This window comes from Nitrosomonas sp. (assembly GCF_040240425.1).
Lineage (GTDB): Bacteria > Pseudomonadota > Gammaproteobacteria > Burkholderiales > Nitrosomonadaceae > Nitrosomonas.
Genome location: NZ_QPHG01000026.1, coordinates 1 through 40,592, shown reverse-complemented (window position 1 = coordinate 40,592; position 40,592 = coordinate 1). Strand labels below are relative to the sequence as shown.

38 protein-coding genes and 1 tRNA gene are annotated in these 40,592 nt (G+C 45.3%); 34 read left to right on the top strand and 5 right to left on the bottom strand.

The annotated features are described in order from the left end of the window. Positions 1-504: 504 nt before the first annotated feature. From pstC to xerD, 23 genes are all read left to right on the top strand, one after another. Entirely contained in the window at positions 505-1,371 is an 867-nt protein-coding gene (gene pstC, locus DU481_RS10905) for a phosphate ABC transporter permease subunit PstC (RefSeq protein WP_350134418.1), read from the top strand. Between the two features lie 47 nt (positions 1,372-1,418). Continuing rightward, complete coding sequence (gene pstA, locus DU481_RS10900) at positions 1,419-2,345, top strand: phosphate ABC transporter permease PstA (RefSeq protein WP_350134414.1); 927 nt, start codon at positions 1,419-1,421, stop codon at positions 2,343-2,345. A gap of 5 nt (positions 2,346-2,350) precedes the next feature. Then, positions 2,351-3,145 (top strand): phosphate ABC transporter ATP-binding protein PstB, encoded by a 795-nt coding sequence (pstB, locus tag DU481_RS10895; protein ID WP_090319168.1) that lies wholly within the window; start codon positions 2,351-2,353, stop codon positions 3,143-3,145. Between the two features lie 224 nt (positions 3,146-3,369). Further along, positions 3,370-4,125 carry a triose-phosphate isomerase gene (tpiA, locus tag DU481_RS10890; protein ID WP_350134416.1) on the top strand — a complete coding sequence of 252 codons (756 nt, stop codon included), beginning with the start codon at positions 3,370-3,372 and terminating at the stop codon, positions 4,123-4,125. A 20-nt stretch (positions 4,126-4,145) separates the two neighbouring features. Further along, complete coding sequence (gene secG / locus DU481_RS10885; RefSeq protein WP_350134412.1) at positions 4,146-4,532, top strand: preprotein translocase subunit SecG; 387 nt, start codon at positions 4,146-4,148, stop codon at positions 4,530-4,532. A 58-nt stretch (positions 4,533-4,590) separates the two neighbouring features. Next, positions 4,591-4,675, top strand: a tRNA-Leu gene (locus DU481_RS10880). Between the two features lie 82 nt (positions 4,676-4,757). After that, on the top strand, positions 4,758-5,114 hold the full coding sequence (locus DU481_RS10875) for an NADH-quinone oxidoreductase subunit A (protein ID WP_107804165.1): 357 nt from the start codon (positions 4,758-4,760) through the stop codon (positions 5,112-5,114). A gap of 4 nt (positions 5,115-5,118) precedes the next feature. Continuing rightward, positions 5,119-5,595, top strand: coding sequence for a NuoB/complex I 20 kDa subunit family protein (locus DU481_RS10870; protein WP_090319159.1), 477 nt, complete (start codon positions 5,119-5,121; stop codon positions 5,593-5,595). 4 nt (positions 5,596-5,599) lie between these two features. Beyond that, positions 5,600-6,220 carry an NADH-quinone oxidoreductase subunit C gene (locus DU481_RS10865; protein ID WP_350134410.1) on the top strand — a complete coding sequence of 207 codons (621 nt, stop codon included), beginning with the start codon at positions 5,600-5,602 and terminating at the stop codon, positions 6,218-6,220. A 52-nt stretch (positions 6,221-6,272) separates the two neighbouring features. Further along, positions 6,273-7,526: an NADH-quinone oxidoreductase subunit D gene (locus tag DU481_RS10860; protein ID WP_350134408.1), complete on the top strand. Its 1,254-nt coding sequence runs from the start codon at positions 6,273-6,275 to the stop codon at positions 7,524-7,526. Positions 7,527-7,528: 2 nt separating this feature from the next. Next, entirely contained in the window at positions 7,529-8,005 is a 477-nt protein-coding gene (nuoE, locus tag DU481_RS10855; protein ID WP_350134406.1) for an NADH-quinone oxidoreductase subunit NuoE, read from the top strand. Continuing rightward, positions 8,002-9,279, top strand: a complete 1,278-nt coding sequence (gene nuoF, locus DU481_RS10850; RefSeq protein WP_350134404.1) for an NADH-quinone oxidoreductase subunit NuoF — start codon at positions 8,002-8,004, stop codon at positions 9,277-9,279. Before nuoE ends, nuoF begins: the two co-directional genes overlap by 4 nt. 67 nt (positions 9,280-9,346) lie before the next feature. Next, on the top strand, positions 9,347-11,758 hold the full coding sequence (gene nuoG / locus DU481_RS10845; protein WP_350134402.1) for an NADH-quinone oxidoreductase subunit NuoG: 2,412 nt from the start codon (positions 9,347-9,349) through the stop codon (positions 11,756-11,758). Between the two features lie 22 nt (positions 11,759-11,780). Beyond that, positions 11,781-12,878: an NADH-quinone oxidoreductase subunit NuoH gene (gene nuoH / locus DU481_RS10840; protein ID WP_090319137.1), complete on the top strand. Its 1,098-nt coding sequence runs from the start codon at positions 11,781-11,783 to the stop codon at positions 12,876-12,878. 16 nt (positions 12,879-12,894) lie between these two features. Next, complete coding sequence (nuoI, locus tag DU481_RS10835) at positions 12,895-13,383, top strand: NADH-quinone oxidoreductase subunit NuoI (RefSeq protein WP_350134400.1); 489 nt, start codon at positions 12,895-12,897, stop codon at positions 13,381-13,383. Between the two features lie 19 nt (positions 13,384-13,402). Beyond that, positions 13,403-14,008, top strand: a complete 606-nt coding sequence (locus DU481_RS10830; protein ID WP_090319131.1) for an NADH-quinone oxidoreductase subunit J — start codon at positions 13,403-13,405, stop codon at positions 14,006-14,008. Positions 14,009-14,065: 57 nt separating this feature from the next. After that, positions 14,066-14,371: an NADH-quinone oxidoreductase subunit NuoK gene (gene nuoK, locus DU481_RS10825; RefSeq protein WP_090319128.1), complete on the top strand. Its 306-nt coding sequence runs from the start codon at positions 14,066-14,068 to the stop codon at positions 14,369-14,371. Positions 14,372-14,427: 56 nt separating this feature from the next. Next, positions 14,428-16,368, top strand: coding sequence for an NADH-quinone oxidoreductase subunit L (nuoL, locus tag DU481_RS10820; protein ID WP_350134398.1), 1,941 nt, complete (start codon positions 14,428-14,430; stop codon positions 16,366-16,368). Between the two features lie 78 nt (positions 16,369-16,446). Continuing rightward, positions 16,447-17,931 (top strand): NADH-quinone oxidoreductase subunit M, encoded by a 1,485-nt coding sequence (locus DU481_RS10815; RefSeq protein ID WP_350134396.1) that lies wholly within the window; start codon positions 16,447-16,449, stop codon positions 17,929-17,931. Between the two features lie 66 nt (positions 17,932-17,997). Then, a complete protein-coding gene (gene nuoN / locus DU481_RS10810; protein WP_350134394.1) occupies positions 17,998-19,443 on the top strand; it encodes an NADH-quinone oxidoreductase subunit NuoN in 1,446 nt (481 codons plus the stop codon). Between the two features lie 262 nt (positions 19,444-19,705). Then, positions 19,706-21,616, top strand: a complete 1,911-nt coding sequence (gene htpG, locus DU481_RS10805) for a molecular chaperone HtpG (protein ID WP_350134392.1) — start codon at positions 19,706-19,708, stop codon at positions 21,614-21,616. A 159-nt stretch (positions 21,617-21,775) separates the two neighbouring features. Next, a complete protein-coding gene (locus DU481_RS10800) occupies positions 21,776-22,282 on the top strand; it encodes a methylated-DNA--[protein]-cysteine S-methyltransferase (RefSeq protein ID WP_350134390.1) in 507 nt (168 codons plus the stop codon). Next, positions 22,269-23,180 carry a site-specific tyrosine recombinase XerD gene (xerD, locus tag DU481_RS10795; protein ID WP_090319110.1) on the top strand — a complete coding sequence of 304 codons (912 nt, stop codon included), beginning with the start codon at positions 22,269-22,271 and terminating at the stop codon, positions 23,178-23,180. Before DU481_RS10800 ends, xerD begins: the two co-directional genes overlap by 14 nt. A 20-nt stretch (positions 23,181-23,200) precedes the next feature. On the opposite strand, the gene DU481_RS10790 is transcribed toward xerD, so the two are convergent. Beyond that, on the bottom strand, positions 23,201-23,674 hold the full coding sequence (locus tag DU481_RS10790) for a disulfide bond formation protein B (RefSeq protein WP_350134388.1): 474 nt from the start codon (positions 23,672-23,674) through the stop codon (positions 23,201-23,203). Positions 23,675-23,828: 154 nt separating this feature from the next. Here DU481_RS10790 and DU481_RS10785 point away from each other — a divergent pair, with 154 nt between their 5' ends. Next, on the top strand, positions 23,829-24,170 hold the full coding sequence (locus DU481_RS10785; RefSeq protein ID WP_350134386.1) for a hypothetical protein: 342 nt from the start codon (positions 23,829-23,831) through the stop codon (positions 24,168-24,170). 25 nt (positions 24,171-24,195) lie between these two features. Here the strand turns inward: DU481_RS10785 and DU481_RS10780 are convergent, their stop codons facing one another. Further along, the gene (locus DU481_RS10780) at positions 24,196-24,570 is read right to left on the bottom strand and encodes a DUF423 domain-containing protein (protein ID WP_090319104.1); all 375 of its coding nucleotides are present in this window, start codon (positions 24,568-24,570) and stop codon (positions 24,196-24,198) included. Positions 24,571-24,633: 63 nt separating this feature from the next. Beyond that, entirely contained in the window at positions 24,634-25,980 is a 1,347-nt protein-coding gene (gene xseA, locus DU481_RS10775) for an exodeoxyribonuclease VII large subunit (RefSeq protein ID WP_502889947.1), read from the bottom strand. Positions 25,981-26,339: 359 nt separating this feature from the next. Between xseA and DU481_RS10770 the strand changes: the two genes are divergently transcribed. The 10 genes from DU481_RS10770 to DU481_RS10725 all read left to right on the top strand — a co-directional run bounded on the left by DU481_RS10770 (position 26,340) and on the right by DU481_RS10725 (position 38,188). Then, complete coding sequence (locus tag DU481_RS10770; protein ID WP_090319101.1) at positions 26,340-26,948, top strand: MotA/TolQ/ExbB proton channel family protein; 609 nt, start codon at positions 26,340-26,342, stop codon at positions 26,946-26,948. 303 nt (positions 26,949-27,251) lie between these two features. Further along, positions 27,252-28,076, top strand: a complete 825-nt coding sequence (locus DU481_RS10765; RefSeq protein WP_350134382.1) for an MlaA family lipoprotein — start codon at positions 27,252-27,254, stop codon at positions 28,074-28,076. 141 nt (positions 28,077-28,217) lie between these two features. Further along, on the top strand, positions 28,218-30,221 hold the full coding sequence (gene shc, locus DU481_RS10760; protein WP_350134380.1) for a squalene--hopene cyclase: 2,004 nt from the start codon (positions 28,218-28,220) through the stop codon (positions 30,219-30,221). Further along, positions 30,212-30,910 carry a phosphorylase family protein gene (locus DU481_RS10755; protein ID WP_350134378.1) on the top strand — a complete coding sequence of 233 codons (699 nt, stop codon included), beginning with the start codon at positions 30,212-30,214 and terminating at the stop codon, positions 30,908-30,910. The genes shc and DU481_RS10755 overlap by 10 nt, the downstream gene beginning before the upstream one ends. 417 nt (positions 30,911-31,327) lie before the next feature. Then, the gene (locus tag DU481_RS10750) at positions 31,328-33,940 is read left to right on the top strand and encodes a TonB-dependent receptor domain-containing protein (protein WP_350134377.1); all 2,613 of its coding nucleotides are present in this window, start codon (positions 31,328-31,330) and stop codon (positions 33,938-33,940) included. Positions 33,941-33,984: 44 nt separating this feature from the next. Further along, positions 33,985-34,479 carry a TlpA family protein disulfide reductase gene (locus DU481_RS10745; protein ID WP_350134375.1) on the top strand — a complete coding sequence of 165 codons (495 nt, stop codon included), beginning with the start codon at positions 33,985-33,987 and terminating at the stop codon, positions 34,477-34,479. Between the two features lie 17 nt (positions 34,480-34,496). After that, a complete protein-coding gene (locus DU481_RS10740) occupies positions 34,497-35,768 on the top strand; it encodes a sialidase family protein (RefSeq protein WP_350134373.1) in 1,272 nt (423 codons plus the stop codon). Between the two features lie 158 nt (positions 35,769-35,926). Then, positions 35,927-36,208, top strand: coding sequence for a copper resistance CopC family protein (locus DU481_RS15590; RefSeq protein WP_502889946.1), 282 nt, complete (start codon positions 35,927-35,929; stop codon positions 36,206-36,208). Positions 36,209-36,250: 42 nt separating this feature from the next. Continuing rightward, positions 36,251-36,985: a hypothetical protein gene (locus DU481_RS10730; protein WP_350134369.1), complete on the top strand. Its 735-nt coding sequence runs from the start codon at positions 36,251-36,253 to the stop codon at positions 36,983-36,985. Between the two features lie 489 nt (positions 36,986-37,474). Continuing rightward, on the top strand, positions 37,475-38,188 hold the full coding sequence (locus DU481_RS10725; protein WP_350134367.1) for a phosphorylase family protein: 714 nt from the start codon (positions 37,475-37,477) through the stop codon (positions 38,186-38,188). On the opposite strand, the gene DU481_RS10720 is transcribed toward DU481_RS10725, so the two are convergent. Both DU481_RS10720 and DU481_RS10715 read right to left on the bottom strand, forming a co-directional pair. Further along, positions 38,171-39,943: an ABC transporter transmembrane domain-containing protein gene (locus DU481_RS10720; RefSeq protein ID WP_350134366.1), complete on the bottom strand. Its 1,773-nt coding sequence runs from the start codon at positions 39,941-39,943 to the stop codon at positions 38,171-38,173. The genes DU481_RS10725 and DU481_RS10720 overlap by 18 nt on opposite strands. 54 nt (positions 39,944-39,997) lie before the next feature. Next, on the bottom strand, positions 39,998-40,447 hold the full coding sequence (locus DU481_RS10715) for a styrene oxide isomerase (protein ID WP_350134364.1): 450 nt from the start codon (positions 40,445-40,447) through the stop codon (positions 39,998-40,000). Positions 40,448-40,592 lie beyond the last annotated feature (145 nt).

Here is a 40,592-nt window from a genome sequence, read left to right as displayed (position 1 = left end):
CTGGTTTTGGTGAAGGAAGAAGATGACGGTGGTAGTGGAGAAGACGAAGACGAGGAAGAAGACGAGGGTGAAGGAGCGGCTGGTGGTACATCTGGCAGCACAGAAGCCCAGAGCGATGATGAAGATGAGGATGAAGAGTAATTATCTTCTGTGAATTTCGTCTCTTCAATGTAGTGTAAATAAAATTCTGGAGATATTTCTATCTCCAGAATTTTTTGTGTTAACAGAAGAAATAAAAAAGAAAGTATAGCGAGAAGAAAAATTTATTGATGGTTGTGTTTTTGAAAGCACACAAGATAAGAATTACTTTCAGTAATAAAGTGTTTGTGTATCAATAAAACAGTACTAATCCAGATCATCACTGCCAAAGTGAAATTGGTTTTATACAGATTAGCGTTTCTTTTACGATAATGCTTCAACTTATGAAGGGCTTGAATTTTGGCAGAAGAGTCACGTACTAAAATAACTCACGCTGGCAAACTAGGATATAGCTTTCGTCGACATATGCACGAAAGATTTATAGAGACTTTCTTGTTTTTGTCGGCGCTACTTTCGATAGCGATCATGCTCGCTATCGTTGTGATGCTAGTAAAAGAATCGTTGGTTTTTTTTCAACATGTATCAATTTGGCAATTTGTAACCGATACGCAATGGACGCCATTATTTGATGACGCTCACTATGGGATAATGCCGTTGGTTTCCGGCACCATAGTCAGCTCATTAATTGCTCTACTGGTTGCACTTCCACTCGGAACAATTATCGCTATTTACCTTTCTGAATTTGCGCCATTTACTGTGCGTGAAATGGCGAAACCCTTCTTGGAGTTGCTGGGTGGCGTGCCGACAGTGGTATACGGTTATTTTGCGTTATTATTCGTTACGCCATTGTTGCAAATTATTTTCCCTGAATTGCCTGGTTTTAATTTGCTGTCTGCCGGATTGGTAATGGGAATAATGATTATCCCCTATGTGAGTTCAATGACTGAGGATGCCATGCGGGCGGTTCCGATGAATCTCCGGGAAGGCTCTTATGCGATGGGCGCTACACGCTTTCAAACGGCTATCCGAGTTGTAATGCCAGCTGCTTTTTCTGGGATAGCCGCTGCATATATTCTGGGTATATCACGTGCAGTAGGAGAAACAATGGTGGTTGCAATTGCGGCTGGGATGCAGCCAAATTTAACCTGGAATCCCATGGAACCCGCTGCAACCATTACTGCATATATAGTCCAAGTCAGCTTGGGTGATTTACCTCACGGTAGTATTGGCTATCAAACAATTTTTGCTGCCGGATTAACTTTATTGCTGATAACGCTTCTGTTTAATATCATTGGACATGTATTGCGTAAACGGTATAGAGAAATTTACTAACAATTAACACGGTCAGAAAGTGAAAATATTTTGGATGGTTTTTTGTAATGAAGAGTGTTAACAATCTAGAAGAAATCAGAAAGATTATCGGATTACATAAGAAATGGGATCTGATTTTTATGATTACCGGAATTGTTGCCCTCATGATTGCGGTATTAACCTTTATGGCTTTGTTTGCTCATATGCTGGTAGATGGGATGCCACGGCTGTCGTGGGAATTCTTTACATCTTTTCCTTCGCGCCGGCCTGAATCAGCAGGAATTTTATCGGCTTGGGTTGGAACAACCCTGGTGATGCTTGTAACCGCATTTGCCGCGGTACCATTAGGAATCGGATCGGGTGTGTATTTGGAAGAATATGCGCCGAAGAATTTATTAACCGAAATCATAGAGATCAATGTAACTAACTTGGCGGGTGTACCCTCGATCATCTATGGTTTGCTCGCATTAGGATTATTCGTTTACCAATTGGGTTTCGGGCAAAGCATTTTAGCTGCCGGACTTGCTTTGGCGTTGCTTATTTTGCCGGTCGTTATTGTTGCAACTCGCGAAGCAATACGGTCAATTCCAGTATCAATAAGGGAAGGTGCATATGCACTTGGTGCGACTAAGTGGCAAACGGTTTCTGATCATTTGTTACCGTATTCGTCTGCGGGGATTCTAACGGGTATTATTATCGGTCTGGCTCGAGCGATTGGTGAGACTGCGCCGATTATTACGATCGGTGCGTTAACATTTATTGCATTCTTACCGCCTTCACCCGTGAAAAGTGAGTTTCCTTATCTATCCATCGAATGGCTGACAGCACCTTTTACGGTGATGCCGATACAGATGTTTAACTGGGTGTCACGGCCGGAAGAAGCATTCCAATTAAATGCGGCTGCCGCTGGACTGGTATTGGTAGTTATGACGCTAGCAATGAATGGTCTGGCGATTTATTTGCGTTATCGCATGCGAAAAAATATTAAGTGGTAAGAGCAATGCAAATCAATTCTGAAAAACCAATAGAAACGATCCAATATAAATCAGAAGTTAAGAACCTTAGTTTTTACTATGGGGGATTTAATGCGCTGAAGAATATCGATATGGTCTTGCACGATAAGAGGATCACTGCCTTAATAGGGCCATCCGGATGCGGGAAATCAACATTTCTGCGCTGTTTTAATCGAATGCATGATCTATATCCCGGTAATCGCTATGAAGGCGAAATTATTCTTCACCCGGATGATGTCAATATTTTGGCTTCAAACGTTGATCCAATTGAAGTGCGGATGAGGATAAGCATGGTTTTTCAGAAACCGAATCCTTTTCCTAAGTCTATTTATGAAAATGTTGCATATGGGCTTCGCGTGCGTGGGATTAAGCAACGTGCTATTTTGGATGAAAAAGTCGAAGCGGCGTTACGCAATTCCGCGCTATGGGATGAAGTAAAAGATCGATTACACCACTTGGCCTTCAATCTTTCCGGAGGACAACAGCAAAGGCTGTGTATCGCAAGGGCTTTGGCAACAGACCCGGAAATATTGCTGTTTGATGAACCGACTTCCGCGCTTGATCCCATAGCGACAGCTAGTATCGAAGAATTAATAACTGATTTAAAAAATAAGGTAACGATCCTGATTGTTACGCATAATATGCAACAAGCTGCGAGAGTTTCCGATTACACCGCCTATATGTACTTAGGTGAATTAATCGAATTTAATGTGACAGATACCATTTTTATTAAACCGAAGAATAAGCAGACGGAAGATTATATTACCGGACGATTCGGTTAAATATAATCTAAAGGTTTGGAAACTGATATTCATCATGAAAGCATGAGAATGTATGAAGTAGATATGATCTCGGTTAGAGATAGTATCTAAAGTTAATAATAAGGATATGCAAGCAATTCTTTGCCGTCTGTATCAGCGGACGACGATTATGGAATCATAATTGACTTAGTAAAGAATCAAATGTAGCATTCCCCCCTTTTAGGAAGCAGAGGTAAGTGGTAAAAATGCGCGAAAAGATGGTTGCGGGTAACTGGAAAATGCACGGCAGTTTAGTTGATAACAAGCAGTTGCTAGATGAAGTTGCGGCTGGAGTGGATGGATTAAAAGAAGCTCGCCTGGCGGTTTGTGTTCCTTATCCTTATCTTTCATCAGTACAAGATGCATTGCGGAGTACCAATATAGCTTGGGGTGCTCAGAATGTAAGCCAGTACGAAAAGGGTGCGTATACCGGAGAGGTTTCAACATCAATGCTAAAGGATTTTGGATGCCGGTATGTCATTGTTGGGCACTCTGAAAGAAGAACATTATTTGGCGAAAATAACACTATCGTTGCAGAAAAGTATTTAGCTGCACAATGTGCAGGCATAACACCGATTTTATGTGTGGGTGAGACACTAGAGCAGCGCGAAGCTGGAACTACCGAGCGAGTAATAGAAGATCAGCTTACGGCAGTTATCCGATTGGCAGGCATAGAATCACTGAGTCAGGCGGTCGTTGCATATGAGCCAATATGGGCTATAGGCACAGGTAAGACGGCATCTCCTCAACAAGCACAAGATGTTCACTCGTTTATTAGAACCGGTATTGCTAATGAGAATGCTAGTGTCGCCCGGGAATTAGCCATACTTTATGGCGGCAGTGTGAAAGCTAATAATGCACCTGAATTATTCGCGATGCCGGATATAGACGGTGGTTTGATAGGTGGAGCTTCACTTATTGCAAGTGAATTTATAGCGATTTGCCGTGCTTTGCATCACTAATTTTTAGGGAGTGGTACACATTGGAAATTATAGTTTGGGCAGCACATGTTTTGCTGGCGATTGTACTTGTGGTTTTGGTATTATTGCAACATGGTAAAGGTGCAGATATGGGTGCGGCATTCGGTAGCGGTTCTGCGGGCAGTTTGTTCGGTGCAAGCGGGTCTGCCTCATTTCTGAGCCGCGCTACTGGTTTTGTCGCGGCAATGTTTTTTGCTACGAGCATGAGTTTAACCTATCTGTCAGTAAATCAAACTGAGAGCTCAACGAGTGTGATGAGTTTAATGGATCAGGCCGAAGAGTCTGAAAGTGCATCTGAGGTAGGAGCAGAAAAAAAGTCAATTCCAGATCACGATCAAAATGGGCCTGAAGCAGAGAGTGGCTCAAAAGTAAATCAGATACCAGAATAGTTTTTACGGAATTTTTTGTAAGGCAGCCTGTTGATCATAATATGAAAATTGCTTTGCTGCCGACGTGGTGGAATTGGTAGACACGCCGTCTTGAGGGGGCGGTGGCGTAAGCTGTGCGAGTTCGAGTCTCGCCGTCGGCACCACACAAAGATGATATATTCTTGAGAACTTTATACTTATTCATGATTTAAATTCTATTAATTGGAATGATTGAATTATTTAAAAATGCTTGAAAATTATTTTCCGATCTTATTGTTTTTGATTGTTGGATTCCTAGTGGGTGTCGTTCCGATGTTATGCGGATGGTTATTAGCGCCCAATCGCCCGGATAGCGAGAAACTTTCTCCCTATGAGTGCGGATTTGAAGCTTTTGAAGATGCCCGTATGAAATTTGACGTACGCTACTACTTGGTTGCAATTTTATTCATTTTATTTGATCTGGAAATTGCTTTCTTGTTTCCTTGGGCGATTGTGCTTGACGAAATAGGCTTATTTGGATTTATTGCAATGATGATATTCCTAGGTATCTTGGTCGTAGGTTTTATTTACGAATGGATGAAGGGTGCATTAGAGTGGGATTGATGTTATGAGTATTGAAGGAACACTTGAGAAAGGATTTGTTACAACCAGTTTGGATTCAATCATAAACTGGGGGCGGACAGGTTCGATGTGGCCAATGACATTTGGCTTGGCTTGTTGTGCGGTTGAAATGATGGAGACCGGTGCATCACGCTATGATCTTGATCGTTTTGGTATTGTTTTCAGACCAAGTCCTCGTCAATCGGATGTGATGATTGTTGCCGGTACGCTCTGCAATAAGATGGCGCCCGCTTTACGCAAGGTTTACGATCAAATGGCAGAGCCACGATGGGTGATATCCATGGGGTCCTGTGCAAACGGAGGCGGATATTATCATTATTCATATTCGGTAGTTCGTGGATGTGACCGTATCGTGCCTGTTGATATTTATGTGCCTGGTTGTCCACCGACAGCTGAAGCTCTGCTGTATGGCATTATTCAGCTACAAAATAAAATAAACCGTACCAATACTATTGCACGCTAACGCTATGTCTACTACTCAATTGGAGAATCTTGCGGCAGCATTGAAGGATGTGCTGGGCGATAAGTTGGTTGGTTTGCAAACACATTTCGGTGAAGTAACGATCGTAGTACGTGCGGAAGATATCATCACTACGTGTACAAATTTACGAGACAACTCTCAGTTAAGATTTGATACGCTGATTGACCTGTGTGGCATTGATTACTCAACTTATGGTGATGAATTATCAGCAAGACATGGTCTGCGCAATAAGCGGTTTGCTGTGATTTATCATATACTCTCAGTAGAAAAGAACTCTCGGTTACGCATTCGGGTTTTAGCCGAAAATAATGAATTTCCGAGTGTGGATTCAGTGACTGAAATTTGGCCAACTGCTAATTGGTTTGAACGCGAGGCGTTTGATCTCTATGGGATAGTTTTTACGGGTCATCCAGATTTGCGTCGCATATTGACAGACTATGGTTTTATAGGCAATCCGTTTCGCAAAGATTTTCCAATTACTGGTCATGTTGAAATGCGCTATGATGCAGAGCAGAAGCGCGTCATTTACCAACCTGTTACTATCGAACCGCGAGAAATCACACCACTTGTAATTCGTGAAGAGCATTATGGCGACTGTGAATCATAACGATTATTGAGTTTCTTGCATTGTATTTTATAAGAATTTTATGAAGTAACTTATGGCCGAAATACGTAATTACACCATGAATTTTGGACCGCAGCACCCGGCAGCTCACGGCGTGTTGAGGCTTGTATTGGAATTGGATGGAGAAGTTGTAAAACGTGCTGATCCGCATATTGGATTATTGCATCGTGCTACTGAGAAATTAGCAGAAAATAAAACATATCTCCAATCCGTACCGTATATGGATCGGCTCGATTATGTTTCGATGATGGTCAATGAACATGCGTATGTCATGGCAATCGAGAAGCTACTGCAAATTGAAGTACCAATCAGAGCGCAATATATCCGGGTTATGTTCGATGAAATCACCCGTATACTGAATCACCTATTATGGATTGGCGCGCATGCATTGGATGTCGGTGCGATGACAATGTTTTTATATGCATTCCGTGAGAGAGAAGATCTGATGGATTGTTACGAAGCAGTATCCGGCGCCAGACTGCATGCTGCCTATTATCGGCCCGGTGGTGTCTACCGTGATCTGCCGGATACAATGCCTAAATATCAATCCTCTAAAATTCATAGTGAAAAAGAGACGCGCATACGGAATGCAAATAGAGAAGGCACGCTTTTAGATTTTATCGAAGATTTTACCAATCGTTTTCCAACCTATGTTGATGAATACGAAACATTGCTGACAGATAATAGAATCTGGAAGCAGCGCTTGGTTGATATTGGTATTGTTTCTCCTGAACGTGCCAAAGCATTGGGTTTTACCGGTCCTATGCTACGCGGCTCAGGGGTCGAATGGGATTTAAGAAAGAAACAACCTTATGAGGTTTACGACCGCCTTGATTTCGATATACCTGTCGGAGTAAATGGCGATTGTTATGATCGCTATTTGGTGCGTATGGAAGAGTTCCGCCAATCTAATCGCATCATTAAACAATGTGTTGATTGGCTACGTAAAAATCCAGGGCCGGTGATTACTGATAATCATAAAGTTGCCCCGCCTTCGCGTGTTGGCATGAAACAAAATATGGAAGAAATGATTCATCATTTCAAATTATTTACAGAAGGATTTCATGTGCCTCCGGGCGAAGCCTATGTAGCGGTTGAACACCCCAAAGGTGAGTTTGGTATTTATTTAGTATCAAATGGTGCAAATAAACCCTACCGTTTGAAAATACGTGCACCTGGATTTGCGCATCTGGCTGCTTTGGATGAAATGTCGAGAGGTCATATGATTTCTGATGTGGTCGCTATCATTGGTACGCAAGATATAGTATTTGGTGAGATAGATAGATAACGATGTTAAGCACTGAATCCCTTAAGAGAATTGATCGCGAAATCGCGAAATATCCACTTGATCAGAAACAATCTGCCGTCATGTCAGCACTTGCAATCGCACAAGAAGAAAAAGGCTGGCTTGCAAACGAAACCATGAATTTCGTCGCAGAATATTTAGGTATGCCGCCTATCGCGGTTTATGAAGTGGCCACGTTTTACAATATGTATAACCTGGAACCCGTTGGCGAATATAAAATTACGGTGTGTACCAATCTGCCTTGTGCTTTGTCGGGTAGTAATGATACGGCAGCATATTTGAAGCAAAAATTAGAGATTGGTTTTAATCAAACAACACCGGATGGAAAATTCACCCTTAAAGAAGGCGAGTGTTTTGGCGCCTGTGGCGATGCGCCAGTATTACTGGTTAATAACAAACGTATGTGCAGCTTTATGTCCAATGAGATGATCGATAAATTGCTGAAGGAACTGGACAAATGAATCAGTTTCCGCAAACATTAATGAACGGAGTGAATCCTTCAGATCCTGAAAATTGGCGGCTTAAAAGTTATGAAAAACGTGAAGGATATGCAGCGCTCAGAAAAATACTGGCGAAAAAAATTTCTCCTGAGGAAGTGATTGAAGAAGTTAAGAAATCAGCCCTTCGTGGGCGAGGCGGAGCTGGCTTTCCAACCGGATTAAAGTGGAGTTTCATGCCGAAAGGGTATGAGGGCGATAAATATATCGTATGTAATTCGGACGAGGGAGAGCCAGGCACCTTCAAGGATCGCGATATAATGCGATTTAATCCTCATCTGCTGATCGAAGGAATGATAATAGCAGCGTATGCCATGGGTGTAAAAGCAGGATATAACTATATTCATGGCGAAATATGGGAAACCTATGAACGTATGGAAGATGCTATTGAAGAAGCGCGAGCAGCAGGTTATCTGGGAAATAATATATTAGGCTCCTCGTTCAGTTTTCAATTGCATAATCATCATGGCTATGGTGCTTATATTTGTGGTGAAGAAACCGCACTATTGGAATCCATAGAAGGTAAGAAAGGCCAACCACGTTTTAAACCACCGTTTCCAGCGAATTTTGGTTTGTATGGCAAGCCGACTACGATTAATAATACTGAAACTTTTGCTTCGGTTCCTTGGATTGTTCGGAATGGTGGAGAAAAATATCTTCAGCTTGGAAAGCCAAATAACGGCGGGACTAAAATTTTTTCAGTATCGGGACATGTGAATAAACCCGGTAACTATGAAATACCGCTTGGAACTCCGTTTACAGAATTACTGGAACTCGCTGGCGGTATGCGTGGTGGACGGAAGTTAAAAGCCTGTATTCCAGGCGGATCGTCCATGCCAGTATTGCCTGGTGACATTATGATGCAGACGGATATGGATTACGATTCGATCGCCAAAGCCGGTTCTATGTTAGGCTCTGGTGCTGTTATCATCATGGATGATACGACCTGCATGGTCAGAGCACTGGAGCGGTTGTCTTATTTTTATTTTGAAGAATCCTGTGGGCAATGTACGCCATGTCGTGAAGGAACAGGATGGCTTTATCGTATTGTCAACCGTATTGAGCATGGTAAAGGCCGGTTGGAAGATTTGGAATTACTGGACAACATCGCAGACAATATACAAGGCCGGACGATTTGCGCTTTAGGCGATGCTGCCGCGATGCCTGTTCGTGCGATGATTCAACATTTTCGAAGCGAGTTTGTTTACCATATAGAACATAAGCAATGTATGGTCTGATTTTAGCTGTTAAGTAATCAGAGCATATCAACTTTATAATTCGTGATTAACACAAGAATTTTAGCCGATGGTCAATATAGAAATCGACGGTAAGCAAGTATCTGTTCCTAAAGGAAGCACCATCATGGATGGTGCGAAGCAGATTGGCGTTTATATTCCACATTTTTGCTACCATAAAAAATTATCCATAGCAGCCAACTGCCGTATGTGTTTGGTGCAAGTAGAAAAAGCGCCTAAACCGCTGCCTGCTTGTGCAACTCCCGTTATGGATGGCATGAAGGTATATACACATTCTCAGCAAGCAGTTACTGCGCAAAAAGGCGTGATGGAATTTCTGCTGATCAATCATCCGCTTGATTGTCCGATTTGCGATCAAGGTGGTGAGTGTCAACTGCAAGATCTTGCTGTTGGATATGGTGCAAGCGGTTCGCGATATACCGAAGCAAAACGAGTCGTTGTTAACAAGAATCTAGGTCCCTTGATTTCAACCGATATGACACGCTGCATTCATTGCACGCGTTGTGTGCGCTTTGGTCAGGAGATTGCTGGAATTATGGAACTTGGAATGGCTGGACGTGGAGAGCATTCTGAGATTCTTGCCTTTGTTGGTAAGACGATTGACTCCGAGTTATCCGGTAATGTGATTGATCTCTGTCCAGTAGGTGCTTTAGTCAGTAAACCGTTCAGATATTCAGCGCGAACCTGGGAATTGTCACGTAGAAAATCAATTAGTCCGCATTGCGGCTTGGGTTCTAATCTTGTTGTACAAGTTAAACAAAACCGTGTCATGCGGGTGCTTCCTCGGGATAATGAAGCGATTAATGAGTGTTGGTTATCCGATAAAGACCGGTTCTCCTATGAAGGTTTAAATTCGGAAGATAGATTGACGCGCCCCATGATCAAGCGCGAAGGTCAATGGTTTGAATGTGACTGGCAAGAAGCTCTGGAATTTACCGCACATTCGTTACAAACAGTTAAACAAAGACATGGTGCAAAAAGTTTAGCGGCACTTGGTTCCGCACACAGCACATCGGAAGAGCTATATTTATTGCAGAAGCTGATACGCGCTATGGGCAGTGGCAACATTGATCATCGCTTACGGCAGTCTGATTTTCGTGCGGATAAAAATATACTGGGTGTTCCGTGGTTAGGTACCAGTATCGCGGATATTTCACAATTGAAATCAGCGTTAATTATCGGTAGTACGCTGCGCAAAGATCATCCGCTTATTGCGCAACGAATGCGTCAAGCTGTTAAAAATGGCATGAAGCTGAATATTGTGAACCCGGTGGATGATGATCTGTTGGTTAAGGTTGCACATAAAGCAATAGTTTCTCCGGTTTCAATAACCAGAGTTTTAGCGGAAATTCTAAAGGCTGCTGCTGAGATTAAAGGAACCGAACTAACTGATGAATTAAAGCAATTGGTCAATTCAATCAACATTCCGAGCACTGCCAATGCTTTCGCAATTGCTTCCAGCTTAATAGATAATGCGCCGGCAGCGATTTATTTGGGAAATATTTCGCAACACCATCCGGATTATTCAATAATTGGACTGCTTGCAGATTTAATTGCCCGAATAACTGGTGCAAGTTATGGTGTATTGGGTGAATCTGCAAATAGTGTAGGTGCTTATTTAGCTGGCGCTATACCGGAAATCAGTGCTATATCGATTGCTGCAAAATTAAATGACACTGAATCAGGATTAACCGCAGCGCAAATGCTGCAATCCGATGATGACTTGGCGAAAGAAAAATGTAAGGCATTCATATTAATGAATGTGGAGCCGGAGTTTGATACTTACGATTCTTATCAAGCGCTTAAAACCATTCAATCAAGTGAATTTGTAGTATCGCTTACTGCATATAAAGGTAATGGCAAAGATTATGCGGATGTATTGCTGCCGATCACCCCATTTACAGAGACTTCTGGTACTTATGTCAACACTGAAGGTAAAGTGCAAAGCTTCAACGGTGTTGTTTCTCCATTAGGAGAAGCGCGTCCGGCGTGGAAAGTTTTGCGAGTACTAGCGAATTTGCTGGAGTTAGAAAAATTTGATTATGAAACGACAGAGCAGGTCCGTGAAGAAATTTTCCCTGCCGACGTAGAGATCAATCAGTATTTGAATAATAAGTCGAAGCGTTACGATACCGCGATTGCGATAAATGAGAGCCATCATATACAGCGTATTGGCGAAATCCCAATTTATCAAGCTGATCCGATTGTTCGCCGGGCTGAATCTTTGCAAGCTACGCATGATGCGGCTCAGCCGAAAGCATGGATGCCAGCAGCAATGCTGGAAAAATTGGGTATCACCGCAGGCGATCAGGTAAGAATTAAGCAAGGAGAGGGATTTGTGCAGCTTGAAGCCGCTCAGGATGAAAAATTACCAGTGAATTGTGTCCGCATAGCAGGCGCGCATCCTAAGACGATTGCATTGGGTGCTTTATTTGGTGAAATTGTGCTGGAAAAACTGTGATGGCGATAGTTGGAGTTTATTAATGGAGAGCATTCAACAACAGTTTGTGGAAATATTTGGAACGGAATGGGGTTCCATGCTGTTTTCGTTAGCGACAAACATGACATTTATTTTTGCCATTGTGGTGCCTTTGCTATTGGGCGTTGCCTATTTGACATTTGCTGAACGTAAGATCATCGCTTATATGCAAATTCGCGTTGGTCCAAATAGAGTGACCTTTTTTGGCATACCTTGGCTGCGCGGATGGGGGCAACCGATTGCTGACGCTGTAAAAGCAATCATGAAGGAAATAGTTATTCCGACTGGCGCAAACAAATTCCTCTTTATCTTGGCTCCAGTGTTAACGATTATGCCAGCGTTGGCGGCTTGGGCAGTAATTCCTTTTTCTCCTGAATTGATTCTGGCTGATATTAATGCAGGGCTGCTTTATATTCTTGCAATGACATCAATGGGCATTTACGGCATTATCATTGCTGGTTGGGCATCGAATTCTAAGTATGCTTTTTTAGGTGCCATGCGCTCAGCCGCTCAAGTGGTTTCATATGAATTGGCGATGGGCTTTGCCTTAGTGTGTGTTTTGATGATGTCACAAAGCTTGAATTTAGGTGATATCGTGAATGGACAACAGGGTAATAGTTTTTTGAATTGGTATTTGATTCCGCTGTTTCCGATGTTTCTGGTTTATTTAATTTCGGGCGTGGCCGAAACTAACCGGGCTCCTTTTGATGTGGCAGAAGGAGAATCAGAAATTGTAGCGGGATTTCATGTTGATTACTCAGGTATGGCCTTTACGGTATTTTTTCTGGCTGAATATTCCAACATGATATTGGTAGCCACATTGACATCCATCATGTTTTTGGGGGGATGGCTACCTCCTGTTGATATAGCACCATTTACACTAATACCAGGTATTATTTGGTTATTATTGAAGATTGCATTTATTCTTTTCTTTTTTCTATGGTTTCGTGCAACTTTCCCGCGCTATCGATATGATCAAATCATGCGATTGGGTTGGAAGATATTTATTCCCATTACACTTGTATGGATTGTTTTGTTGGGCTCGATCATGCAATTGCCAGAATCGATTCGGAATACATTTCCGTTAAATATTTGGTTTTAAAATAGAGAAAAATACAATGGATCGTATCAAAAAGTTTTTTAGTACCTTTTTATTGTTTGAGTTATTAAAAGGTATGGCAGTTACAGGCCGGTATTTATTTAAACCAAAGATAACTGTACATTTTCCTGAGGAAAAAACACCACAATCGCCACGATTTCGTGGTTTGCATGCTCTGCGCCGCTATCCAAACGGGGAAGAGCGTTGCATAGCTTGTAAATTGTGTGAGGCTGTTTGTCCAGCAATGGCAATTACTATTGACTCAGAGCAACGCACAGACGGCACGAGACGGACAACACGTTACGATATTGATTTAAGCAAGTGTATCTTTTGTGGTTTTTGTGAAGAATCTTGTCCAGTAGATTCGATTGTAGAAACACGCATATTGGAATATCACGGCGAAAAAAGAGGTGATCTGATCTATACCAAAGAAATGTTGTTAGCTGTTGGAGATCGTTACGAAGAACAGATTGCCAAAGATCGAGAAGCTGATGCACGTTATCGCTAAGTCTTGCTGGTAGATAAAAATGAATTTTCAAGATATTTTATTTTATATTTTTTCAGCCATTTTGGTTGCGTCAGCACTGGGTGTTATTACGGTGCGGAACCCAGTTAATTCGGCGTTATTATTGGTGCTGGCTTTTGTTACTTGCGCAGGCTTATGGTTGCTGCTGGAGGCAGAGTTTCTAGCAATTGCTTTGGTGTTAGTATACGTCGGTGCGGTCATGGTATTGTTTTTATTCGTAGTTATGATGCTCGATATCAATCTGGATCGATTGCGAGAAGGATTTTGGAAATGGTTTCCATTTGGTGCGACGATTGCATTAATAATAGTCGCAGAGATATCGATGGTGTTGATGGGGAAATATTTTGGACTGGAAGAAATGCCGACACCCAGACCACACGATGCTGATTATAGTAATACAAGAGAACTGGGTCGCTTGATTTATACGGAATATGTTTATGCTTTTGAATTAGCGGCAGTGCTGTTATTGGTTGCGATGGTTGCAGCTATTGCGCTGACATTACGGCATCGCGAAGATAAAAGATCGCCGAATCCATCCAAACAAGTCAAAGTTAGAAAAGAAGATCGGTTACGTATAGTGACAATGCCAGCTGAAAAAAAGGAATGACGAAATCATTCCAAAGAATTTGTGACGATTTATAAAATATAAAAAGAGGTTGTTAGTTTGATATCGTTATCTCATTATTTAGTCCTTGGAGCAATTTTGTTTGCCATTGGTTTAGTGGGCATTTTTCTCAACCGAAAGAATGTCATTATTTTACTGATGTCGATTGAATTGATGCTATTGGCTGTTAATATGAATTTTGTTGCATTTTCGCACTATCTGCAGGATATATCGGGGCAAATCTTTGTGTTCTTCATTCTGACCGTTGCAGCAGCAGAATCAGCAATTGGATTAGCGATTCTTGTGGTGTTGTTTCGTAATATGCGAACGATTAATGTGGATGACTTGGATGAACTTAAAGGTTAAACAGGTCATACAGAACGATTGAAGTACCTATCATTAATAAAAAATAATTGATCGAGATGCAAAAACTTTACTTACTGGTGTCGCTAGCTCCGTTGATCGGTGCGATTATCGCTGGATTATTCGGACGTTTCATAGGACCGACATGGAGCCATCGTGCGACTATCGGATTGGTTTTTGTTTCCTTAGTTGCATCGATCATTATTTTCATGGATGTCCTGGAAGGTAACAGCTATAACGGTAGTGTTTATACTTGGTTAATTTCAGGTGAAACGCGATTTGAAGTTGGTTTTTTAATCGACCAATTAACTGCAACCATGATGGTTGTAGTCAGCTTGGTTTCTCTTATGGTGCATATTTATACCATTGGGTATATGCATGACGATCCAGGTTATCAACGTTTCTTCAGTTATATCTCATTATTTACCTTTTCGATGATGATGCTGGTGATGTCGAATAATTTCTTACAGTTATTTTTCGGCTGGGAAGCAGTTGGCTTAGTTTCTTATTTATTAATTGGCTTTTGGTATACTCGACCGACTGCAATTTATGCTAATTTAAAGGCTTTTTTAGTTAACCGGGTTGGTGATTTTGGTTTTCTTCTAGGGATTGCGTTGGTGTTAATGCATTTTGGTACTTTGGATTACGCATCGGTTTTTGCACAAGCACCGGGAATAGTAGACGAGAAGATTGAATTAATTCCTGGTATGCCATGGCTGGTGATAACGCTGATCTGTATCCTGTTGTTTGTTGGTGCAATGGGTAAATCTGCGCAATTTCCATTGCATGTTTGGTTACCTGATTCCATGGAAGGCCCCACCCCGATTTCAGCATTGATCCATGCGGCTACTATGGTGACAGCAGGCATTTTCATGGTGGCACGCATGTCTCCTCTATTTGAATTGTCCGATACCGCATTAACAACAATTTTGATTATTGGCGGTATCACCACCTTATTTATGGCACTGATTGCGGTGGTTCAGAATGATATCAAACGGGTTGTCGCGTATTCCACATTATCCCAATTAGGCTATATGACGGTTGCATTGGGCGCTTCTGCTTATTCGGCTGCGATTTTCCACTTGATGACTCATGCTTTCTTTAAAGCTGTTTTATTCTTAGGTGCGGGTTCTGTCATCATAGCCATGCATCATGAGCAAAATATGCAGAAAATGGGTGGACTTAAAAATTATATGCCTATCACTTATTTGACGATGTTTATTGCAGCATTAGCAAGTGCTGGTGTGCCTGGTTTTTCCGGTTTCTTCTCTAAGGATGCAATCATTGAAGCTGTTCATTTTGCCAATATACCAGGTGCTGGTTTCGCTTATTTTTGTGTATTGGCTACGGTTTTTGTCACCGCATTGTATACATTCCGTTTGATATTCATGACGTTTCATGGTCAACCTCGAATGGATAAGCATACCAAAGATCATCTTCATGAATCACCTTGGGTGGTAACTTTGCCACTGATAGTACTTGCCGTACCGACAATTGCGGCGGGATGGTTTATCGGTCCGATCGTTTTTGGTGATTATTTTAATAATGTAATTCATGTCTTGCCGCAGCACGATGCGATAGCGAAACTGGGAGCAGAATTTACCGGAATCGGCGGCATGATGATGCATGCTTTATCGACGATACCTTTTTGGTTGTCAGTTGCGGGTATATTCACCGCTTGGTTTTTATATAACGTAAGAACGGATATTCCTGCAAAAATTAAAGCTCGCTGCGGTTTCTTATATAACTTGCTGGATCGTAAATACTACATTGATGAATTGTATTCATGGTTATTTGCGGGTGGTTCACGCGCTTTAGGAACAGCTCTATGGAAGTATGGCGACATTAAAGTGATTGATGGTTTCTTTGTGAATGGGGCAGCTCGAGTAGTTGCACTATCAGCAGCTTTGGTACGGCAGTATCAGACCGGTTATATCTATCATTATGCGTTCACTATGATTGTCGGTATATTTGTTATCTTGACGTTATGGCTTTACTAACTTTTAATTAAGTCGTGAATCCTAGATAGCAATGATTCGAATACGTAAATAAGTACTAACAAATAAAACGGAATAAGCATGTCGTTTGAATTCCCACTATTGAGCTTAATTATTTGGCTGCCTATTGTTTTTGGCATTGCCGTATTTACAACTGGAAACGATAGTAACGCGCAACTTGCTCGTTGGTTAGCGCTAGCAGGATCAATACTCGGTTTTCTAGTTGCAATTCCGCTGTATAGCAATTTTGATGTCAGCACAGGTGCAATGCAGTTTGTGGAAAATCATGTCTGGTTTGAACGATTCAATGTGAATTATCACCTGGGAGTGGATGGCATATCGATGCCGCTCATTTTATTGAACTGTTTCATAACGCCACTGGTTGTTGTAGCTGGCTGGGAAGTGATTAAAGAACGTGTATCTCAATATATGGGCGCGTTTCTAGTCATGTCCGGTATTGTGAATGGTGTTTTTGCTTCACTGGACGCCATTCTGTTTTATGTGTTTTGGGAAGCATCGTTGATTCCTATGTTTTTGATCATTGGTATCTGGGGTGGTCCTAATCGAGTTTATGCCGCGATCAAGTTTTTCCTGTATACCTTGCTTGGTTCCCTACTCATGCTGATTGCACTTATTTATTTGTATCAAGCATCAGAAGGTAGCTTCTCGATCGAAGATTATCACAAACTGGCTATTCCACTGACACCGCAAATTTTTATTTTTATTGCGTTCTTGCTGGCTTTTGCAGTTAAAGTACCGATGTGGCCGGTGCATACCTGGTTACCGGATGCGCACGTGGAAGCACCAACCGGAGGATCTGTGGTTTTGGCGGCGATTCTGCTAAAGCTGGGAGGATATGGGTTTCTACGTTTCTCGTTACCGATTGCACCCGATGCCAGTTTGTATTTGGCCGACATGATGATAGCGCTATCTTTAATAGCTGTTGTTTATATCGGTTTGATCGCACTGATGCAAGCTGACATGAAAAAATTGATTGCTTATTCATCTGTGGCGCATATGGGATTTGTGACCTTGGGTTTCTTTCTATTGAATACCTATGGAATAGAAGGCGCCATGGTGCAGATGATTTCGCATGGATTTATTTCCGGTGCTATGTTTCTTTGTGTTGGTGTGTTGTATGACAGATTGCATTCTCGGCAGATTGCTGATTATGGTGGGGTGGTGAATAAAATGCCTGCATTTGCAGCGTTTTTTATGTTGTTCGCAATGGCAAATGCCGGGTTACCTGGAACAAGTGGTTTTGTGGGTGAATTCATGGTCATTATGAGTGCTGTCAAAGTTAATTTTTGGTATGCATTCTTGGCTGCAACAACGCTGATTTTTGGTGCGGCTTATACATTGTGGATGTATAAGCGGGTGATATTCGGTGCCGTCGCAAGTCCTGCAGTCGAAGGTTTGCAGGACATCTCCAAACGTGAATTTGCATTATTGGCCATCTTGGCTATCACCGTATTATGGTTTGGTGTGTATCCTTATCCGTTAACGGAGATCATGCATACAACAGTTGATCAATTGTTAACGCATGTTAACAACAGCAAACTGTAAATTAAACAATCCGAGACAATAATAATTCCTGATATAAGTATTTCCTCATATAAGGATTAAGAATTAATGAATTTTATACCGCCTGATTTTGCACCAGCTTCTTCTGAGATATTTATGCTCATCATGGTGTGTGTCGTTATGCTGGCTGATCTTGCTGCGGGTGACAATCGACGCTATGTTGCTTACCTGTTGACGCAGGTAACACTATTGGGTTGTGCGATACTGACCTTTGTATCATTTTCGACAGAAATTAAACACACTTTCCACGGAATGTATGTTGACGATACGATGGCCGATATCTTGAAACTGATGGTGTATGGCACTGTGTCGGTGGTACTCGTGTATTCCCATTCGTATATCAGTGATCGCGGTATGCTGCGAGGCGAATTTTTTAGCTTGATTTTGTTTGCAACCTTGGGAATGATGGTGATGATTTCCGCCAGTCATTTTCTAACATTATACATTGGCTTAGAGTTACTTTCGTTATCGCTTTATGCATTGGTTGCATTAAGACGCGAATCTATCGTAGCCACCGAAGCTGCCATGAAATTCTTCGTGTTAGGTGCTTTAGCATCCGGATTCTTACTGTATGGTATGTCGATGGTTTACGGAGCGACAGGAACTTTGCATGTTTCTCAACTTGCTCAAATTATTCAGAGCGAGGCAAGCAGTAAGGAAGTACTGGTTGTCGGCTTGGTATTCATTGTAGCCGGGATTAGTTTCAAGCTTAGCGCTGCTCCTTTTCACATGTGGGCTCCCGATGTTTACCAGGGCTCTCCTACGGCGGTGACATTATTTATCGGTTCTGCACCCAAGTTGGCGGCCTTTGGTTTTGTAATGCGCCTGCTGGTTGAAGGTATGGGTGAAATGGTCTCGGATTGGCAAGGTATGCTGGTGATTCTGGCTGTTCTGTCGATGGCTGTGGGTAATATTGCGGCAATCGCTCAAACTAATATCAAGCGCATGCTTGCGTACTCAACCATTTCTCATATGGGTTTCTTATTGCTTGGATTTATCAGCGCAGATTTCAACGGATATAGCTCAGCTTTATTCTATGTCATTGCTTATGTATTGATGACATTAGGCACCTTTGCCATGATCATGCTGTTGTGTCGGAATGGATTTGAGGCTGAAAATATTGATGATTTCAAAGGACTCAGTAGAAGAAGTCCTTGGTATGCTTTCATTACGTTAATGTTGATGCTTTCGCTGGCAGGTATACCGCCAATGATCGGGTTTTATGCGAAATTTGCTGTACTGCAAGCAGTTGTCAATGCGGGATATGTTTGGTTGGCAGTTGCTGCGGTATTGTTCTCACTGATTGGCGCATTTTACTATTTGCGCATAATCAAATTGATGTATTTTGATGAACCTGAAACAACAGAGCCGCTTGTACTTAACAGTGATGTGAAAATTCTGCTGAGCGCAAATGGTTTCGCTGTGTTAGCGCTGGGTATCTTCCCTCAATCCCTGATGGGATTGAGTCTTTACGCAATCCAGAACTCTATGTAGTAATCGAATCAATAAAGGACGTCTGCAGATAGATATCCTCGTGGTGATTGTATATAGTGACTACTCAAAGTAACGATCATGGTTAACTGAGTAGTCATTTCTTTTTGTTATTCCGTTCCAGCTTTTCTCAGCACTAAGTGTTTTGCAGAAAATGTTTTTGGAAAACTCACCAGATTAATTGAAAACATTAATTTGTTATCAAGTCATCTTGAATTTCTCGATGTAATCCCCATATCCATGCAAAATATTTGAGGAGATAAACGTGCAAGCTGAAACATCCAAAGAACAATTAAGCTTCCAAACGGAAGCAAAGCAATTGCTAAAACTCATGATTCATTCCTTGTACAGTAATAAGGAAATTTTCTTGCGTGAATTGATTTCAAATGCTTCCGATGCGGCTGATAAATTGCGTTTCGAGGGACTCACGGATGCGGCGCTGTATGAATCGGACTCCGATCTTAAAATCCGAGTGAGTTACGATGTTGACGAGCGAACAATTACCATTTCCGATAATGGCATTGGGATGTCGCGGCAAGAAGTTATTGACCATATTGGAACCATCGCTAAATCGGGCACTCGCGAATTCTTTAATTCTTTAACCGGAGATCAAGCTAAAGACGCGCATTTAATCGGTCAATTCGGTGTTGGATTTTATTCCGCATTTATCATTGCCGATAAAGTCACTCTGGTCACCCGGCGCGCAGGATTGACTGAAGAGCACGGTGTGCGCTGGGAATCCAGTGGTGAGGGGGATTACACCCTGGAGACCATCGCAAAGCCTGGACGAGGTACCGATGTCATCTTGCATCTGCGCAAAGACGAAGATGAATTTCTCAATGGCATGCGCATTCGCAATATCATTCGCAAATATTCGGACCACATTACACTGCCGATCGTAATGAAAAAGGAAGAATGGTCGCAAGAAGAGAAGAAAAATAAAATTACCGATGAAGACGAAACGATTAACCAGGCTAATGCGCTGTGGGCACGTTCCAAGAATGATATTACTGCCGAGCAATACAATGAATTTTATAAGCACGTGGCGCATGATTTTGAACCGCCGCTTGCGTATCTGCATGCGCGCGTAGAAGGTAAACAAGAGTACACGCAGCTGCTGTATATTCCTGCGCGTGCGCCTTTTGACTTATTCGATCGCGAACGCCGGCACGGCATCAAGTTATATGTGCAGCGGGTATTTATTATGGATGACGTAGAAAAACTGCTACCGAATTACCTGCGTTTTGTTCGTGGTGTGATTGATTCTAATAATTTGCCACTAAATGTGTCTCGTGAAATCTTGCAGGAATCCAAAGACATTGACTTAATCCGCGCTGGTGTGATTAAAAAAGTATTGGGTTTGATCGAAGATTTATCCAAAAGCGATGATGAGGAAGGAAAAGAAAAATACAAAACTTTCTACCGGGAATTTGGCCAAGTTTTAAAAGAAGGTGTTGGGGAAGATTTTTCTAACCGTGAGCGCATCGCGAAATTATTGCGTTTTATTACCACGCAGAGCGATGTTGACGAACCAACGATTTCGCTGGAAGCTTATGTGCAGCGCATGAAAGAAGGTCAGGAAAAGATTTATTACGTAACGGCAGATAGCCTGAAGGCAGCTAAAAATAGCCCTCACTTGGAAGTGTTCCGTAAGAAAGGCATTGAAGTGTTATTACTATCGGATCGGGTGGATGAATGGCTGGTCAGCAATCTAACTGAGTTTGAAGGTAAGCCGTTGCAGTCAGTCGCCAAAGGTGGTTTGGATCTGGGAAATTTGGAGGATGAAACCGAAAAAGAAGAACGTGAAAAAGAAACCAACGCCTTTCAGGAATTAACAGAAAAAATGAAACAAACACTCAGTGAACAAGTAAAAGATGTGCGTGTTACTTTTCGCTTGACTGAATCGCCCGCTTGTCTCGTTGCAGATACCTATGATATGAGCGGTAATTTGGAAAGATTGCTGAAATCTGCAGGACAAAATGTGCCTCATGCCAAACCGATTCTGGAAATTAATCCGCATCATCCGATGGTGCAGCGATTGAAAAACGAGGTCGAAAATTTCGAGGATTGGAGTCATTTATTATTTGATCAAGCATTGTTGGCGGAAGGTGGTCAGCTTGAAGATCCAGCCGCTTTCGTGAAAAGGCTTAACGAATTGTTGCTACTGAAATCCTAAGTTTAATTCTGCTTCTCTACTCTCGATAATCTTCCAGCATCATCGAATTGATGCCGGAAGATTCAAATTTCTTCTGAAACTTCTATGTATTCCAACTGTCCATTCTTGGGACACAATAAATAGTATTCAACAATTTTTTAGTTAATAGCCGGGCACACAGTGGGTAGATCAACAAGAAATCAGGTCGTTGACGATTCGATCAAATCATATCAGGCTAAAATACTCGCGCCATTTGCTGTTCTCGGTATCCGAACAGAAGAAGATTGGCTTACGGCCATTGATTATCTGCCTGTTGATACACCACTATTAGCACCACAGACTTTGTTAGCAAGAGAAGTATGCCGGCAACTACAAGTCTATCTCAACGAGCCTGATTTTGTTTTTGATTTAAGTTTGCATATCAGCGGTACAACCCATCAACAGCGTGTCTGGCAAGTAATTCAGGCGATTCCGAGTGGAGTAACCAGCAGTTATGCGGAAATTGCAACGCAGCTGCATTCCGCACCCAGAGCAGTAGGCCGGGCGTGCGGTGCTAACCGGATTCCGATTGTAATACCCTGCCATCGGGTTATCGCCAAAAATGGCGGATTAGGAGGCTTTATGAATGCGAGCGAAGGTAACCCCTTAGAAATCAAGCGTTGGTTGTTGCGCCATGAGAGCACCTGAACTGAACGCCGGTCTGCTCGACGAATTTTCCGATGCCTTATGGCTGGAAGATGGTTTGTCGCGTAACACATTGGATAGCTATCGCAATGACTTACAGTTGTTTGGTGAGTGGCTCAGAAAACGCAATCAAGATAACAGCGTGCTAACCGATGCTACGCACTCCGATTTGCTTGAATTTCTAGCATCCAGAGTATCTGCTAAGATCAAAGCCAGCACAACCAGCCGTGAATTATCCAGCCTGAAGCGTTTTTATCGTTTCTTATTGCGCCAGGGAAAAATTACTACAGATCCTAGTCTCAATATCGAAACACCAAAATTGCAGCGCAGCTTGCCGGAAAGTCTAACTGAAAAAGAAGTCGATCTGTTGCTGAGCGCTCCCGACTTGCAACACCCGCTTGGCTTGCGTGATCGTGCAATGCTGGAGGTGCTGTATGCCAGCGGATTGCGTGTATCTGAATTGATCAATTTAAGGTACTCGCAAGTAGGCATGGATATGGGGGTTTTGCGGGTCATGGGCAAAGGTAGAAAGGAACGCCTTGCGCCGCTGGGGGAAGAATCTCTCGAATGGCTAAGCCGCTATACCAAAGAAGCCAGACCTGCGCTGTTGAACGGTATTGTTACAGATACCATATTTGTCACAGCGCGCGGTGCAGCCATGACGCGTCAAGCATTCTGGTACCTCATCAAACGCTATGCGCTGATTATTGGGATTGATAAACAACTATCTCCGCATACTTTGCGTCACGCCTTTGCCACACACCTGTTGAATCATGGCGCCGATTTGCGTGTTGTACAGCTGTTGTTGGGTCATGCCGATATTTCCACTACGCAGATTTACACGCATATTGCACGTGAGCGCCTGAAGCAGCTGCATGCCAAGCACCATCCGCGGGGGTAGTTTCCGGTTGTAATCCTGCGTTATTTTTTGGCCAGTAGTGCATAAAGTGCCAGAATTCCGAGTCCCGCAAAAGCGATTAGCGACCAATCCGGAATGGTCAGTGTTAAAAATTCCCAATCGATATTGGCGCAATCGCCATTAGCCTCGAACATTCCAGGCCACCAACCGGCAATCGGTAAAGAATTTAGAAAAGCCTCTTCCGGACTGATACCGCATTCAAATGCCTCCGGAAATCGTATTAACCACGCATGCCGTGCGGCAATGACTGCACCCGTCAGCGCGAATGCGCTCAACAAAAAACCATAAATACGCCGTCCGATCACTCCTGGCTTATGCAGAAACGCCATCAGCGCAGTCAATCCTATCATCCAGTAAGCAACGCGTTGTGCCACACATAATGGACAAGGCAGCAATCCTTCCACATGCTGCAAGTACTGCGCGTAGCCTAGAAGACCGGTACAGCAAAGCAGAGTGAATAAGAATAATGGTCTCATTTTGTTTCTTCCCTCAATTGAATTGATCGCTTAGTTTATCCATAAAGTATTTGTGGATTTCAGATAGTTTGCTATGATGAATATATTCAGTTTATCGAATGTTTAGAGTAGCACTGGAATTTACTTTTCATTTATTCAATCGAGGAAATTTGCCATGCGAACAAAGATATTGATCATAACGTTGATTACCTCTACTTTATTTGTTTCAAATGTGTCTATTGCAGAATTAGGAAAAATGGATAAAGCTGAAGCTCAAGCTAAAACTAAATTTGATCATATCGGATTAGCTGAGATGTATGAGAAAGAAGCTAACGAGATGACTGCAAAGGCCAAGGTGCAAAAAGAATTATTGGAAGAATATCAGCGTCATAGCGAGTATTACGGTCGAGAAGGACAAGATTTCCAGGCGCACCATGAAGCTTTATTGCGGGAATATACAAAAGCAGCGGAGCGTAATGCGGGAATGGCTGTCTCACACCGGAAAATGGCTAAATAAGCTGAAAAATGTGCGGGCGGTCATTTTATTTTTCTTTCCAGATCGCATAAGCCAGTAATATCCAGGCGGTGAGAAATGAAACACCGCCGAACGGTGTAATCATGCCAAGTGCCCTGGTTCCGGTTACGCTCAATGCGTAAAGACTAAAACTGAACAGCACAATGCCTGCCATCATCAACCAGCCGGATACCGGCATTAACCGGGATTTTGGGAAATGCAGCAGGAGCAAGCCGATGACAATAATTCCAAAGGCGTGATAAAAATGGTACTGCACACCGGTATGATAAACCGACAGCATATCGGCTGATAAAAACTGCTTTAAGCCATGTGCGCCGAAAGCGCCCAATGCGATGCATAAAACCGTATTCAGTGTACCCAGGATCAGAAAAGTTTTTGGCATCGATTGTTCGTCCTTGTTGTTCTTGTTAAGTAAGAGAAGCGAGAATTAAATGCGCGCGTTATGTCAGGAATCACCGGTTTTCATGATATCCGCTTCGCACGTTCCGTGCGCAAATTTTACCTGAATTCGATCGCCGTAATGAACTTGTTTGCTGTCACGAACGATGATGCTGTTTGCGACATATGTAATGCTGTACCCGCGTTCCAAAACCGATTGCGGATTTAGATGACATAATTGCGCGTGCACATGGTGTAGCTCAATCGCCAAGGTTTCGAAATAGCGTTTATAGGCCGCACGAAAACGTGCAATCAGTTCTTTTTGCTGTCTTTCCATGTCGGTAATATTCGGGCTTGCTGCCATCAAGCGCTGATTGAATTCGAGTAATTTCCATTGCTTCCTTTCCATTTGATGCGCCCAGGTTGTGCTGAAGCGGTCTTGCAGATGCTGCAAATGAATGGATTGCTGTTTGATACGATCGCCCGGATGAATTAAACGATGCGACAGCATATCGGCACGCTGCATCGCATTTTCTATGCGATGCAGCGTGATGTGGTACATGCATTGGTGTAATGCATTCAGGTGCTGGCTTAATTCCTGATGATCCCGGCTGGCTAGTTCAGCGGCTGCTGTTGGCGTGGGCGCACGAATGTCGGCAACAAAATCCGCGATGGTAAAATCAGTTTCATGCCCAACGCCGCTGATAACCGGAATGTCACTGGCAGCTATGGCGGATGCAACCATTTCTTCGTTGAATGCCCACAAATCTTCAATACTGCCACCGCCGCGGCACAGTATCAGCACATCACATTCTGCGCGCCGGTTTGCAACCGCTATAGCGTCTGCAATGGTGTTGGCGGCAGCTTTACCTTGTACCAGCGCCGGGTAGATGATCACCGCTAAGAATGGCATGCGGCGCCGCAATGTTGTCAGTACGTCGCGCAGCGCGGCCGTATCCGGGGAGGTGACGATACCAATTTGATTGGGGAATGCGGGTAACGGTTTTTTCTTGACCGGATCAAATAATCCGGCTTTCTCCAGTTTGGCTTTAAGCTGCTCGAACGCTGCAAATAACTCACCCAGCCCGGCGCGCCGCATTGTTTCAACATTGAGCTGAAAATCGCCGCGCGGTTCATAGAGGGTGACAAGAGCAAGCACTTCAACCTGCATGCCATCTTTCGGTTGCCAATCGATATATTGATTTCTGTGACTGAATAGCACACAACGGATTTGCGCACTGCTGTCCTTGAGGGAAAAATACCAGTGGCCGGATTGATAGCACTTTAAATTCGAGATCTCGCCTTTGATCCACAGCAGTGGAATATTCTGTTCCAGGAATAGCTTGGTGCTGCTGTTTAGTTCGCTTACAGTCAGCACTTTATGCGTAAGATTGGAAGCTGGAAATAGATTTATCATGGAGTTAGGCAATCTTCACCTGCTGATCGGAGCGAAGTCAGTGTAGCGTTTAAGTCCTGGAGAATGCTATAATTTTAAAGTAAATTATTGTTTATTAAACAGTATCGTTCGAGATTAAAAAATAATCAAACTAGAAAAAATGTTTGAATTGGGCAACTTAATTCTCGTATTGGTTACATACTCACAAACTTATCCACAGAAATTGTGGATAGAAAATCGGGTATTTTTTGCAGCAAAGCGGCGATCACGATACATTGCATGCCGAATCGAGCATCGTTATGAAATCAATTAATCGGGTAATATAGTAAGCCACAGAATAATACCCGGATCAATATAGAGAGTGAGGAGATTATCACGTGTTATCGTTAATTCAAGCAGCCGGATGGCCGATCTGGCCGATCATCATTGCTTCTGTCGTGGCTTTGGGCATCATTGGGGAACGTATGTGGACATTGCGGCTACGTGTTGTTTCACCAAAGGAATTACTGCCCAGGGTGTTAAACGAATATAAACGCAATGGTGTGAATGCAGAGATGCTGGCGCGTTTACAACAGCATTCGCCGCTGGGACAAATTCTTGCCGCCGGGCTTAAAAATGTTAAAAGCACCCGCGAGGTGATGAAAGAATCCATCGAAGAATCGGGCCGGGTGATCGCACACGATCTGAATCGCTATTTAACAACTTTGGGGACGATTGCCGCACTGAGTCCTTTGATGGGTTTGTTTGGAACATTAGTGGGCATGATCGAGATTTTCGGCTCGAATTCTCCAACGGGTAGCAATCCGGCGCAACTCGCGTACGGAATTTCAGTCGCTTTATATAACGCGGCTTTCGGGATACTGGTTGCAATTCCCAGCATGATTTTCTACCGTCATTTTCGTGCCAAAGTCGACGACATTGTCATAGAAATGGAATTGCAGGCCTTGAAGCTGGTTGAAATGGTTCACGGGGAACGGGAGAGCTGAGTAGTATGCTCCCATGAACATAATGCGCATCTTCTAAAAGGATTAATCCGCGGTTATACAACGATTATCCGGTCATAAACCGGAATGGCTGAGGTAGCAAAAACATGTCAGCAAAGTAGTAGTGTATACTTCGGCTGGATTAATTTTTGACTGGAAAAATGGCATTGGAACAGCCGGGGAGGGATAGTAATGGGAACCGGCCGTTATCAGTTGATTCACAAACCAGAAGTGCATTTGCTCAAACTACCCGCAGGGCTGATCAATAGTTTTCTGATATGAAATGCATGATTGTTTTACACGCAAATGAGTGAGAATATTCGTATCTTGAGAAATACAAATTCGATAATTAATTATGACTACCTGATGGTTATCTTGTTGTTTATCGGTATTATTGTGTTGCAAGGTTGCGCATCAGCTCCCAAAAATAGCAATCAGGACTTGGATCCTGCCGATCCGCACGAGAAAATTAATCGTGCCTCCTACGATATTACCGACAAAGTGGATCGGACCGTGTTTGTGCCGATTGTGAATGCCTACATTGACTATGTTCCCAATGCTGCGCAGCGGTCGATCGGAAATTTCTACGATAATTTATCTTATCCGAACGTTGCACTGAATTCTTTTCTGCAGGGTAAAGTGACGCAGGGTGCCTCGGATACCTTACGTTTTTTTGTGAATTCAACGGTCGGCATGTTCGGGCTTTTTGATATGGCGACGCATATGGGGCTCCAAAAGCATGATGAAGATTTCGGCCAAACGCTGGGTGTTTGGGGAGTAAATCCGGGATCTTATCTGTTTATCCCACTCGTGGGACCCAGCAGTGAGCGCGATGTCACGAATATTCCCGTCGGTATTTTCACCAATGTGCTTTTTTATGCCGGTCTTGTGGTGGGTTCCTACTTCGCGGCTCCTTTGACCATTCTGGGTGCGATCGATAAGCGCGCGCGTTTGATCGGTCCTATGCGGATTCGCGATGAAGCTGCAATCGACCCCTATTTGTTTGTGCGGGAAGCCTCGTTGCAGCAACGCGAGTTTCTTGTGCATGATGGCAAACTGCCATTAGATCTTTATGACTTTGAGCATTTTCAGGATAATCCTTTTGATAAAGACGGAAAAAAGCAAAAGTAATGAGTCAGTGTGACCATCGTTTCATGGCTTTTGCAGCGAGGCATCGACAGGCTGCCGCTCTTATTTAGAAATAAAATCAGTTTGGATCGCAGCAAGTGTTTTATCCATTGGGTAATTTGTAACGTACAGTGTTAGGAATATATGGACGGACTTCAGAGAGTAGCGAATCTATCGCAGCAACAAAGTGATTTTACGGTTAACGGTGAAACCCCTGAATCGGATACGGCAACAACCCTGAATCAGGATGGCATCAACACCGCCGAGCTGGAAACGAAGTTTGACCAAGCTCGCACAGCCATGCTGGCGTTACAAAATCCGGATGGACACTGGTGTTTTCCGCTGGAAGCGGATTGCACGATTCCGGCCGAGTATATTTTAATGATGCACTTCATGGATGAGATCGACGTGATTTTGGAAAACAAGATCGCCCGTTTTATCCGTGACAAGCAGGACATGACGCACGGCGGCTGGCCGCTCTATTATGGCGGCGCGTTTGATATCAGCTGCACGATCAAGTCGTATTATGCGTTGAAGCTGGTGGGGGATTCCACTGATGCGCCGCACATGGTACGTGCACGGGAAGCTATTTTGGAACGCGGCGGGGCAGCCAAAGCCAATGTGTTCACGCGCTTGTTGCTAGCTATGTACGATCAGATCCCGTGGCATGGCGTGCCGGTGGTGCCGTCGGAACTGGTACTGTTGCCAAGCTGGTTCCCTTTTCATATCAGCAAAGTTTCGTACTGGTCACGTACCGTGATGATACCGCTGTCCATTCTGTGCACCATGAAAGCGCGCGCGATTAATCCGCGTAAAGTGAATATCCGCGAATTGTTTATCGTGCCGCCTGAAGAGGAAAAAAATTATTTTCCCAGAGCGGATACCGTTCTAAAACGTGCGTTTATGCTGGTTGAGCGTATTCTGTCCCGTGTGGAGCCGAAGCTGCCGCAATCAATCCGGCAATATTCGATCCGTAAAGCGGAACGCTGGACGCTTGAACGTCTGAATGGCGAATGCGGTATTGGTGCGATTTTCCCGGCCATGGTTAATGCGCATGAAGCATTGACGCTGTTGGGCTATGCCTATGATCACCCTAATCGGGTGCAATGCCGTAACGCGCTGCGCGGATTGCTGGTCGACGAAGGCGAGCGCATTTGGTGTCAGCCCTGTACATCGCCGGTCTGGGATACGGTATTGACCAGTTTGGCATTGCAAGAAGATCCAACCACCGGTCAGGAGCCGGTATTGAAAGCATTGGATTGGCTGGTTGAACAGCAGGTTCTGGACGAGCCGGGCGACTGGCGCGATAAACGCCCTGAATTATTGGGCGGCGGCTGGGCGTTTCAGTACGCTAATCCGCACTATCCGGATCTGGACGATACAGCCGCTGTGGCATGGGCGTTGGATCAAGGTGGCGCGGAGCGGCATCATAAATCGTTGGAACGCGCAGCCAATTGGCTGGCAGGCATGCAATCGCGTAACGGCGGTTTTGCCGCTTTCGATATTGATAACACCCATCACTATTTGAATGAAATTCCTTTCGCCGATCATGGCGCTCTGATCGATCCGCCAACCAGCGATGTGACCGCGCGTTGTGTCGGTTTGCTGGGAAAATACGGCAGACACCAGCTCGAAGTGTGGCGCGGCATTAGCTTTTTGTTGCGCGAACAGGAGCAAGACGGTTCCTGGTTCGGGCGCTGGGGCACTAATTATATTTATGGTACATGGTCAGTGCTGGAAGCTTTCCAGCTGGCCAAGTTCGATATGCAACACCACTCGGTGCGCCGCGCCGTGAAGTGGTTGGAATCGGTGCAAAGAGCCGATGGCGGCTGGGGCGAAACCAACGATTCGTATTTGGATAAGCAGCTAGCGGGGAGGTTTCACGAAACCAGCACGGCATTCCAGACCGCTTGGGCTGTATTGGGCTTAATGGCAGCGGGTGAAGTCAACAGCGAATCGGTTCGAAGAGGAATCAATTATCTGTTGCGCAATCAATCCAGCGATCACTTGTGGGAAGACCCTTGGTTTACCGCGCCTGGCTTCCCGCGCGTGTTCTATTTGCGCTATCACGGTTATTCAAAATTCTTCCCGATATGGGCGCTGGCGCGTTACCGTGCGCTGACCAGAACAGTCGCCGCGTGCGTGTAACCGGACTGGTGACAGCCTTACGGGCTGAAGCCAGTTGCATATCACCAGCGCGGATTCCATTCAATCAGATGGTGCAGCTGAACGACCATGCGTGCTTGTGGTTAAGCGGCATGGGCGCGCAGGCTGCGGGTGCGGCAGCCGAAGGGTTGTATCAACAGGGTGCGATGGCGCTGGTGAGCTTTGGTGTTGCCGGCGCGCTGGATTCGACCCTAAAACCAGGCGACCTGGTTTTGCCGGATGTCATACACGCAGGTGAGCAGTTGCCGGTTGATCTGGCATGGCGTGACCAATTGCAAAGTTTACTGCCCACGGATATTACCGTCGTCAACGGCGGCTTGGCGGACAGTACCGTGCCGCTGACGGATGAAAAAGCCAAACGAAATCTGGCGCAAGCAACCGGCGCCTGTGCGGTGGATATGGAAAGCGCTGCCGTGGCGCATGTGGCAGCAACAGCAGGCATTCCGTTCATCGCCGTGCGCGCCATTATCGATCCGGTTCATTTCTCGCCACCGGAAGCATTGCTCGGTGCTGTGTATCCCGATGGCGGCGTGAATCCGCTGCGCCTCACGGCATTGCTGCTGAAACGCTCGGTTCGTATCGGTACATTGCTGCAAATGGGTGCCGGTATGCGTGCGGCACGCAAAACTTTATCAAAGGTTATTCAATCCGCCGGTACAGGGTTGGCCTGAATCTAAGCCGGTGCCATTGACCTTGACTCTGTTTGAGCCGGCCGGGCATTGTCACTTGCCGCTGTCTATCCAGATCACATCCGATAATCATACTGTGCTACAGAATAAGTCACTAATAAGATTAGTATTTTTATAATCATGGGTGTTCCCGGCTCTTTGGGCAAATGCTGGCAGTTTGTATTTTCCCCTATCTAAATAATCATTCCGATCCAGTTCTAGGTTAAGTGTGACAAATTGCCGCTGTGGCAATTTGTCACTTTCGTACCCTCTTGCGTTAAGAAGATAATGGCAATTATCTTTAGCTCAAGTCTCAAGCAGATGCCGCAAGTTACTCAAAAATCTGAGAAACGATCGACCATGATCCTCGCATTTGGATCACTCATGCTGTTATCTTTTTTCCTACCGCAAAATCCGGCAATGATGCTTGTCATTAACAGTGATTGGCACGACGGTTTTCATCATCCATTGGAAGGGTGGGATCATATTTTGACCATGATCGCGGTGGGAATGTGGGCCGCGCAATCGCGCGGACAAGCTGTCTGGGTATTACCCCTGGTATTTGCCAGCGTCATGAGTCTTGGCGGATTTGCCGGTGCAGTGGACATCGCACTACCCTATACCGAAAACATCATTCTATTGTCCGTCCTGCTACTCAACGTATTCGTTATCCGGAAAATTCAATTTAGCGCCCCGTTTAATATTCTGATTATCGCGCTTTTTGCTTTTTTTCATGGCTACGCGCATGGCCAGGAAATATCGGCTTCCGCCAGTCTGATTTCCTATACCGCCGGATTTGTATTCGCCACTTTGCTACTGCACGGCACCGGCATACTGATTGCCCGTTTGGCGGTATTGGCATTGGCCTTTTCCGTTGGTAACAATGTGCATGCCCAAGAAACTGCTCAATTGATCAATACAACCCCTAGGGCAATGACGGAAATCAAGCCTGAAAGCGGCAAAGCAAAATGGGTGGTATTCAACGAGATGCGCGTGACTGAGCGGGCCAATTCACTAATAGGCATTGCCGATAGCGCTTCTCAAGGTAACGTGGGGCAAGCCCAGATCAAATTCCGGCCGATTACGCGCCCGGCGGAAGTGCTGGAAACCATTCCCGGCATGATCGCCACACAGCACAGCGGCGAAGGTAAAGCCAATCAATTTTTTCTACGCGGATTCAATCTCGATCACGGCACCGATTTTCTAACCCAGATTGAAGGCGTACCGGTCAATCAACTATCGCATTCCCACGGACAAGGCTGGACGGATACCAATTTTCTAATCCCTGAGCTGATCGAAACGCTGGAATACAAAAAAGGCATTCACTACGCCGAGAATGGAGATTTTTCCAGTACCGGTTCGGCCAATATCCGCTATTTTAAAAAGCTGCCGGAAACCATGGTCAGATTCACGGGGGGCAGCTTTGATTATTACCGCGGATTGATCGCCGGTTCACGCGTATTAGGAACAGGTAATTTGTTGTATGCGGGAGAAATCGTGCACAACAATGGCCCGTGGACGGTTGGCAACGATTATTTGAAATTTAATGGTCTGTTGCGATACAGCCAGGAGTATGGCAATCATGGCTGGAGTGTAACCGCCATGGCCACGAAGTCCGATTGGAAAGCGACCGATCAGATCGCCAGGCGCGCGCTTCAACAAAGCATCATTGGCCGTTTCGATGCGCTCGATCCTACCGATGGCGGCAGCAGCCAGCGCTACAGCCTGACTGGTGAATGGCATCACCGGGGTGAGAACAGTATCACCAAATTAATGGTGTATGGGGTGAATTCCAAGCTGGGTCTGTTCTCAAACTTCACCTATTTTCTGGATGACAATGAAAACACCAACACCGTCGGCTGTGCCGGTTTAACTGGATTGGATTCAGGGAGACAATTCAATCCAGCTCTTTTTAATAAATGCGGCGATCAATTTGGCCAACCGGACGATCGTTGGACAACCGGCTTCAAGGGCAGCCACACGATTTTTCACACCATCGGTTCTGTTGATTCGGAAACCACCTTCGGCTTACAAGTGCGTAACGATAATATTCACAACGCACTGACCAGAACGCATGCACAAAGAAGAACCGGCATCACGCGCCAGGATACCGTCTGGGTAACCAGCATCAGTCCGTACGCGGAAAACAAGCTGACCTGGACGAACTGGTTACGCACCAGTCTGGGGCTGCGTTTCGACGGTTTTCGCTTTGATGTTGATCGCAGCAATATCAGACAAAACATGGGCGAACGCTACGATGGCTTGGTCAGTCCTAAATTTGGCATGGTTCTCGGACCTTGGGCGGATACCGAGTTTTATCTGAATGGTGGTCTTGGGTTTCATAGCAACGATGCGCGCGGCATCAACACCCGCATCGATCCGCTAAGCGGTGATTCCGTTCAGCGTGCCGATCCTTTGGTCCGCACTTACGGCGCGGAGGTTGGTGCACGCACGGTGCGGATCAAAGGATTGCAAAGCACGTTGGCGTTGTGGTGGCTGGATATTGACTCGGAGCTGCTATTTGTCGGGGATGCCGGCACGACGGAGGCCAGCCGTCCTAGCCGCCGCTACGGGCTTGAGTTTGCAAATTACTATTCGCCGACGGACTGGCTGACCTTTGACGCCGATGTCAGTTTTTCTCATGCCCGTTTCCGCAATAAAGTACCGGATGAAGGTAATTATGTGCCGAATTCGGTCGAGGCCGTGGTTGCAACTGGCGCGACTTTTCATCATGTTTTGGGTGGTTTTTTCGGTGGCCCCCGGTTACGTTTCTTAGGGCCGCGTCCTCTAATCGAAGACAACAGTAAACGCTCCGATTCCACGATTCTGCTGTCTGCCATGCTCGGTTATGAAGTCAACAGAAAATTAAGCTTGCAGGCCGAGGTGTTCAATATGCTTGATCGTAACGATCCTGCGATCACTTATTTTTATACGTCGCGGCTGCCCGGTGAATCAACTGACGGCGTGAGGGATTTTCACTTTCATCCGGTAGAACCGGTGAGTTTCCGCTTGAGTTTCACATTGAAAATTTAAATTGATCCGGGATACCCGGAATTCATCACCAAAAGGAGGAAAACATGACCTTAAGAAAAATATTTTTACTATGCACACTCATTTTGTCATCCGGTTTTGTTTTACCGGCCGGGGCCGAGCAGGTGCAACTCAAACCTTTTACTCCCGGCAGTTATCAGAAATTGCTTGATAGCAATGCGGATAAACCTTTCATGCTGGTTATTTGGTCGACCACCTGTTCATCCTGCATGAAGAAAATGCCACTGCTGCATGATCTGGCAAAAAGCAGACCGGAAATCAATATCGTGATGCTATCCGCTGACGATGCCTCAGCAACCGGTTTAGTCCAAACCGTATTGGCGAGAAACGAATTGACCAATCTGGAGCACTGGATTTTTGCCGAAGAAAATGCACAAAAATTGCGCTATGAGATTGATCCTAAATGGTATGGCGAGTTACCCAGAACCTACTTCATCAATAAAAAGCATGAACGCCATGGCATTAGCGGCGCGTTATCCAGGGAGGACTATAACAATATCTTCAAGGTGCTCCTGAATTGAAACAGTGGATGTACGCAATGACCAATGACATGCAATCCGGAAGAAAACACGGATTGATTGTTTCCCTGAAAGTAGTTTGCCAGATCAGCTTAATGATCCTCGGTTGCTCGTCGGGACCGGTGCTGAGCACGGAAGCGCCGGAAAATAACGCACTCAATCCGGCAAACAATAAGGTTTATGCGAAATCGACGCTGGGTTTGTACGATGTTTCATCATTCGATGTTTATGTGGATCAAGAAACTATCCACCTTATCGCGAGCGGAAAACGCTCTGTCCATAATACGCATGGCTCGATTCGCTATACACGTTCTGAAGATGGCGGGCGTCAATGGAAAAATCCGGTAACTGTAAATGAGTCATTGCCTGCCGCAATGGCCAGCCGTGGAAACGATGTTCAATTGGCGGCCGATGGTAACCATCTGGTATCACTGTGGCAGACTGAAGGAGAGTTCCCAACGATGGGACCGATGGTCAGCGCTTATTCTCCGGATGCTGGCCAAACCTGGAAAAGAGGCGCCAATCCGGCTATAGACAATGATGGTAGCCAAGCTCACATTGATTTGGTTGCTGACTGGAAAGGCAATTTTCACGCGGTTTGGCTAGCGGACCCTAATGAAAATGGTTACCAAGGTTTGCACTATGCCCGGTCGATTGATCATGGCAAACAGTGGAGTCAGCCGGTTACTTTGGATGACTCCACGTGCTCATGCTGTTGGAATACAGTGGCAGTGTCACCTGACAATAAACTCGCGGTTCTTTATCGCAATACGGCACCTCGCGACATGTCGCTGGCGCAATCGCTCGATGCGGGATTAACCTGGCGGCACGCCAGTACAGTCGGTGATTTTCAATGGAAATTCGAAGGCTGTCCGCATGTTGGCGGCGCTTTAAAATATGCTGGCACAGACAATATCGCTCAACTGCACAGCGTTGTTTGGACCGGTATTGAAGACAAATCCGGTTTATATCATCTCTCTTCAAACGATAACGGCCAAACCTGGTCGATTCCCCGGAAACTCGGAAGTATGGCCATGCATGGCGATATTGCGGCGCGCAATCGCAATGCTGTTGCGGCCATTTGGAATGAAATGGAACCGGATGGAGCGAGTATTTTTTACACGAAATCAGAAGATGGCGGCACGACCTGGTCAGTGCCTAAACGACTGACCGAGGCAAAGTATTCCGCAACGCAACCCAAATTAGTGGCCACAAAACATGGATTTTTAGCCCTATGGACGGAAAAAAACAATCAGCATTCCAGCGAATTGGCTTGGTATGTTTTTGAATGATGAACAGTGCGGATTGCTACGACAATATTTTTACAGGAGAAAACGCTATGGCACGTTGCAGTATCTTTTTTTCAATGAATCTACTGATATGTTTGTTCTTTATTACCTTCTCAATCTTACCGGAAGCCGCTCTCGCGCATGCTGTCATGGTGAAATCGATGCCTGAAAAAGATAGCACCATTAGTAAATCACCGAAGCAAGTGGATGTCTGGTTTAACGAGCATGTCAGGAGTGCTTTCAAATCGCTTGCCGTGATGAATAGTGCAGGAAAACGTGTGGATAACAAAGATATTGAACAGGAAATGCTGGACCCATCGCATATCTATATCAGCATTCCGCAACTCCCTCCAGATACTTACACTGTCCGGTACCGGGTGATATCGGCGGATACACACGCGGTTTCGGGCAAATTTGACTTTACTGTTGCGGAATCCGACTAACTTCAATACCCATATTCCTTATCGATAGGAGCGCACTACATTATGAAATCACTCACTACCAAACAGTTATTTACGATTCTATTATGCGGCACCATTTTGCTGTTACCTGCCTGCAGCAAGAAAAATGTAACCGCCCCCGTGCAATTCGACTATACCGAAACGGTCGGTTGCCTCGTCACCAATGATTTATATGCGATTTATTTCAGTGCTTATCTGAAGCCCGAAGGCGATCTGGAGAATATAAAAGGGAAAGATAGAAATAAATTGTTACGATCCTATTGTAAAAAAATCCCCAAAACGGGCTCACTTTACTTTACCGCAGATCTGGTTGACGAAGACGTAAGGGAAACACCCATCAGTGTTCGCTTGGTTAAACAAGAACTGATTGGAGAGGATGAGCGGAAAGTGGAAAACTTCAAGGATACCGGCACCATTTTTGAAGTACCGGCCAAGCTGTACCCGCAAGGTATGGTCGAGACGCATATCGAACTGGACAAAGAAGGTTTTTATGCGTTGTACCTTTCAGTCGGGGAAGAAAATACCATAACCGAAGAAAATATACTCAGAATTCCATTGCATGTCGGTGTTGATCCTGATGCGGTATCTCCGTGGCATATTGCGCTAAGGATCCTGGCTGTTTGTTTGGGATTAATTATACCCGTCATACTGGGATTGATTATGTTCTCCCCCATCATTCCGGCTAAGCAATGGGTTCAGGAAATCAGTAGAAAAACTTTCTTTTTGAATCATAAGCAAGGCATTGAAACTCAGAAATAACAGAGGATTAGTGAACGGTAACCGCGGGTATCTTGCTAGGCTAGCTGGTGCACCGGCGGAACTGGATACTTTGCCGGGGGGCGTAACTCCCGGTAAAGTACTTCTAAAGAATCAAAGTTCTCCGGCCAACATTGAAGTCATGAGGCCAATATCGTGATACTCAGAAGCAGTGAGATCACCGCAAATATCTTTCTCAGAAAAACATCAGATCAATCATGCGAAACCGCGCCATCAGCAAGTAATAATGTTGGTACATCAATCAATCCACTGATACTCCCAGAAGTCCGATCGCCGCTGTAGTGCCAATTAGCGTTTTTTATGTTTACATTCTTATAGGCGTAAATCCGCATGCTTTCAATTTGCGTTATTATGGTCGTGCAAAATTCTTTCCAATACGATGCTGGCGCGCTATTATGCCTTGATAAGGGGGGCTTTCAATTGAAGATTATTGGAGTTGTTACGGCACTGAAGTCAGAAGCAAGCTGTTTGGTGGATAAACGTCGTTTTCCTCTTTATCAAGTGGTGGATATAGGGGATAGAACCTCGTTGTGTCTCAGTAGCATAGGAAGTAGCGCGGCACGCGGGGCGGCGTTGAAATTGTGCGGGCAGAACATTAATGCCTTAGTCAGTTTCGGTGTGGCTGCGGCATTGGATGACAAATTAATTCCCGGTGATTTGGTGTTGCCCGAAGCGGTTATGATGGACGGCGAGATCCTGCCGGTGGACATGGAATGGCGCGACCGGCTGCACGGCATAATGTCAAAGCATGTTACGGTTACGAGTGGAGTCCTGACGTCCTGTGAAGCACCGCTCACTACCCGCGCGCAAAAACTGGCGTTGGGTGAAGCTACCGGGGCTTGCGCGGCGGATATGGAATCGGCGGCCGTGGCGAAAGTGGCGGCCGATGCCGGCATTTCGTTTCTTGCTATCCGGGCAATTGTCGATCCGCTTGAATTTTCCCCGCCGGAGGCATTGATGGGCGCGGTATATCCCGACGGTAGCGTGGATGCTATTCAGCTCATTAAATTGGTGCTTAACCGATCGGTCTCAATCGTGACGTTGATCCATCTCGCACTTGGGATGCACGTAGCGCGCTATGCCTTAACGGAAGTCGTGCAAAAAACGGGATTGACTTTCGCGAGTGACTACATGCCTTATCGTGATGTCGAGTTAAGCGAGAGCAGATCAGTCAATAACGAGTGACTGAAACTGCAACGCCGCCAGCCGTGCGTACAGCGGACTGGATTGCAGCAATTGCGCATGCGTGCCGATCGCATCCAACCGACCGTGATCGAGCACGGCAATCCGGTCGGCGGATTGTACCGTGGCCAGACGATGTGCAATGACCAACGTGGTTCGATTGCGCATCAGCTGCTGCAATGCTTGCTGCACCCAATACTCGCTTTGCGCATCCAGCGCACTGGTGGCTTCATCCAGCAACAGAATTGGCGCATCCGCCAGAATCGCCCGGGCAATCGCCAGCCGCTGCTTTTGCCCGCCTGACAATCCTAATCCGGCATCTCCCAAATGCGTTTGATAGCCTTGCGGTAATTGGCAGATAAATTCATGCGCGTAGGCAGCTTCGGCTGCCGCTTGCACATCCGCGTCGCTGGCGTCGGGGCAGGCGTAGCGCAGATTGTCGCCGATGCTGCCGTAAAACAACGCCGGGGTTTGCGATACCAGCGCAAAGCAGCGGCGTAAGGCAAAAAGATCGAGCTGCCGGATATCGATACCTTCCAGTTTTATAGAGCCGGATTGGCTGTCAAAGAAACGCAGCAACAAATCAAACAACGTTGACTTACCCGCGCCGGAAGGACCGACCAGCGCCAGCGTTTCGCCTGCCCGGACCGTCAAGGTCAGATTGTTGATGGCCAGGACATCGGGGCGGGAAGGGTAAGCGAAGCACAGTTGATCGATAGCGATATTTCCGGATACGCTGGGCAGAGGATGGGGTTTTTCCGGTGATTGAATCAGATTCGGCGCTTGCAGCAACTCCATGGTGCGCTCGGCGGCACCGGCGGCGCGCTGCAATTCGCCGATGACTTCCGAAATGGAAGCAACTGCCGAACCGACAATGACGCTGTAGAAAACAAACGCGGCCAATTCTCCCGCGCTGATCCGGCCTTCGATGACATCGATACCGCCGACCCACAGCATCAATCCGACAGCACCCATCACCAGCAAAATAACCAGGGTGATCAACAATGAGCGTTGCAGCGTGCGTTGCTTGGCGACGGCAAAAGCTTCCTCAACCTGAGTATGAAAGGTGCGCTGATCGATGGATTGGTGATTGTAGGCTTGCACGGTTTTAATCTGACCCAGCACTTCGCCGACATAAGCGCCGACTGCGGCGATTTTGTCCTGGCTTTGGCGCGACAAATGCCGCACGCGGCGGCCATAAATCAAGATCGGCACTACCACCAGCGGCACGCAAATCGTCACCAGCGCAGTCAGCTTGGCGTTGGTGATGAATAACCAGACGATGCCGCCAACCATCATGATCAAATTGCGTAATGCGAACGATACCGACGAGCCGATCACGGTTTGCAGTAATGTCATATCGGCAGTCAGGCGCGATTGGATTTCGAGACTGCGGTTCTCCTCGAAAAAACCGGGATGCAGATGGATCAGATGGTTGAATACTTTACTTCGGATATCGGCAATCACTCGCTCGCCCAGCCAGGTGACCCAGTAATAGCGTGTGAACGTCCCGACAGCCAAAGCGATTACCAGCAGCAGAAATATGCCGACATACTGACTGAGCAGTTCTTTGGATTGCGTGGCAAATCCCTGGTCGATCATCAACCGGATGCCTTGCCCGATCGACAGTGTAATCGTGGCGGTGAATAACAACGCCAGCAAACTATAAACGACCTGGCGGCGGTAAGGCGCGATAAACTGCGCTGCTTTTTTGATACTCTGCCAGCGGGTTTGCGTGTTCTTTGAAGAATCTGTCATGAATGAATCCTGCCGGATAGCAGGCGTTGCTGTGATTGCTATAAGCTGTATGGATTAATCTTGGGGGTCGGGTTTTTTCACAAATCCGGCAATGAGCAGTATCCAGGCAACGATCAGCCCGATAATGGCCGGAATATGCGTCAGTTTCACAAACTGCTCCTGCCACATAGCAGCGCCGCTTGCACCGGCCTGTTGTGCCGCGATCGCCAGCGATTCCGAGGTACCCCACCAGGCATTGGCGATTTCGGAAATGACGGTGAGCCACGTCAAACAGACCGCAACCAACATGACCAGCGCCGAACGCGCACTAACCTTATGCGGCAGCGTCAGCAGCAGCATCGCCATCAAAATGAACAGCATGCCGTTCAGCACCGCTTGAATGTGCGCGCTCAATGCCAACCGAGGGAAGGGCGTGTGCGGTATCACCAATCCCCAAATGATGCCGACTAATACTAAAGCCAAACCGTGGATCAGGATTTGTCTTGCTCGGTTTTGTACATTCATGTCAATGCTTTTGATCGTATCGGATTAAAAATTTAGGGTCTTAGGAAGTTAAGCACTTACTAAAGTGTGCTAACTTTCTGAGATGAATGCCAAAAACAGATACTATTTTCGTTCTCGAATCAGAGAAGCAAAGTTCAGGCAACTT

Bases quoted from the DNA above. Each gene is read 5' to 3' on its own strand.
- DU481_RS10765 (WP_350134382.1), top strand. From the start codon at position 27,252: ATGAGTGAGAATATTCGTATCTTGAGAAATACAAATTCGATAATTAAT.
- DU481_RS10865 (WP_350134410.1), top strand. From the start codon at position 5,600: ATGTCTACTACTCAATTGGAGAATCTTGCGGCAGCATTGAAGGATGTG.
- DU481_RS10860 (WP_350134408.1), top strand. From the start codon at position 6,273: ATGGCCGAAATACGTAATTACACCATGAATTTTGGACCGCAGCACCCG.
- xerD (WP_090319110.1), top strand. From the start codon at position 22,269: ATGAGAGCACCTGAACTGAACGCCGGTCTGCTCGACGAATTTTCCGAT.
- DU481_RS10875 (WP_107804165.1), top strand. From the start codon at position 4,758: ATGCTTGAAAATTATTTTCCGATCTTATTGTTTTTGATTGTTGGATTC.
- DU481_RS10730 (WP_350134369.1), top strand. From the start codon at position 36,251: ATGAAATCACTCACTACCAAACAGTTATTTACGATTCTATTATGCGGC.
- DU481_RS10830 (WP_090319131.1), top strand. From the start codon at position 13,403: ATGAATTTTCAAGATATTTTATTTTATATTTTTTCAGCCATTTTGGTT.
- DU481_RS10715 (WP_350134364.1), bottom strand. From the start codon at position 40,447: ATGAATGTACAAAACCGAGCAAGACAAATCCTGATCCACGGTTTGGCT.
- DU481_RS10750 (WP_350134377.1), top strand. From the start codon at position 31,328: ATGATGCTTGTCATTAACAGTGATTGGCACGACGGTTTTCATCATCCA.
- nuoI (WP_350134400.1), top strand. From the start codon at position 12,895: ATGGATCGTATCAAAAAGTTTTTTAGTACCTTTTTATTGTTTGAGTTA.
- pstB (WP_090319168.1), top strand. From the start codon at position 2,351: ATGCAAATCAATTCTGAAAAACCAATAGAAACGATCCAATATAAATCA.
- DU481_RS10785 (WP_350134386.1), top strand. From the start codon at position 23,829: ATGCGAACAAAGATATTGATCATAACGTTGATTACCTCTACTTTATTT.
- nuoF (WP_350134404.1), top strand. From the start codon at position 8,002: ATGAATCAGTTTCCGCAAACATTAATGAACGGAGTGAATCCTTCAGAT.
- DU481_RS10740 (WP_350134373.1), top strand. From the start codon at position 34,497: ATGACCAATGACATGCAATCCGGAAGAAAACACGGATTGATTGTTTCC.
- nuoN (WP_350134394.1), top strand. From the start codon at position 17,998: ATGAATTTTATACCGCCTGATTTTGCACCAGCTTCTTCTGAGATATTT.
- DU481_RS10790 (WP_350134388.1), bottom strand. From the start codon at position 23,674: ATGAGACCATTATTCTTATTCACTCTGCTTTGCTGTACCGGTCTTCTA.
- DU481_RS10870 (WP_090319159.1), top strand. From the start codon at position 5,119: ATGAGTATTGAAGGAACACTTGAGAAAGGATTTGTTACAACCAGTTTG.
- DU481_RS10815 (WP_350134396.1), top strand. From the start codon at position 16,447: ATGTCGTTTGAATTCCCACTATTGAGCTTAATTATTTGGCTGCCTATT.
- nuoE (WP_350134406.1), top strand. From the start codon at position 7,529: ATGTTAAGCACTGAATCCCTTAAGAGAATTGATCGCGAAATCGCGAAA.
- DU481_RS10780 (WP_090319104.1), bottom strand. From the start codon at position 24,570: ATGCCAAAAACTTTTCTGATCCTGGGTACACTGAATACGGTTTTATGC.
- tpiA (WP_350134416.1), top strand. From the start codon at position 3,370: ATGCGCGAAAAGATGGTTGCGGGTAACTGGAAAATGCACGGCAGTTTA.
- nuoG (WP_350134402.1), top strand. From the start codon at position 9,347: ATGGTCAATATAGAAATCGACGGTAAGCAAGTATCTGTTCCTAAAGGA.
- nuoL (WP_350134398.1), top strand. From the start codon at position 14,428: ATGCAAAAACTTTACTTACTGGTGTCGCTAGCTCCGTTGATCGGTGCG.
- DU481_RS15590 (WP_502889946.1), top strand. From the start codon at position 35,927: ATGCCTGAAAAAGATAGCACCATTAGTAAATCACCGAAGCAAGTGGAT.
- pstC (WP_350134418.1), top strand. From the start codon at position 505: ATGCACGAAAGATTTATAGAGACTTTCTTGTTTTTGTCGGCGCTACTT.
- nuoH (WP_090319137.1), top strand. From the start codon at position 11,781: ATGGAGAGCATTCAACAACAGTTTGTGGAAATATTTGGAACGGAATGG.
- DU481_RS10745 (WP_350134375.1), top strand. From the start codon at position 33,985: ATGACCTTAAGAAAAATATTTTTACTATGCACACTCATTTTGTCATCC.
- pstA (WP_350134414.1), top strand. From the start codon at position 1,419: ATGAAGAGTGTTAACAATCTAGAAGAAATCAGAAAGATTATCGGATTA.
- DU481_RS10720 (WP_350134366.1), bottom strand. From the start codon at position 39,943: ATGACAGATTCTTCAAAGAACACGCAAACCCGCTGGCAGAGTATCAAA.
- shc (WP_350134380.1), top strand. From the start codon at position 28,218: ATGGACGGACTTCAGAGAGTAGCGAATCTATCGCAGCAACAAAGTGAT.